This window comes from Aeromicrobium sp. P2_G6 (assembly GCF_056403535.1).
The window spans coordinates 1-54,522 of the sequence record NZ_JBFUFH010000003.1 but is presented as its reverse complement, the minus strand read 5'-3'; the positions used below and the strand labels follow the sequence as shown (position 1 = coordinate 54,522).

Genomic DNA, 54,522 nt, shown 5'->3' with positions numbered 1-54,522 from the left:
GCCAGTGCCTTCGACGGTGCGGCGAGGTTGGGCGCGTACTGCGGCGGGTAGGGCTGACCGGGGTACGGCGCGTACTGCGGCGGGTAGGGCTGCTGGCCGGCCGGCGGGACCTGAGGCTGGTTCGGGTCGGGCTGCGGAGGCTGCTGGTCGGTCATGAGATCCCTTCCGGCTGCGATGCGTACGTGGGGCGACGCTATCCCACCGGGGGAGTCTCAGCCGGCCAGGAACGCGGCGACCCGGTTCTTGGGGCGGCCGATGATCGCGCGGTCGCCGCGTACCAGCACGGGGCGCTGCATGAGTCTTGGATGCTCCACGAGCAGGTCCGCCACCGCCTCGGGCGTCACGTAGTCGTCGGCATCGAGTCCCTGCGCCTTGAAGAACCCGTCCTTGCGCACGAGGTCGGCGGAAGGGTCCTCCAGCTTGCTCAGGAGCTCGAGCAGCTCGGCACGGTCGAGCGGCTTCTTGAGGTACTGGACCACTTCGGTGTCCACACCGGCCACCGTCGCCTCGTCGAGAGCATGGCGGGAAGTCGAGCAGGCGGTGTTGTGCAGGATCGTGATGTCAGGCATACCGCGAGGATAGAGCCGGCGGGAACCGGGCTGTCACGGCTCCGACGGACCGCCGTCGTCGTCGGGGATGACCAGATCGGCGTCCGGGTCGAGGACGGTGTCCTCGAGGGGAGCCTCGGGGTCGGGGTCGTACGCAGGGTCGGCGGGGTCCACGGGCGGTGTCTCGCTCGGATCAACCGGTGAGGAGGTCACTGGCGATTCCTTCCTGTCGTCAATTCAAGCCTCAAACTAGCCGGTCCACGAGGTCAGCGGGCGCTTTCAGCGTTCGCGGCGGCTCGACGATTTGTACGCGGACGGTCCTGCCGAGGCGTCGACGGCATTTCGCTCCGACGACCGGCGGCACATGCGACGATGACCCGATGTGGGAAGCGTTCTCGCACAACCTGAAGGACCCGGCCGGCGCCGCCGTGCCGTTCTTCCTGCTGTTCATGCTCATCGAGATGAAAGCAGTCAGTGCTGAGCGCGATCACGTCCAAGACCTGGGAGATGGCAGTCCAGATGGTGGCCATGCACCGGCGGGGATGGGCTACCTCAAGGAGGACACCCGGGCGAGCCTGACGATGTTCGTCGGCTCGATCGCCTTCTCGGCGATCTTCCGCACGGCGGCGTTCCTGCTCTACACCGTGCTCTACGTCCACCTCGCGCCTTGGCACCTGTCGGCCAAGAACCCGTGGACCTGGGTCGGCGTGCTGCTCGGCGTCGACCTGCTCTGGTACACCTACCACCGCTTCTCGCACCGCGTACGGCTCGGCTGGGCCGGTCACCAGGCACACCACTCGAGCGTCTACTTCAACTTCTCGACCGCCCTGCGGCAGAAGTGGAACCAGTGGTTCGAGGTGCTGATCTGGCTGCCGTTGCCCTTGCTGGGCGTGCCGCCCTGGATGATCTACTTCACGTTCTCGATCAACCTGATCTGGCAGTTCCACCTGCACACCGAGAAGATCGACCGGTTCCCGCGCTGGTGGGAGGCGGTGTTCAACACGCCGTCCCACCACCGCGTGCACCACGGCTCCGACGCGATCTATCTCGACCGCAACTACGGCGGCATCCTCATCGTCTGGGATCGCCTGTTCAGGTCGTTCCAGCCCGAGCTGTACCGGCCGACGTACGGGCTGACCCATCCGGTCGGCACCTACAACGTGTGGAAGCTGCAGTACGGCGAGTACGTCAAGATCTGGCACGACGTCAGGCAGGCACCGCGCTGGCGCGACAAGCTCGCGTACGTCCTCGGCCCGCCCGGTTGGCAGCCGCGCGACTAGCCGTGGCAAGAATGGTCGGCATGGACCACGTTCGCTACGACGTCGACGAGAACATCTGCACCATCACGATGGACCGGCCAGAGGTGCGCAATGCCGTGGACGGCCCGATGGCTGCCGAGCTGCGCGACGCGTTCCAGCAGTTCGAGGAGGATGAGTCGCTCGCGGTCGCGGTGCTGACCGGTGCCGGAGGTACGTTCTGTGCCGGCGCCGACCTCTCCGCGGTCGACGACCCTGAGCGCCGCAACGAGCTCGACCCGGAGGGTCTCGGCGGTGGTCCGATGGGGCCCAGCCGGATGGAGCTGACCAAGCCGGTCATCGCTGCGGTGTCCGGCCACGCGGTGGCGGGCGGTCTGGAGCTGGCGCTGCTCGCCGACCTGCGAGTCGTCGAGGAGGACGCGGTGTTCGGCGTGTTCTGCCGGCGCTGGGGCGTGCCCCTGATCGACGGCGGAACCGTTCGCCTGCCGCGCATCATCGGTCAGGGTCGGGCTTTGGACCTGATCCTCACGGGGCGTCCGGTCGGCGCGCACGAGGCGCTCCAGATGGGGCTGGCCAACCGGGTCGTGCCCGTGGGCGACTCGCTCACCGTCGCGCACGACCTCGCGGAGCAGATCGCGGCGTTCCCCGCAGAGTGCATGAAGGCTGACCGCGCCTCGGCCTACCGCCAGTGGGACCTCCCGCTCGACGCAGCACTGCGCTCGGAGGGCGCCAACGGCGTTCCGATCGTGATGCTGGAAGGCGCGGACGGCGCGGCGCGTTTCGCCGGGGGAGAAGGCCGCCACGGCGAGTTCTGAGCCGGGCGGGCGCGGGCGACCGGCCGAATTGGAGCCATGGCCCGTGTTCTGGCAGAATGGCCCCTTGCGTCCGGTACGTGTGGAGACCCTCTCATCTTCACGCCGCCCGGCTCACCGATTTCGCCGGCCGTGTCCCCACGCGGCACCGGCAGGTCACCACATACACACATCTGAGGAGACACCACACTCGTGGCAGTCAAGATTCGCCTGAAGCGTATGGGCAAGATTCGCACGCCGTTCTACCGCATCGTTGTCGCCGACTCGCGCACCAAGCGTGACGGTCGCGTCATCGAGGAGATCGGCACCTACAACCCCAAGGCCGACCCGTCGATCATCAAGGTCGACGGCGACCGCGCCCAGTACTGGCTCGGCGTCGGCGCCCAGCCCACCGAGGCCGTCGCCGCGCTGCTCAAGATCACCGGCGACATCGGTGGCAAGAACACGATGAAGTTCGCCGACGAGAAGCGCAGCAAGGAAGACATCTTCCAGGAAGCGCTCAAGGAGCTCCACAGCGAGCCCAAGGCCGACGCGACGACCAAGAAGGCTGCTGCAGCCAAGAAGGCCGCCGCCAAGGCTGAGGAGCCCAAGGCTGACGAGGCCAAGGTCGAGGAGCCGAAGGCTGAAGAGCCCAAGGCCGACGAGGCGCCCGTCGAGGAGGCCAAGGCTGAAGAGCCCAAGGCCGACGAGGCACCTGCTGAAGAGGCCCCTGCCGACGAGGCCAAGGCCTGATCGTGGCAGCCCCCATGATCGAGGTCATCGAGCACCTCGTCGCCGGCATCGTCGACAGCCCTGACGATGTCAATGTGCGCGCCAAGCAGACGCGCAACGGCGAGCTGTTCGAGGTCCGGGTCAACCCGGACGACCTCGGCAAGGTCATCGGTCGCCAGGGCCGTACGGCCACCGCCATCCGCAAGGTCGCGGGCGCGATCGCCGGACGTGGCGGCGCGCGCATCGACTTCGTGGACGTCGACCGCCGCAACTGACGATGCAGGTCGTCATCGGCCGGATCGGCCGTGCCCACGGCATCCGCGGTGAGCTGAACGTCGACATCCGAACCGACGAGCCCGAACGGCGTTTCGCCCCGGGCTCGTCGGTCGTTTGCGGCGACCGTACGCTCACGATCGCCCGCGCCCGGCACCACAGCGGGCGCCTCGTGGTGTCGTTCGAGGAGATCCCGGACCGCACCGCCGCCGAGGCGTTGCACGGCAGGATCATCGAGGCCGAGATCGACCCGCTCGAGCTCCCCGACGATCCCGACGAGTTCTACGACCACCAGCTGGTCGGGCTCGAGGCGCGTACGGGTGACGAGGTCGTCGGCACCGTCACCGGCATCGTGCACGGCCCCCACCAGGACACCCTGACTGTCGAGATCGACGGCCGGGAGGTCTTCATCCCGTTCGTCACCGAGATCGTGCCGGTGGTGGATGTCAGGGGCGGCTTCGTCACGATCAACGAGGTCGCGGGACTGCTGGACCCGGCCGAGGCCGAAACGAGCGACTGACGTGCAGATCGACGTCGTCTCCATCTTCCCGGCCTACCTCGACGCCCTGCAGCTGTCGCTCGCCGGCAAGGCGCAGGTCGCCGGACTGCTGCAGATCACGACATACGACCTGCGCGACTTCACGACCGACAAACACCGCAGCGTCGACGACACGCCTTACGGCGGGGGAGCCGGCATGGTCATGAAGGCCGAGCCGTGGGGCGAGGCGCTCGACGCGCTGGCCACCGACTCCGCCGTGATCGTCGTGCCGACCCCGTCGGGGACGCCCTTCACCCAGCGAATGGCAGAGCAGCTCAGCACCGAGGACCACCTGGTGTTCGCCTGTGGGCGCTACGAAGGCATCGACCAGCGCGTCATCGACCACGCCGCCGACCATTGGCGGGTCGAGGAGGTCTCGCTCGGAGACTTCGTGCTCAACGGGGGAGAGGTTGCCGCGCTCGCGATGATCGAGGCGATCGTGCGACTCATCCCGGGCTTCATGGGCAACCCCGAGTCACTGGTCGAGGAGTCTCACGGCGACGATGGGCTGCTCGAGTACCCCGTCTACACCAAGCCCGCCCGTTGGCGTGACCTCGACGTCCCCGAGATCCTGCTGTCGGGCAACCACGCGGCGATCGCGGCATGGCGGCGCGAGCAGGCGCTCGAACGTACGCGGCAACGCCGCCCTGACCTGCTGGACTGAGTCCCGCGCCCGATTTCCTCCCGGGGGTCCGCATGTGGCAACATTGACCCTTGGCGCCGACGGTTCTGCCTCAGGGGAATCGTGTTCACCGCCGCATCAAAACTTTCATTCGCAAAGCAATCCGTGGGTGACCTGTGGCACCAGCGAGGAGTAGACCATGACCAACATCGTCGACCAGGTAGCCAGCGCATCGCTGCGCACCGACATCCCCGATTTCCGCGCCGGCGACACGCTCGACGTGCACGTGAAGGTCATCGAGGGCAGCCGTTCGCGCATCCAGGTCTTCAAGGGTGTCTGCATCAAGGTGCAGGGCTCGGGCATCGGCCGCACGTTCACGGTCCGCAAGGTCAGCTTCGGCGTCGGTGTGGAGCGTACGTTCCCGCTGCACACCCCGGTCATCGACAAGATCGAGGTCGCCACGCGCGGCGACGTCCGCCGGGCCAAGCTCTACTACCTCCGCAACCTGCGTGGCAAGGCCGCCAAGATCAAGGAAAAGCGCGACGTCTGAGCACCGGTGAGTTGCCTGCCGCACCATTGATGATGCGGGTTAGGCTCACTGCGTGACACGTCTGGCCAAGGGTTCCACGATCCGGCGTGACGCCGGGCTCTACGGTTTCGAGCGCGCGCTGGCCCGCCAAGGTCTGCACCCCGTCGCGGGTGTCGATGAGGCGGGCCGTGGCGCGTGCGCCGGGCCCCTGGTGGCGTCCGCCGTCATCCTGGAGCGCCCCATCAAGGGCCTCGCCGACTCCAAGCTGCTCACCGAAGCGCGCCGCGAGGCGTGCTTCGACCTGATCATGGAGCGCGCGGTCGACGTGTCTGTCGTGGTCATCTCGGCTGCCGACTGTGACCGGATGGGTATGCACGTCGCCAACATCGCGGCACTGCGCCGGGCGCTGGCCCGGCTCGCGGTGCGCCCCGGATACATCCTCACCGACGGGTTCCCGGTCGACGGGCTCGGCGCTCCGGGCCTGGCGATGTGGAAGGGCGACCGCGTTGCCGCCTCGATCGCTGCGGCCTCGGTCATCGCGAAAGTCACCCGTGATCGCATGATGGTGCAGATGCACGAGGACTATCCGGCATACGATTTCGCCACACACAAGGGCTACAGCACCCCGCTCCACCAGGAGGCGCTGAAGCTGCACGGTCCGTGCGCCGAGCACCGGCGGCGATACGTCAACGTACGAGCAGCAATGGAAGGCACACTCCATGATCGAGCGTCAGCGAGCGAATCATGAGCTCTGAGGATCTCGAGCGTTACGAGTCGGAGATGGAGCTCGCGCTCTATCGGGAGTACCGCGACGTCGTCACGATCTTCAAGTACGTCGTCGAGACCGACCGGCGGTTCTACCTGTGCAACCAGGTCGACGTGAAGGTCCGCTCCGAGACCGGCGACGCCTACTTCGAGGTCTCGATGAACGATGCCTGGGTGTGGGACATCTACCGCCCGGCGCGCTTCGCCAAGAACGTCAAGGTGCTGACGTTCAAGGACGTCAACGTCGAGGAGCTGCAGGGCTCGGACTTCAAGGTGCCCGGCGCCGACGACTGACGTCGACCGCCATCACCACCCGGGCGCCCGTGGGTCGGGCCACCTCGCGGAATCCGGCCTCGCGGAACGTCGATGCCGCGCCGTGGAACAGCTCGTTGTTGCTCGTCTTGCGCTGATCGGTGTCGACCGGGTATGCCTCGACGACGCGTGCGCCGTGGGCTGCTGCGTGATCGACGGCAGCCGCCGTGAGCTCCTTCGCGAGGCCCAGACCGCGGTGTTCACGGCGTACGACGAAGCAGGTGATCGCCCAGACGTCGGTGTCGTCAGCCGGTTCGTCGCTGCCCTTCACGATGCGTGAGCGGCCGAGCGCCGGCTGCGATGTACGCGGAGCGACCCGCACCCACGCGGCAGGGGAGTCGTCGACATACGCGATGAGGGCCGGTGACGCTGATGAGTTCTTGAGCTCACGACGGAGCAGCTCGCGTTTGTCGTCGAGGCTGGCGGCGTCGAACTCCTTGCGCGTGACCATGAACCACTGGCACCAACAGCTCGCGCCGTCGCCGCCTCCTGTCATGGTCTGCTCGACGTCTGACCAGGGGACGGAAGTCGCGGCCTCGATGCGGATCGTGGGCATGCCTCATCGTACGAACGAGGTACGACAGTGTCAGTGGGCGAACGGAGGCGGGCCGAGCAAGACGATGCCGCCGTTGCGCTGCCCGGAGGCGGCGATCCGCTCGAAGTCGACCTCACCGGTGTCCACGTCGTCCGCGATCGGGTCGCTGGCGTCCCAGTAGAACGACTCGATGTTGCCGGGCGTCTGCACGCAGAGCAGTCGGACGCGGGGCGAGGTCACCATGAACGCGTGGGGGAGGCCGCGGCTCGCGAGCATGATGCCGCCCTCGGAGACTCGCTGCTCGGTGCCGTCGAGGTGCGCGAGGATCTCACCCTCGAGGACGATGAGGGTCTCGTCGGTGTCCGGGTGGATGTGCAGTGGCGTGACCTTGCCCTGCACCATCTCGTCCTCGAACATCAAGAAGGCGCCGTTGGAGTCCTCGGCGCGGATCTTCCAGGTGTGCACGCCGCCCCCGGCGAACCAGCGACGCTCACCCTCTGACGCGGCCTTGACGATGGATGTGGGTGCGGCTGTTGCGCTCATGAAGCCTTCTCCTTGGTTCGCGTCGTGGGACACGAGTACCATAACGAGACTGCAGTACCATGATCGGTATGTCAACACCGTACGAGGCCGGTGGCCGCGTCGAGCAGAAGAGTCGTACGCGCACTGCGCTCGTGGTCGCAGCGCGCGAGATGGTCTCGCGCGGCCTGGCGCCCAGCGTCGCGGAGGCGGCTGACGCTGCTGCGGTGTCGCGCACGACGGCATACCGCTACTTCCCCAACCAGCGGAGCCTGCTCGCCGCCGCCCACCCGGAGACCGGCGCCGAGTCCCTGCTCGGCGACGACTCGCCGACAGATCCGGCCGCCCGGCTCGACGAGGTGGTTCGCCGGTTCACCACGTTGATCCTGGAGACGGAGGCCCAGCAACGTACGATGCTGCGGCTCTCACTCGAGGACGATCCCGCCGATCGCGGTGGTCAGCCACTGCGGCAGGGCAGGGCGATCGGGTGGATCACCGATGCGCTGGAACCCCTGCGCGATCAGCTGTCGGAGGACGAGCTGCGCCGGCTCGTGCTCGCTATCCGCAGCGCGACCGGCATCGAGGCGCTCGTCTGGCTGACCGACATCGGCGGTCTGTCCCGTGATGCGGCCGTCGAGCTGATGCGCTGGTCGGCGCAGTCGATGCTGCAGGCGGCCCTCTCCACAGGCGTGCCCGACGCGAAGGCTGTCCACAGGGCGTAGTCGCGCGTCGGACAACCGGCGGTGCACGCCGCGAGGCTGACGTGATGACGTACGCGCGCAACAAGGCCCTCGGCACCTACGGCGAACGGATCGCCGCCGATCATCTCGAGGCGCTCGGCATGGTCGTGCTGGCCCGCAACTGGACCTGCCGATTCGGCGAGATCGACATCGTGGCCCGCGACGGCTCGACCCTCGTGATCTGCGAGGTCAAGACCCGCACGAGCAACCATCACGGCGGGCCGTTCGAGGCGATCACGGGACACAAGGCGACGAGGCTGCGCCGGCTCGCGATGCATTGGCTCGAGGTGCACGACGTGCAGCCGCCGAGCGTACGCATCGACATCGTCTCGGTCGTCGTGCCGCCTCGTGGTGCTCCGGTCGTCGATCGCATCGCCGGGGTCGCCTGATGGCCGCCGCGACGCACTCGGTGACCCTCGACGGACTCTCGGGGCGGCCCATCGAGGTCGAGGTCGACATCTCGGGCGGGCTGCCGGCGACCGTCCTGGTCGGGCTCGCCGACACGATGGTCAACGAGGCGCGGGACCGGTGCCGCTCGGCGGTGTCCAACTCCGGCACGACCTGGCCGGACCAGCGAGTCACGATCAACCTGGCCCCGTCGACCCTCCCCAAGACCGGCTCGCACTACGACCTGGCGATTGCGCTTGCGGTGTTCGCTGCCAAGTCCCTCGTGCCGGCAGACCGGCTCGCGGGCTCGGTGTTCCTCGGAGAGCTCGCGCTCGACGGCAGGTTGCGAGCCATCCGCGGAGTCCTGCCGGCGACACTGGCGGCCCTGGACGCAGGCTTCGACCGGGTCTTCGTGCCCGAGGTCAATGTGCCCGAGGCCGAGCTCGTGCGCGGCATCTCGGTGGTCGGCGTGCGCTCGCTGAGGCAGACCGTCGCGCTGCTGACCGGCGGCGAGGAGCCCGACGACCCGCCGGTGCCACCGCTCGACGAGATCCCGGGTATGTCGTGGACCTCGGCCGACCGGCTGTCCCACCTCGACCTCGCCGACATCGCCGGTCAGGAGGACTCACGGATGGCACTCGTCGTCGCAGCGGCCGGCGGGCACCACCTCCTGATGACAGGCCCGCCCGGCATCGGCAAGACGATGCTGGCCCAGCGGCTGCCGGGATTGTTGCCCGACCTCACGCACGAGCAGTCGCTCGCCGTCAGCGCGGTGCACTCGGTGGCCGGCGTGTTGCCGAGTGACGCGCCGCTTCTGCAGCGGCCACCGTTCCTCGACCCGCACCACACCGCGAGCGCAGTCTCGATCGTCGGCGGTGGCAGCAAGGCGATCCGTCCCGGTGCGCTCTCGCTGGCACACCACGGCGTGCTGTTCCTCGACGAGGCGCCCGAGTTCGCCAGCAACGTGCTCGAAGCGTTGCGGCAACCCCTCGAGAGCGGTCATGTCGTCGTGTCCCGGGCGGCGCAGACGGCGGCCTATCCGGCACGATTCCAGCTCATCCTGGCCGCCAATCCGTGCCCGTGCGGTCTCAGCTCTGCGGTCAGCGACCAATGCCGGTGCACGCCGTTGATGCGTCGTCGCTATGCCGACCGGCTCTCCGGGCCGATCCGCGATCGCATCGACATCCACCGCTCGCTGTCAGCGCTGGCACGTCCTGAGCTCGCCAACGCACTCGCCGGCGGCCGGTCGACGGCCGAGCTCGCGGTCAGCGTCGCCGAGGCACGCGAGCGGCAGGCACACCGATTGCGCGAAACATCGTGGCGGCTCAACAGCGAGGTGCCGGGAGTCGAGCTGCGCAAGCACTGGCCGGTGAGCGACCAGGGCCGCGTCCTGGTCGACCAGCAGCTGCGCACCAACAAGCTCAACGCCCGATCCGCTGATCGCATCCTGCGGCTGGCGTGGAGCGTCGCCGACCTGCACGGACATCCCATCCCCACCGGCGACGACGTCGACACCGCGCTCTCACTGAGGCGCGGTACGCCGTTGGGCAGCGCGCTTCGTGACATGGTGCAGGCCTCGTGACGCGTCAGGACCGACTCGGCTTGAGCCTCGTGGTCGAGCCGGGTGACCCGCGCCTGCGCAACCTGCTGCTGACGTATGAGCCGGCCGAAATCCTCGCGGCGATCCTGGGCCGTCACCGGCTGACGGAGACACGGATCCCTGAGGCGTGGGCCGAGCGAGGCCGTGCGCTCGACCGCACGGCGGAGATTGCCGCGGCACGAGCCAAGGCTGCCGGCCTGCGCTGGGTCACGCCGGGCGACAAGGAGTGGCCGCCGTCGCTGTCCGACCTCGACCACATCGAGCCGCTGCACGGCGCGACCGGCGCGCCGGTCGGGCTCTGGCTCCGCGGTGTGGGACATCTCGCCGAGATGTGCGAGCAGAGCGTCGCGATCGTCGGCGCGCGCGACTGCACGACGTACGGCGCTGAGTGTGCGTCGGAGCTGGCGGCCGACTGTGCCGATGCCGGGTGGACCGTGATCAGCGGAGCGGCCTACGGCGTTGACGGCTGCGCGCACCGTGGGGCGTTCCTCATGAATGCACCGACAGCGGGAGTTCTCGCGTGCGGTGCCGACCTGGACTACCCGAAGTCCCATGGCGCGCTGATCACCCGGATCGCGGAGGTCGGAGTGGTCGTCAGTGAGCAGGCGCCGGGGGAGAAGCCGTTGAAGAACCGCTTTCTGTCCCGCAACCGGATCATCGCGGCGCTGACCCAGGGCACCGTGGTGATCGAGGCCGCCCTGCGCAGCGGCTCGCTCAACACGCTCAACTGGGCCGACCAGCTCGGCCGCACCACAATGGCGTTGCCCGGCCCGGTCACCTCCCAGCAGTCGGCCGGTGTGCACGCTGCGATCCGTGCCGGCAAGGCCGTCGTCGTGACGAGTGGTCGCGAGATCGTCGCGGAGCTCTCCGGCCTCGGGGCCGAATCGGAGGAGCAGCCCTCGCTGCCGCTCACGGAGTTCGACCGGTTGCCGCCCGCTGCCCAGACCACCCTGGACGGGCTCGACTGGTCAACGGCGCGCAAGGTCTCCGAGATCGCCTTGACGGTCCGGCTCAGCACCCGCGAGGTGCGGGCGGCGCTCGACCTGCTCGAGCGTCGGGGCCTGGTCATCCGGGCCGGGGCGGAGTGGATGCTGTCCCGGCGCGCGGATGTGGGCTGACGAGTTCTACCAGGGCACTCCGGACCGAAGGATCACGTTAGCGTAGGGCGTGGCCTCTCCCGTACGTACGACGAACCGACACGCGGCGATGCGGCTCTTGAAGTCGTCGTGGTCGAGGAGCTCCGGCGACACGTGATCGTCGAGGATGCGGTGGATGTCGGGGTTCTTCGACTCGATGTCCTTCGACACCCAAGCGGCCTCGACGTCGACGGTGTCGAGCACGGGCCGGAGCACCGACACGAAGCCGGGCAGGCCGTACACGACACCGAGGTCGATCACCGGCACGCCGGGCTGCACCGGAAGTCCCGAGTCGCTGATCGCGAACAGGTCGGTGTGCCGGAGCCCGGCGAGCGCGCCCACCAGCTCGGCGTGGATGAGTCCTGACAGTTGCATGCAGATTCCTATCGGGGGGAGTACGTCGGCTCGGGCAGCACGTGCAGTGCATCCGCCGCTTGGTTGAGATCGGGGTACGAGCTGTGGGTTCCGGCCACCTGGACGGACCAGCTCGCCGCGGCCGTGGCCCAGCTGACCGCCTGGCGCAGGCTCGCGCCCGAGGCCAACCGGGTGGCGAGGTGGCCGATGAACACGTCGCCGGCTCCGGTCGTGTCACGAACGTCCACCGTTGGCGCGGGCTGGATGCCCTGCTCGTCAGGGCCGGTCCAGGCAGCCCCGTCGGGACCCAGCGTGGTGACGACGCTGCGCGCCCCTCGCTCCACGAGCTCGGTCTGGGCAGCCAAGGCATCGGTCGGGCTGGCGATCCTCCGTCCGATGAGGAAGGCGAGCTCGTGCTCGTTGACCACGAGCGGATCGCACCGCTCGAGCAGCTCGTCGGAGATCGGGCGCGCCGGGGCTGCGTTGAGCACGAAGCGGCCGTTCGTGAGCCCGGCGGTTCGCTCGATCGTCTCGTCCGGGATCTCGAGCTGGCAGATCACGACGTCGGCGGCCGCGACCAGCGCGTCCGTCTCGGCATGAGCCTTTTCCCATGACCAGTTGGCTCCGGCGACCACGACGATGGTGTTGTCGTGGTCCGCGACATTGATGAAGGCAGCGCCGCTCTCCGCCCCATCGACCTCGTGCAGGTGCCGGCTGCCGACACCGTACGCCTCGAGCCCGTCCCTCAGGACGTCTGCGTTAGCGTCATCGCCCACCCGGCCGACGAACTCGACATCGGCGCCGGCGAGCCGTGCCGCGACAGCCTGGTTGGCACCCTTGCCTCCCACGTTGCGCCGGACGTGCTCGGCGATGATCGTCTCTCCTGGCACGGGGAGGTGAGCCAGCTCCACGACGACATCGAGGTTGATCGACCCGACCACCACGATGGCCGGTGGCCGGCCCGCCTCACTCGTCACCGGAGATCGTTCCCGTGATGAGACCGACCAGCTGGTCGCCGTCGACGTCGCCGACCGACCGCCTGGCCACGGCACGCCCTCGTCTGAGGACGACCACGGTGTCCGACACCCGCATGACCTGATCGAGGTCGTGGCTGATGAGCAGGACCGTGACTCCCTGGTCACGCAGAGACCGGATCAGTCGCTCGACGGCCGCGGTCTCGCGTACGCCCAGAGCCGCGGTGGGCTCGTCCATGATGACGAGGGACTCGCCCCACGTGACCGCCCGAGCGATGGCGATCGACTGCCGCTGACCACCCGACATGCGGCGGACGGTCGTGCGTACGGACGGGACGTTGACGTCGAGTCGTTCGAGGATCTCCGAGCTCTTGCGGACCATCCCCTTGCGATCCAGCACACCGAGGAGCGGGATCGGCTTGGTGAGCTCGCGGTTCAGGTAGAGGTTCTGCCAGACCGTGAGGTCCTCGACGAGACCGAGCTCCTGATAGACCGTCTCGACACCGAAGGACCTGGCGTCCTCGGGCGAGCTGAGCTTGGCGGGCTCGCCTTTGAACAAGATCTCACCGTCGTCGGGGGAGTGGACGCCGGTCAGGCATCGCACCAGCGTCGACTTTCCGGCGCCGTTGTCGCCGACGATCGCCGTGACCTCGCCCGCCGCGATGGTGATGGACAGATCGTCCAGGGCGCGTACGGCGTTGAAGGTCTTGACCAGGTGGCGCGCCTCCAACATGGGCGCAGTGGTGGTTGTGGTCATGGTCGTCCTCACTCACGGACCCGCGCGAGCAGGGCCGACATCAGGACCACGGCTCCCACCGCGATCGGTTGGTAGTACTGCGAGATGCCCAGGATCGTGAACCCGTTGACCAGGCTGGTCAGCAGGATCGCACCTGTCACCGACCCGAGCACAGACGCCTTGCCGCCGAACAGGGACGAGCCGCCCAGGACGACCGCGGCGATCGAGCTGAGGAGGTAGTTCGTCTGCAGGCTCGGGTCGGCGCCTCCGTTGCGCGCGACGAGCATGACTCCGGCGAGACCGCACAACAGCCCGGAGCCGGCGTACGCGTACATGCGCACGCGCCGCACGGGGATACCGGTGCCGCGGGCGCCCTCCGCGTTGCCGCCGACGGCGAGCAGATGTGTGCCGACGCGCATTCGGAACAGCAGGAAGGCGGTCCCGACTGCGCCGACGAGCGCGATCAGCCAGAACCAGCGCACCGGCCCGGCGCCGTCCAGGGCGATGGACTGCAGGAAGTTCGACGAGACGGCCACGGTGTTGCCCTGGGTCAGCAACAGCGTGATGCCGCTGACCACGCTGAGCGTCCCGAGCGTGACGATGAAGTCGACCATGCCGAGGTAACCGATCAGGAACCCGTTGACGAGTCCGACGAGCAGACCGCCGAGCAGAGCAGCGGCGACACCGATCGCCAGGGAGTGCCCGTGGCTGACGGTGTAGCCGAGCAGCGCAGCGGCCCAGGGCAGGTTGGCGCCGACGGACAGGTCGATGCCGGCGACCACGACCGCGAACTGCTGGCCCAGCGCCAGGACCACGAGGATCGATGACGCGACGAGCAGGTCGCTGATGTTGTCGGCGGTGAGGAAGTCAGGCGTCGCGATGAAGAACGCGAGCCAGACCAGCACGAGGGCCAGCGGCGCGGCGAGCTCGGCCAGCGTCGATGCGTCCAGACGACGGGATCGCTTCGATGCGGCCTCGCCTTCCGGCTCGGGGTCAACAGCCGGGCGTCCAGTCGACGCCCGGCTCATCAGGAGATTCACTTCGCGATCAGCTTCTCGATCGGGTTGTCGAACGGCTCGATCGGCTTCGGGAACGAGGAGATCTGCTTGGCTGCGTTCGCCTTGTCGATGAACGCGATCGGCGCGACGACGCGCGCGGGGATCTTCTTGCCCTCGTGCAGCGCGATGCACGCCTGGACCGCGAGCTGGCCCTCGGCGTACGGGTACTGCGTGATCGTCCCGTAGAGCGTGCCGGCCTGGACCGCCTTGAGCGCATCCTGGATGCCGTCGACCGAGATGACCTTGATCTGGTCGGCCTTGCCGGCGTTCTTGATCGCCTGGGCGGCGCCGAGGCCCATCGTGTCGTTCGCCGCGAAGATGCCGGTGATGTCGGGGTGCGCCTTGAGCAGTGCCTCGGTGACCTGTAGGGCCTTGTCCTGCTCGTAGTCAGCGGGGGTGCGCTGCACGATGTCGAGCTTGCCCGCGACGGTGTCGCTGAATCCCTTGTTGCGGTTGATGCCGTTCTGCTCACCGGCGATGCCCTGGAGGATCGCGACCTTGCCCTTGCCGCCGAGCGCCTCGAGCATCTTCTCGCCGGCGATCTTGCCGGCCATCAAGTTGTCCGAGCCGATGAACGAGGCGTACGAGACGCCGGCCTTCTCGGAGGCAGCGGCATCGATCTGGGTGTCGAGGTTGAGGATCGGCGTCTTCTTCTTCGCGACCGGCACGAGAGGCGTGATGACATTCGTCGCGTTGACCGGAACGACGCCGAAGCAGCCATAGCCCTGGTTGGCCAGGGTCGAGATCTTGGCGTTCTCGCCGTCCGCGTCGGTCTCGCTGCTGCCGGCCTGCACGTTGACCTTGACACCCTGAGCCTTGCCCTCGGCGATCGCGCCGTCTCGGAGTGCCGCCCAGTAGGGGTTGGTGAAGTTGCGGGTGGCGATCGCGATCTTGAACTCGTCCTTGGACGACGAGCTCGAGTCGTCGGCTCCGCGGCCGCATGCGGCCAGCATCGTGAGGCTCGTCGTGGCGACGATCCCGATCATGGCGGTGCGCCGGATTGAAGTGGTCATGATGTCCTTTTCGGGGTTGTGCTCTCGGCTGTTGACGGTTGCGATGGCTACAATCAACACGTGTTGATTGCGTAGTCTGCGTCGGCTGTTCGGCCCGCGTCAAGACCCCACTGCGGACTTTCAGAACTTTGTTCGTTGCTCGGACAGGGCGTCGCGCCGATAACGTGGCGCATGTCCGGACGAGAAATTCACGCTGAGGAGGATGGACATCGATGGCGGTGACCAGGGCAGATGTCGCGCGTCGCGCAGGGACCTCACCAGCGCTTGTGAGCTACGTCCTCAACGGGGGGCCGCGAAAGGTCGCGCCGGCGACGCAGGCGAGAATTCTTCAGGCGATCGACGAGCTCGGCTACCGTCCCAACGCCGTCGCCCGATCCCTTCGGATGGCCAGAGGTCACTCACTCGGGCTGATCCTCCCCGACAGCTCGAACCCGTACTTCGCCCTGTTGGCCCGCGCTGTCGAGGAAGTCGCCTACCGATCCGGCTATCCCTTGCTCGTCGGCAACGCCGCAGATTCCGGGGAGCGTGAGATCGGCTATCTTCACGCGTTCGTGGACCGGCAGGTGGAGGGGATCCTCGTGATTCCCACGGCGGAGGATGACGTGCTGGAGATGGAGTTCGCGAAGGTCGGTGTACCCCTCGTCGTGCTTGACCGGTCGCTCGACGAGACGGCGTTCGCCAACGTGGTCGCGGCATCCGTCGACGGCTCTCGAGACGCCGTCCGGCACCTGATCGAGCACGGCCACACCCGGATCGCGTGCCTCAGTGGTCCGGCGGTGTCGGTGTCCAAGGAGCGGGTCGCCGGCTTCCGGCAGGCGCTGGCCGACGCCGACCTCGAACCGGGCCGGGTGCTGTCACGACCCTTCGGCGGCAGCGCCGGGTACGACGCCCTGCCGGCGTTGCTGGAAGGACCAGACGCACCCACCGCCTTGTTCGTCACGAGCGACCTCGCCGCGATGGGCCTCCTCCGCGCCGCGTTCGACATGGGGCTGGACGTTCCGCGGGACCTGGCCGTCGTGTCGTTCGACGGCATCGAGTACGCCGCCTACACGCGGCCGGGGCTCACCACCGTGAGCCAGCCGATCACGCAGATGGCCGAGGTCGCCACGCAGCTGTTGATGGATGCGCTGGGCGGCGGCACGATCCCGCCAGGAACCCGTGCGTTGCCGACCGAGCTGGTCCGTCGAGGCTCCTGCGGGTGCTCCGATGCGTTCGCCGGGGCGATCGCGCAGGTGTGAAACCGGCGCGCCGACCTCTGCCGAGCGCCTGAAACGCCGAGACTGGTGTCGATGACAGCAGAGTCTGAGGGACCGGGCGAAGCCTGGTCGGCGGTCCTCGCCGCCTACGAGCAGCACCTGCGGGCCGAGCGTGACCTCTCGGCCCATTCGGTGCGCGCTTACCTCACGGACCTCGAGAGCCTGGCCATGCACGCCGAGCGGCTCGGCGTCCATGACCCGGCCGGGTTGTCGATACGTACGCTCCGCAGCTGGCTCGCCAACCTGCAGACGCTCGGTCGTGCGCGCACGACGATCGCTCGCAGGGCGACCTCGGCGCGGGTGTTCACCCTGTGGCTCGCCCGAACGGGCCGGGCGCCGGCGGACGCCGGGGCGCTGCTGGCCAGCCCCAAGGCTCACCGCGAGCTGCCCGTGGCGCTCAGCGAGACCGAGGTCAGGGCTTTGCTCGACGCGACGGTCGAGTCCTTGGCGGAAGACGGGCCGCGCGGTCTTCGGGACCTTGCGATCCTCGAGGTGCTCTACGCCACGGGCATCCGGGTCGGCGAGCTGGTCGGGCTCGACATCGACGACCTTGACCGTGGCCGCAGGGTCGTCCGCGTCTTCGGCAAGGGACGCAAGGAGCGCTCGGTGCCCTACGGCCTGCCGGCGTCGGAGGCGATCGAGCTGTGGCTCGGACGCGGCCGCCCGGCGATCGCCACGGAGTCGAGCGGTGCGGCAGTCTTCCTCGGGACGCGGGGGAGCCGCATCGACCAGCGCGCCGTACGCCGCATCGTGCACGAACGCCTCGCCGCTGTCGACGGTGCTCCCGATCTGGGACCGCACGGCCTGCGGCACACCGCGGCAACCCACCTGCTCGAGGGCGGGGCAGACCTGCGCAGCGTGCAGGAGATCCTCGGCCATGCCTCGCTCGGCACGACGCAGATCTACACCCACGTCAGCAACGAGCGCCTCAGAGCCGCCTACAAGCTCGCTCACCCCAGGGCCTAGCCCTCGCTGAGAGTGACGTTTCCGTCGGGGCATGGCGGCGTGTCGCGACCTGAACGTCACTCCCAGCGGGGGAGTCGCTACAAGAACTCCTGGGGGTTCACGGGCTTGCCGGACGTGAGCACCATGAAGTGCAGGTGGCAGCCGGTCGACAAGCCCGTCGTCCCGGAGCGGGCGATGACCTGCCCGGCGGTAACTCGGTCTCCGACCGACACCGACTGCGAGCTCAAGTGGTTGTAGGACGTCTCGAATCCCGGTCGATGGCGGATGACGACGCGTTTGCCGTAGGCGCCGCTGCTGGACCGACCGGTCACGGTGCCGGCCGCAGCCGCGTGGACCGGTGTGCCGCACGGGACGCCGAAGTCGGTGCCGTCGTGGAGCTTGCGCTCGCCAGTGATGGGGTGGACCCGCATGCCGTACGGCGAGGTGATCGGTCCGCCGACCGGGCGTTGCAGGCCATGACCGCCGACGCCGGCGGGTGGAGCAGGCGGCTTGCCCTTCGGGTCGATCAGCCGGAACCGGCCACCGCCGAGCAGCTCGAGCGGGTCAAGGTAGTCCTCACCCGCCACGCGACCGAGGTGCAGGCACGCACCCGGGCAATGACTCGGTGAGCCGAGGAGCGTGCCGATCCGCTGGCCCGGACGCACCGCGTCGCCGACCTTCACCTGTGGTTGGACCGGCTGGTAGGTCGACCGTTCCTGACCGTGGTCGATCGTGACGACGCCGACCCCGCCGACCTCGCCGGCGAAGACCACCCGGCCGGCAGCAACCGCGCGGACCGCGTCTCCGGTGCCCCCTCTCAGGTCGACGCCACGGTGACCCGGACCGTAGTCCGTCACCGGCGGATCGAAGCGCTCGCCGACCGCATGGTCGTCGAGGGGCCAGGTCCACGGGTCCGGGGCACCCGCGTGCACAGCGGATGGCGCGACGAGCAGCAGCAGGAGCGTGGCGACAGAGATTCGACGGAGCATGGGACCAGCCAAGACCGGCGACGCAGGGCTGCGCACCGACCGGCGTACGAGCTGGGGACAACCGCGCGTGGACCAGCGGTTTGTGGATTTCCTCCGGGACGGTCCGTTGCCCTAGACTGGGGCCAACCACTTTTTCGGAAGTGGAATTCGCGCGCCTGTTTCCGTATGACGCGAGAGCTGAATACGGATGATGCCCTGGTCTGTCCGCAACGCTGGACAGTTGGAACGTCAAGAGAACAGGCGCCAGGTCACCGTCAACCGGCGGTGAGACAACCAGGAACGGCACACGTGTGCCACAAGGAGATACGACCATGGCCGTCGTCACCATGCGCCAGCTGCTCGAGAGCGGCGTTCACTTCGGGCACCAGACCCGTCGCTGGAACCCCAAGATGAAGCGATTCATCTTCACCGAGCGCAACGGCATCTACATCATCGACCTGCAGCAGTCGCTCGCCTACATCGACGCCGGCTACGAGTTCGTCAAGAACACCGTCGCCCGCGGCGGCACGATCCTGTTCGTCGGCACCAAGCGCCAGGCGCAGGAGCCGATCGAGGAGCAGGCCAAGCGCGTCGGTATGCCCTACGTCAACCAGCGTTGGCTCGGCGGCATGCTCACCAACTTCCAGACGATGCACCAGCGTCTTCAGCGTATGAAGGAGCTCGAGGAGATCGACTTCGACGACGTCGCGGGATCCAACCGCACGAAGAAGGAGCTCCTCGGCATGAGCCGCGAGTACGCGAAGCTCTCGCGCACCCTTGGTGGCATCCGGGACATGGGCCGCACGCCGTCCGCCGTCTGGATCGTCGACACCAAGAAGGAGCACCTCGCGGTCGACGAGGCCAAGAAGCTCGGCATCCCGATCATCGCGATCCTCGACACCAACTGCGACCCCGATGACGTCGACTTCCCGATCCCGGGCAACGACGACGCCATCCGCTCGGTCGGCCTGCTGACCCGCGTCATCGCCGACGCCGTCGCCGAGGGACTCATCGCCCGTGGTGGCAGCAAGACCGGCGAAGAGGAGCCCGGAGCCGAGCTCGGCGCCGAGGAGCCCTTGGCCGACTGGGAGCGCGAGCTGCTGGAGAAGAAGGACGCCGAGGCCGCCACTGAGGCGACCGAGGCCACTGCCGCTCCCGCCGCTGAGGCGCCGGCCGCTCCGGCTGCCGACGCTGCCGACGAGGTCCCCGTCGCCGACGTGAAGGCTGACGAGGCCAAGGCTGACGAGGCTGAGACCAAGAAGGCTCCCGCCAAGAAGGCCCCGGCTGCCAAGAAGGCTGCCGCTGCCGACGAGGCTCCCGCCGACGAGGCGCCCGCCAAGAAGGCGCCCGCCAAGAAGGCCCCGGCTGCCAAGAAGGCCGACGCTGACGAGGCTCCGGCCAAGAAGGCGCCCGCCAAGAAGGCTGCCGAGAAGGTCGACGCCGACGCCGCCGAGTGATCTCGGCACACACGACAACCTGAGAAGCGAGAAGAGAAACATGGCTATCACCGCCACAGAGGTCAAGAAGCTCCGCGACGCCACCGGCGCCGGCATGATGGACGCCAAGAAGGCGCTCACGGAGGCTGACGGCGACTTCGACAAGGCGATCGAGGTGCTCCGCATCTCGGGCGCCGCCAAGGCCGCCAAGCGTGGCGCTGAGCGTGAGGCTTCGGCCGGGCTCGTCGCCAACTACGGCAACGCGATCGTCGAGCTCAACTCCGAGACCGACTTCGTCGCCAAGAACGACCAGTTCATCGCTCTGGCTGAGGAGCTGGCGGTCCTGGCCGACAAGGTCAAGCCCGCCGACGCCGCGGCTTTCGCGACGGAGACGCTCGACAACGGCAAGACCGTTGCCGAAGCCGTCGCCGACCTCGCGGTCGTCATCGGCGAGAAGATCGAGCTCGGCCGTGTCGCCAGCTTCGACGGCAACGTCGCGACCTACATGCACCGTCGCGCCAGCGACCTGCCGCCCGCCGTCGGCGTGCTGGTGGAGTTCGAGGGCGACGAGGCGGCGCACGATGTCGCCCGCGGCGTGGCGATGCAGATCGCCGCGATGCGTCCTCGCTACCTCACGCGTGACGAGGTCCCCGCCGACGTCGTCGCCAAGGAGCGCGAGATCGCCGAGGCGACGGCTCGCGAAGAGGGCAAGCCCGAGCAGGCCATCGCCAAGATCACCGAAGGACGCCTCAACGGGTTCTTCAAGGAGACCGTGCTGCTCGACCAGGCGTCCGTCCAGGACAACAAGAAGACCGTCAAGGCTCTTCTCGATGAGGCCGGCGTGACGCTCAAGCGTTTCGCGCACATCGAGATCGGCGCCTGACACGCGACAAGCTCAAGGCAAGCACTCGCACGACCAACATCGGAGGCCGGAACGTGGACACTGACAACGCTCAGGAAGTCGACGCTCCGGCCTCTGGTCATGGGCTCAAGCGCGTGCTGCTGAAGCTGTCCGGCGAGGTGTTCGGCGGCGGCAAGATCGGCATCGACCCGGACGTCGTCAACGGCATCGCCAAGCAGGTCGCGGAGGCCGTGGCCGAGGGTGTCGAGGTCGCGATCGTCGTCGGTGGCGGCAACTTCTTCCGCGGCGCCGAGCTCAGCCAGCGCGGCATGGACCGCTCGCGCGCCGACTACATCGGCATGCTGGGCACCGTCATGAACTGCCTCGCGCTGCAGGACTTCTGCGAGAAGCAGGGCATCGAGACCCGCGTCCAGTCCGCCATCACGATGGGCCAGGTCGCCGAGCCCTACATCCCGCGTCGCGCGATCCGCCACCTCGAGAAGGGGCGCGTCGTGATCTTCGGTGCCGGAGCCGGTATGCCGTACTTCTCGACCGACACGGTCTCCGCGCAGCGTGCGCTGGAGATCGGCGCGGACGCGGTGCTGATGTCCAAGAGCGGCGTCGACGGCGTCTACTCGGCCGACCCGCGTACGGACCCGACCGCCCGCAAGTTCGACGAGATCACGTTCGACGACGCGTTGCGCCTGGGGCTCAAGGTCGTCGATGCGGCAGCATTCGCGTTGTGCATGGAGAACAAGCTCCCCATGATCGTGTTCGGCATGGAGGGCGAGGGCAACATCGCCCGCGTGCTCCGTGGTGAGAAGATCGGAACGCTGGTCCACGCCGCCTAGGCGTACGGACCGACCCAGAACCGGATGGAGACATCGTGATTGACCAGACCCTGCGTGACGCCGACAGCAAGATGGCACGAGCCGTCGAGCACACCCGCGAGGAGTTTGCCGCTATCCGCACGGGCCGCGCCCACCCGGCGATGTTCGCCCAGATCACCGCCGAGTACTACGGCCAGCAGACTCCGCTCAACCAGCTCGCCGGCTTCCAGGTGCCCGAGCCGCGCACCGTCATCATCCAGCCCTACGACGCCGGCGCCAAGCCGGCGATCGAGAAGGCGATCCGCGAGTCGGACCTCGGCGTCAACCCGAGCGATGACGGCAAGGTGCTGCGTGTGACGCTGCCCGAGCTGACTGAGGACCGCCGCAAGGAGTACATCAAGCTGGCGAAGACCAAGGCCGAGGAAGGCCGCGTCTCCGTACGCAACCTGCGCCGGGCCGCCAAGCAGGCGCTCGACAAGGCCGAGAAGGACTCCGAGATCAGCAAGGACGAGAACGTCGGCGCCGAGAAGCGGCTCGACGCGATGACCAAGAAGCACGTCGACACGGTCGATGAGCTGCTCAAGAACAAAGAGGCAGAGCTCCTTGACATCTGAGTCTCCTGCCGAGACCCCAGAGTCGGCGGAGACACCCACCGTCGCCGAGAAGACGAGCCGGGCCGGCCGCAACCTCCCGGCGTCGATCGCGGTCGCCGTCGGCCTCGTCGGGCTCGTCGTGGCGACGCTGTTCATCCAGAAGGAAGCGTTCATCGCGGTCGTGGTGGTCGCGCTCGCGATCGGCCTGTTCGAGCTGACCCGCGCCTTCTCGACCGCGCGCATCAAGATCCCGGTCGCGCCGGTCCTGGCCGGCGGCACGACGATGCTCGTCGGCAGCTACTGGGGCGGCATGGAGACGGCGTCCGTCGCCCTTGCGCTGACGATCATCGGCACGCTGGTGTGGCGGTTGTCCGACGGCGCCGAGGGCTTCGTCCGTGACAGCAGCGCCGGCGTGTTCGTGCTCGGCTACCTCTACCTCATGGGCTCGTTCGTCGTGCTGATGCTGATCGAGGACGACGGCCCGTGGCGCATCGTCGCGTTCATCGTCGCCACGGCAGCCTCCGACATCGGCGGCTATGTCGCCGGCGTCCTGTTCGGCAAGCACCCCATGGCGCCCACGATCAGCCCCAAGAAGTCCTGGGAGGGCTTCGCCGGCTCGCTGATCTTCGGTGTCGCGGCCGGCATCGTGACGATCACGTACGCCCTCGAGGGCGACTGGTGGGTCGGCATCATCCTCGGCATCGCAGGTGTCGTCTTCGCGACGCTCGGCGACCTGTCCGAGTCGCTCATCAAGCGCGACCTCGGCATCAAGGACATGGGTGACCTGCTGCCCGGCCACGGCGGCCTGATGGACCGCCTCGACTCCCTGATCGCCGTGGCACCGGTCGCGTGGTTGATCCTGCACACGCTGGTCCCGGTCAGCTGATCATGTCGGCGGCACGCCGATGACCGCGCTCCGTGACTACTCCGCAGCGGTCACGCAGCCCACACTGACGGCGGGTCCGGCCCGTTACGACGAGGTGGTCGGCCCGGACGGCACGCTGCGGGCCAGCTGGAAGCTGCTCGCCGAGACCGCGGTCCAGCTGACCGACGCCGACCTGCGCCGGGTCAGCGGCGACATCGAGCGGTTCCTCGCCAACGACGGGGTCACCTACACGCCGCCGGAGGAGGAGCCGGGCCCGTGGCGGCTCGACCCCATACCGCTCATCATCGAGGCGGCCGAGTGGGCGCAGCTCGAGATCGGGCTGGCACAGCGCACGGAGCTGCTCAACGCGATCCTGGTCGACCTGTACGGCCCGCAGCGCCTGCTGTCCTCCGGTGTCCTGCCGGCGTCGATCGTGTTCGGGCACGAAGGCTTCCTCCGGGTCGCCGCCCGCGCCTCGACGGCCGACACGCAGCCGCTGCTCCTGGCCGCCGCCGACCTCGGGCGCAACGCGGCAGGGGAGTGGCAGGTGCTCGCCGACCGCGCCCAGGCACCGTCGGGCATCGGCTTCGCGATGGAGAATCGTCGCGTCATCTCGCGGGTCATGCCCGAGATGTACCGCCAGGCCGGGCTCCACCGGATGGCTCCGTTCTTCCAGGCGTTGCGCTCGACCCTGATCGACTCCGCACCCGACAGCAGCCCCAACCCCCGCGTCGTCGTGCTCTCGCCCGGCACACACTCCGAGACCGCGTACGACCAGGCGTTCGTCGCGTCGAGCCTCGGATTCCCGCTCGTCGAGGGCAGCGACCTGGTCATGCGCGACGGCGCAGTGTGGATGCGGGTCTTCGGCCGGCTCGAGCGGGTCGACGTGATCCTGCGCCGGGTCGACGCGGCGTGGAGCGATGCCCTCGAGCTGCGCAAGAACTCGCAGCTCGGCGTCGCCGGCCTGTCCGAGGCGGTCCGCCGGGGCAATGTGCGGGTCGTCAACGGTCTCGGCTCCGGGGTGCTCGAGAACCCCGCGCTCCTGCCGTTCCTGTCCGCGATGTGCGAGATGTTGCTCGACGAGCCGTTGCGTCTGCCGTCGGTGCAGACCTACTGGACTGGTGACCCGCGCTCCCAGGCGTACGTGCTGGACAACCTCGACGACCTCGTCGTGCGGACGATCGACCATCCCGTCGACCTCGCGGGAGTGCCCAAGGACGAGCTGTGGGCGGCGATCGTCGCCGAGCCGCACCGTTACGTCGGCCAGGAACCGCTCGTGCTGTCGCAGTCCCCGACCGTCGACCCCCGTGGCGTACGCCCGCAGGTCCTGACGCTGCGGACGTTCACCCTGCGCTACGGGTCGACGTACCGTCCGCTGATCGGCGGCCTGGCCAATGTCTTCGAGTCCGGCCGGCCGGCGTCGAGCAAGGACGTCTGGGTGCTGAAGGACAAGCCCGAGGACCCGGACCAGGGGCTGACGGACGTACTGCCGCTGACCAACGTACGGGCGCCGGCGGCGATGGTGCCACGCGTGCTGGAGGACATGTTCTGGTTCGGTCGCTACGCCGAGCGGGCCGAGGACATGCTCCGCCTCGTGCTCACGGCTCATGCGAGCGCTGAGGACTTCCGGTCGCGCCCGCACACCGCCGGAGGGGCGAGCCTTGCGGTGCTGATGCGTGCCATCGCCCGGCTCAGCGGGTCGCCGTTCGGGCCGGACCAGCTCGACGAGGACTTCCGCTCGCTGCTGCTGGACGCGCACCGGCCGGGGTCGGTGGCCCAGTCGATCAGCGCTCTGCGCGATGCGGCGCAGAGCGTGCGCGACCAGCTCTCGCCCGACACGTGGCAGGCATTCAGCTCGACCGATCGCGCCTCGGCGGCGCTCAAGAGCTATCACTACAGCCACCAGGTCGCCGAGAGTGCCGGCCGGATGCTGACCGGCATCCTGTCGCTGCAGGGTGTGACGGCCAACATGATCCGCGATCCGGGTTGGCGCATGATCGGGACCGGACGAGCCGTCGAACGCGGCCTGCAGCTGTGCCACCTGCTGCGCTCGACGACCACGGTCCGGCGTGGCCTCGACGTCGACCGCGACCTCAACACTGCCGTGCTCTCGGCCGCCGAGAGCGCCGTCACCCATCGCATGCGCTACCGCGGATACGTACGCCTCGCAGGCGTCCTCGAGCTGTTGCTGACCGACCCGGACAACCCGCGGTCGCTCGCTTTCGGCATCGCCGAGCTGCGGGAGCACCTCGCGGCGATGCCGGGCTCGACAGGTTCGACCCGTCCCGAGCGCCTGCTCGACGACCTCGCCGACGAGCTCGACCGCGCCGACATCGCCGCCCTCACGGCGATCTCGGGTGAGCACCGGCCCAACCTCGAGCGCTTCCTCGACGGCTATGTGGCCCAGCTGACGCGCTTCGCCGACGCGGTCGGCGAGCTGCACTTCGCCGCAGGCCCCGCACCGCGCTCGTTCGGCTTCGCGACGGTGACCGAATGACGACCAGATATCGCGTCTCGCACCGAACGACGTACTCGTACGACGACGACGTCAGCGACAGCCTCGGGATCGCCTACCTCGTCCCGCGCGAGCTGCCGTGGCAGCACGTCGCCTCGCACGAGCTGACGCTCGACCCTGCGACCGACGATGCGACGACCGACCTGGACTACTACGACAACACCGCGACCTACTTCCAGGTGACCTCTCCTCACCGGGTGCTCGACATCCTCGCCACCAGCGAGGTCGAGGTCGACGCGCCGTCGTACGACCAGGCGACGCTCGCGGTGCCATGGGAGTCGGCCCGGCCGATGCAGTGCGAGGACGTGGCCGACGCGTGGCGTGCGCAGGACTTCGCGCTGCCCTCTTCGCTCGTCGACCAGACGGCAGCGGCGCGGGCGTACGCTGCCGAGTCGCTCACGCCGGGGCGCCCGCTGGGGGATGCGGTCACCGATCTGATGCACCGGATCCACACCGACTTCAGGTACGACAAGACCGCGACGACCGTGACCTCGACGATCGACGACATCCTCGACAAGCGAGCCGGGGTCTGCCAGGACTTCGCGCACCTCACGCTCGCCTGCCTGCGCGCGCATGGGCTCGCGGTCCGCTATGTCAGCGGCTACCTCGCGACGACCCCGCCACCGGGCAAGGAGCGGATCGTCGGAGCCGACGCGACGCATGCGTGGGCGGCCGTGTGGATCCCCGGTGGTGGCTGGCTCGCGGTCGATCCGACCAACGACCAATGGGTCAACGACCGTTATGTCACGGTCGCGTGGGGCCGCGACTACGCCGACGTGCCACCGGTCAAGGGCGTCATATTCACCGAAGCGAAGAAGTCGACCCTCAAGGTCGAAGTGGACGTCGCGCCGGTCCTTGGCCAAACCGAGTCCTCGCCGGTCGAGTAGCAAGCTTGCTCTGCAAGCGGCGTATCGAGACCCCGCGAGCCGTCATGCTCGCGCAACGACTCGACCTCACGAGATGTGGTCTCGATACGGGTCCTCGTACCTCGGACCCACTCGACCACCGAGTGGTTGACGCGACGATTTCAGGGCATGGGGCCCTGAATGAGAGAATGGAGAACGTGTCCTCCGTCAACCCGAACCCGCTCCCGCTCGTCTTCGAGCAGAAGCGCGGCCGCGTCAAGCCTCCGCGGCACCTGGCCGACCTGAGCGCCGATGAGCGTACGGCCGTCGCTGAGGCGCTGGGCGAACCCGCGTTCCGGGTCAAGCAGGTCGCCAACCACTACTACGCGCGCCTCGAGCGCGACCCGGCCAACATGACGGACCTGCCGGCGGCGAGCCGCGACCGCATCGTCGCCGAGCTGCTGCCGACGCTGCTCGACCCCGTCCGCACGCTCGAGGCCGACAAGGGCACGACCCGCAAGACGCTGTGGCGGCTGTTCGACGGCGCTCTCGTCGAGTCGGTCCTGATGCGCTACGCCGACCGCGCCACGATCTGTGTGTCCAGCCAGGCCGGTTGCGGCATGGCGTGCCCGTTCTGCGCCACCGGTCAGGGCGGCCTCGAGCGCAACATGAGCGCCGCCGAGATCGTCGACCAGGTGGTCGACGGCGCGAGCGCCATGGCGACCGGCAAGGTGGCCGGAGGACCCGGCCGCCTGTCCAACGTCGTGTTCATGGGCATGGGCGAGCCGATGGCCAACTACAAGGCCGTGATCGGCGCCGTACGCCGCATGGTCGCGCCGACCCCCGACGGCCTCGGCATGTCGGCGCGCAACATCACGGTCAGCACCGTCGGCCTCGTGCCGCGCATGAAGCAGCTCGCGGACGAGGGCATCCCCGTCACCTTGGCCCTGTCCCTGCACGCACCCGACGATGAGCTGCGCAACGAGCTCGTCCCGATCAACACCCGCTGGTCCGTGCACGAAGCCGTCGAGGCGGCATGGGAGTACGCCCAGAAGACCAAGCGCCGCGTCTCGATCGAGTACGCCATGATCAAGGACATCAACGACCAGGCCTGGCGCGCTGACCTGTTGGGCGACGTCCTCCAGTCGTACGGCGACTGGGGCTGGGTGCACGTCAACCTGATCCCGCTCAACCCGACACCGGGCTCCAAGTGGACCGCCTCGCGGCCTGAGGACGAGCGTGAGTTCGTCCGTCGCCTGATCGCCAAGGGCATCCCGACGACCGTGCGGGACACCCGCGGCAGCGACATCGACGGCGCCTGCGGCCAGCTGGCTGCCGTCGAAGGCTAGACGCCCGCGGGTTTCGGGCTCAGCAGCTCGAGGTTGCGGTCGGCGGTCGTGCCCTCCTGCGCCGAGGTGCGCTGCTGCGGATCGTTCATCGCGAGCTCGCGCGCGAGGCCGGCCAACGCCACGGGGTCGTTGAGGGCGCCACCGTATGCCGCGGGCCCGGCGTGGTCGACCATCGTCGTGAAGATCGAGATCGTCCCGTCGTTGTTGTCGACGAGCTCGATGAGGCGCGACTGCTGCGGGAAGTCGATGTGCGACGCGGTGTTGATCTCCCAGAACCCACCGGACCCGTCCGGGCGAGCGTGCGCCCACACCTGGTTCTGGTGCGTATGACCGTTGACCCACGCGACGACGTTGGGGTGGGCGAGCAACAGGCTGACGACGGCCTCGCCGAGCACACGAGGCTGCAGGTCGAGGCCGGTCGCGATGAGCGGGTTGTCCATCGTGCCGGACGTGTGGTGGCTGAAGATCATGACGTACATGTCCGTCGATGACGCCAGCAGGTTGGTCAGCCAGGTCATCTGCTTGCCGTCGAGGGAGCCGGTGTCGTAGCCGTTCGGGTTGACCGAGTCCAGCACGATGCAGCGGACGTCGCCCTTGTCGAACGAGTAGTAGGCGGTGTTCTCGGCCTTGTTCTGAGCCGTGAAGCCGTGACCGACCGGTGTGCCAGCGGTCTTGAAGTGCTCTGCGACGACCTCCGCCCGGTTGATGTGGCGCCGATTCAGGTCCGGCGACACCAGGCGCACCGACGAGACCCCGAGAGCGCCGAGCAGCACGTTGGGGTCGGCCGACTTGAGGCTCGTGAGGACGTCGGTCTGCGAGGCGCCGGGCGTCACCGCCATGACCTTGAGGAGGCCCGTCGAGACGAGGCTGAGCGGCAGTGAGTGCGGGAAGTTGCCCTGCACAAGGCCGTCATGGTTGCCGAACGCGGTGTACCAGGGCATGTCCAGGCCTTCGGCCGTGAACGGCTTGCGGGCGGCGCCGAGCAAACCGGGGACCTGCGGGAACCCGAAGACGGACTTGTAGATGTCGGCCTTCTGTCCCAGCGGAGGGGCGTCGGGGTGCCAGTAGTGACGGTCGTACGTCACGTTGTCGGACACACCTTCGTACTGCGCCAGGTTGCCCGAGTCGGGGGTGATCGTCTTGCCGCCGTCGAGGATGTCGATGTTCCAGCGGAACTCGTTCTGCTGGCAGTTGTCGGAGTTGTCGCCGGTCTGGATCGCGAACGCCAGCGGAGTGCCACTGACCGGGGCGGCCTCGACGTCGTTGATCGCCCGCACCATCGACTCGGCGACCTGCAGCGTGAGCATCTCGTGCGCCCGGTAGCTCGACGACAGGAGCCCGAGGATCGGGTCTCCGGGCGAGTACTGGTCCTCGAGCCGGTCGACGTACTCCAGCCGCATGGGCGACTGCGCGTCGACGAGGTGCACGTCGGTCATGTGGGCGAAGGCGAGCACGGGCGAGCGGGTCGACGTGCGCGCGGGGTTGGCGGTCCCTCCGAGGTCGGTGCGCAACGTGTGCGGCTCACCGGACTTGACGATGACCGGGGCATAGCCGCCGGCACCCGGAGTCCCGCGTACGAGCGTGCGGGCCAGCGTGGTGTGCTGCGGGGTCAACTGCCCGGTGACGGCCCACGCCGCGGGAGACAGCGCGAGATCGGTGAACGCTGCGGCGCCTCCGATCACGGCGCCGGACTGGATCAGGGCACGGCGGGAGAGCGTCATGGCGTTTCAACGAGCCAGGTGCATGTGAGGTTACTCACAAGTCATATCGGGGTTGCAGGGCGGACCGCCTCGCGCCGGATCGCGGCCGATAGCGTGGTCGCGACTCTGGGAGGAGATCCATGCTCGGTGTGACAACGGACGGCCCCGTCGCCATCCTCGAACTCCAGCGCGAAGACCGACGCAACGCGCTCAACCTCGAGCTGTGCCGCGAGATCCACGCGGCGGTCGATGCGGCGGTCGACGGGGGAGCGCGGGTCATCGTCGTCACCGGACGGGGCACCGCGTTCTGCTCGGGCGCGGATCTCGGCGGGGTGTACGGGCCGGAGTTCCTCGACGCGCTCTACGGCATGCTCCATCACCTCGCGAAGCTCCCGGTCCCGCTCATCGCTGCGATCAACGGCCCAGCGATCGGTGCAGGCACTCAGCTGGCGATCGCGTGTGACCTCAGGGTTGCGGACGCGACGGCGAAGTTCGGCGTGCCGACCGCGCGCAACGGCCTCGCCGTGGATGCCTGGACCATCCGTACGCTGGCCGCCATCGCCGGGGCGGGCCCGGCGCGTCGCCTGATGCTGGCCGCCGAGACGTTTGACCGTGACACGGCGCTCGGCATGGGCCTGGCGGACAGGCCGGGGACGCTCGCTGACGCTGTCGCCTGGGCACACGAGATCGCCGAGTTCGCGCCGCTGACGCTGGCGCACAACAAGCTCATCCTCAACGGGTCCACCGACGACGACGCCGTCATCGCCGAGAGCTTCGACGCGGTCTGGGCCAGCGCGGACGTACGCGAAGGGGCGGCGGCGCGGGCCGAGAAGCGTACGCCGAAGTTCGAGGGACGCTGATGAACAGCTTGATCTTCCGCGTGCTCGACCATCACGTCGTCCACGGACTCGCTGACGAGCTCGCGATCCAGGACGACCGCGGCATGATGTCGTACGCCGAGCTGCTCCACGAGTCGGCCTCGGTCGCCGGCGCGTTGACGAATGTCGGCATCGGGCGGGGTTCCGGCGTGCAGATCGACCTCGAACACGGGCGGGAGCTGGTCGTCGCCGTGCTGGCGTGCACACGGGTCGGCGCGGTGCCGCGTGCGTCCGCCGAGTTCAGGCTCGCCGGGATGCCGCCCGTGCTCCACACACCGGACACCGAGGTGTCGTGGGACCTGCTGATCAAGACCGGCCGCATGGACCCTGCGCCGGCGCCTCCTGATGACCCGGAGGACTACGAAGCGCTGATGCGCGGGGCATACCCCGACATCTTCAGCGCACTGGAAGCCGGCAGGACGATCAGCTGACGTGGTCTCGATACGATCCCTCGTTCCTCGGGATCATTCGACCAGCGAGTACTCGCTGGTCGAGTAGCAAGCTCGCTCAGCGAGCGGCGTATCGAGACCTCGCGAGCTGCTACCGCACACCCCAGGCGTACGTCTGCTTCTCCAGGCGCAGGTAGACGAACGTCTCGGTCGTGACGACGCGATCGAGGGCGCTGATCTGCTCCGACACGAGCTCGAGGAGCTCCTCGTCGCTCTCGACCACGATCTCCGCGAGGATGTCGAAGCGACCCGTCGTGATGACGACGTAGTCGAGCTTGTCCATCGCCGCGAGCTCCGCGGCGACCTCGCGCACGTTGCCGGTCACCTTGACGCCGATCATCGCCTGGCGGGCGAAGCCCATCTGCATCGGATCGGTGACCGCCACGACCTGCATGACGCCACTCTCGATGAGCTTCTGCACCCGATGTCGTACCGCAGCTTCCGACAGGCCGACCTTCTTGGCGATCGCCGAGTAGGACAGACGGCCGTCATCCTGCAACAGCTCGATGATCTGCTTGGCGGTGTCGTCGAGGTGTGCTCCCCGGCCTTCAGGTCTACGCTCGGTCATGACGGCCATTGTGCCGTACGACGACGGATTCCGTCGCGTCGAATTTCGCGGGAGTTCGACGTTTTCCTTAATGAAACACGATCTTTACCGCGGAATCCCTTGTCGTGGCTTCATAATCTTGCGAGTATTCGTGGTCAGGACAATCGCGAGGGCGGGATATGGCTGGATTCGAACGACGAACTCTGCTCAAGGGCGCTGGAGGTTTGGCGGCACTCGGTGTGAGTGCCGGGGCTCTGACGCTTTTCGACACACCCGACCGCAAGCAGGACCCAGACGACTGCAAGGCGAAGGATGTCTCGTCGACCGACAAGAACCTGGTCGTGTCGAACTGGCCGGAGTACATCGACGAGGACGACGGCGACTACGTCTCGACGTTGAGCCAGTTCGAGAAGGACACCGGCATCAAGGTCTCCTACACGGCGGACGTCAACGACAACAACGAGTTCTTCGCCAAGGTGTCCAACCAGCTCGGGTCGTGCAGCTCCTCCAAGCGCGACATGTTCATGCTGACTGACTGGATGGCCGCCCGGATGATCCAGGTCGGTTGGATCCAGAAGCTGGACGCGTCCAAGGTGCCCAACCTGCACGCCAACATCATCGACTCGCTGAAGACGCCGGGCTGGGACAAGAAACGTGACTTCTCTGCACCATGGCAGAGCGGCCTGACCGGCATCGCCTACAACAAGTCCAAGATCGGCGAGGTCAAGTCGTTCAGCGAGCTGTTGACCCGCAAGGACCTCAAGGGCAGGGTGACGATGCTGACCGAGATGCGCGACACGATGGGATTCCTGTTGCTGCTCGAGGGCGCAGACCCGGCCAACTTCACCGACGCGCAGTGGAGCAAGGGGCTGGAGCGCCTGAGGAAGGCCAACGCCGACGGCCAGTTCAGGGCGTTCACCGGCAACGACTACGTGCAGGACCTCGCGTCGGGCAACGTCCTGGCCGCGGAGGCGTGGTCGGGCGACATCGCCAATGCCGGCGACGACAACCTCGTGTGGATCCCGCCGGAGGAGGGGGTCATGATCTGGGCCGACAACATGTTGATCCCCAACCTCACGACCCACAAGGCCAACGCCGAGGAGTGGATCAACTACTACTACGAGCCTGAGGTGGCGGCCAAGCTGGCCGCCTACAACAGCTACATCTGCCCGGTGAAGGGCGCTCAGGAGGCCATGGAGAAGGTCGATCCCGACCAGGTCGACAACGTTCTCATTTTCCCGACTGAGGAATCACTCGCCGCGACCCATGGCTTCATGGAGCTCGACGAGGCCAAGATGCGAACCTACGAGAAGGAATTTGCCGATGTCACAGGTGCATGATGGGCCGACTACGTCGGCGACGAGTTCCGCGGGAACCTCATCCGCGAGTTCCTCCCGAGACTTGCGTCTCGCCGGGCTGACCAAGGAGTACGCCGCGTTCACGGCGGTCAAGTCGTTGGACCTCGTCGTGCCGCAGGGCAGCTTCTTCGCCCTGCTCGGCCCGTCGGGCTGCGGCAAGACCACCACGCTGCGCATGGTCGCCGGGCTGGAGACGCCGACCTCGGGGACGATCCACCTCGGCGACACCGAGGTGACCTACCTCAAGCCCTACAAGCGGCCGGTCAACACGGTGTTCCAGAACTATGCGCTGTTCCCGCACCTGGACATCTCCAAGAACGTGGCCTTCGGGCTGGAGCGCCGCGGCGTCAAGGACGTCAACAAGCAGGTGGCCGACATGCTCGAGCTCGTCGAGCTCACGTCGCAGGCGCACAAGAAGCCTGCGCAGATGTCCGGCGGCCAGCAGCAGCGCGTCGCGCTCGSCCGSGCGCTGATCAACCAGCCAGAGGTGCTGCTCCTCGACGAGCCGCTCGGCGCGCTCGACCTCAAGCTGCGCCGTGGCATGCAGCTCGAGCTCAAGCGCATCCAGACCGAAGTCGGGCTGACCTTCGTGCACGTCACGCACGACCAGGAGGAGGCCATGACGATGGCCGACACCATCGCGGTCATGAACCAGGGCGTCATCGAGCAGATGGGCGCCCCGAGCGAGCTCTACGAGAACCCCAGGACAACGTTCGTGGCCAACTTCCTGGGCCAGTCCAACCTCATCGAAGCCGAGATCCAGGGTCGCGAAGGCGGCGAAGTGAAGGTACGCGTCCAGGGCGCGCTCGCCTCGATCCCAGCTGATCGCGCACACTCCGACTCCGGCAGGGGTTGGCTCGGCATCCGGCCCGAGAAGGTCCTGATCGCCGAGGCCGGTCAGCCCATCGACGCGCCGGGTGACGTCATCACCGGTGGTCACATCACCGACGTCAGCTTCGTCGGCGTGAGCACCCAGTACATGGTCAAGATGCCGTGGGGCCAGGAGATCATGGTGTTCGAGCAGAACACCGGCTCGCGCCGCATGCTCCCGGTCGGCACCAAGGTCGACATCTCGTGGCGCCCGGAGTACGCCTTCCTCCTGGACGCCAGCCAGGACGCCAAGGCCGGGATCGAGGAGGAGTAATGACGTCGACTGCCGGCGTCGCTCCGGTCAACCCTCATGACACAGACACCAAGCCCCGCGGGCGCAAGCTCACGGGCTACTGGCTGATCCTGCCCGGCGCGGTCTGGCTCGGCCTGTTCTTCGTCATCCCGTTCTACTCCTTGATCGCGTCGAGCCTGTACGATCCCAACGGGTCGGTGCTCACCGGCTACAACATGACGTGGCATTTCAGCAACTACGTCGACGCGATCGACCAGTACAAAGGCCAGCTCTGGAGGTCGCTCTGGTACGCGGGAGTTGCCACGCTCCTGTGCCTGGTGATCGGCTACGTGTTGGCGTACGCCATCGCGTTCAAGGCCGGGCGCTGGAAGAACCTCATGCTGGTCCTGGTGATCGCACCCTTCTTCACGAGCTTCCTGCTGCGCACGCTGTCGTGGAAGCTGATCCTCGCCGACGACGGCGTCGTGGTCGACATCGCGCAGAAGACCCACTTCATCGACCTCCTGCAGCTGTTGCACCTGACGCCGGGCGATGACCGGTTGCTGGCAACACCGTTCGCCGTGATCGCCGGGCTGACCTACAACTTCCTGCCGTTCATGGTGCTCCCGCTCTACGCGAGTCTCGAGAAGATCGACGTACGCCTGATCGAGGCGTCCAGCGACCTCTACGCATCGCCGGCGAGAGGGTTCTTCAAGGTGACCCTGCCGCTTTCGATGCCTGGAGTCGTCGCAGGGACACTGCTGACCTTCATCCCGGCAGCCGGCGACTACATCAACGCCACGTTGCTCGGCAACACCAACACCCGCATGGTCGGCAACGTCATCCAGAACCTGTTCACGACCCAGGGTGACTACGCCGCCGCCGGTGCGCTCTCGGTCACGCTCATGGTGATCATCGTCGGCATGGTGCTGGTCTATATCCGTACCTCGGGAACGGAGGACCTCGTATGACCGGGTTCGCGCGCTTCCGCCGATGGGTCGGCGAGCACCTGGTGCTCGGTCTCGGCCTCCTCGTGCTGGTCTACACGTTCGTGCCGATCGCCGTCGTCGTCCTGATGAGCTTCAACGACAACAGCAAGTCCAAGAACGTCTACAAGTTCCAGGAGTTCACCTGGAACAACTGGCTGCACCCGTTCAAGCCGGGTGGCATGAAGGACTCGGTCATCCTCAGCATCGAGATCGCGCTGCTGGCCACGCTGGTGGCGACGATCCTGGGAACGCTGGCGGCGTTCGCGCTCTCGCGTCACCGGTTCGCCGGCCGCAACGCGGCCAACCTGATCATCTTCCTGCCGATGGCCTCGCCGGAGATCGTGATGGGCTCGTCGTTGCTGGCGCTGTTCGTCTCGCGTGGGTTCGGCGGCCAGCTGGGGTTCTGGACGATCTTCATCGCCCACGTGATGTTCTGCCTGTCGTTCGTCATCGTCACGGTCAAGGCACGCCTGAGCGGCCTCGACGACAATCTCGAACAGGCGGCGGCCGACCTGTATGCCAATGAGGTTCAGACGTTCTGGCGGATCACGTTCCCGTTGGTCCTGCCCGGCATCATCGGCGCAGCCCTGCTGAGCTTCTCGTTGTCGTTCGACGACTTCATCATCACGAACCTCAACGCCGGCCAGGAGGTGACGTTCCCGATGTTCGTCTTCGGTGCCAACCAACGGGGCGTCCCGATGCAGGTCAACGTCATCGGCACGGCGATGTTCCTCATCGCGATCGCCATCGTCCTGGGCAACGAGCTCTTCCGCCGGCGCCAGGAAAAGGCCCTCGCGGCGTAAGCCTCACCACATGCGAAAGGCCCCCACCGCATCGCGGTGGGGGCCTTTCGCATGACCTTGGCTAGAGCAGGTTCTGGGCCTCGGTCAGAACACCTCGGAGGATCTGCTCCATCTCGTCGAAGTGGCTCTGGTCGGCGATGATCGGCGGCGAGAGCTGGATGACTGGGTCGCCGCGATCGTCGGCACGGCAGTAGAGGCCGTTCTCGAACAGCGCCTTCGACAGGAACCCACGCAGCAGCCGCTCGGACTCGTCGTCCGTGAACGTCTCCTTCGTCGCCTTGTCCTTGACGAGCTCGATGCCGTAGAAGAAACCGTCACCGCGTACGTCGCCGACGATGTCGAGGTCGAGCAGCTTCTCGAGCGTGGCCCGGAACGCGCCCTCGTTGTCGCGCACGTTCTCGTTGAGCTTCTCCCGCTCGAAGATGTCGAGGTTCGCCATCGCGACGGCGGTCGACACGGGATGGCCGCCGAACGTGTAGCCGTGGGCGAAGCTGTTGTCACCCTGCAGGAACGGCTCCATGATCCGGTCGGTCGCGATCATTGCGCCGAGCGGCGAGTAGCCGGACGTGAGGCCCTTGGCGCACGTGATCATGTCGGGCAGGTAGTTGTACCGGGTGGCGCCGAACATCTCACCGAGTCGGCCGAACGCGCAGATGACCTCGTCCGACACGAGCAGGACGTCGTGACGGTCGCAGATCTCGCGAACGCGTTGGAAGTAGCCGGGTGGGGGCGGGAAGCAGCCACCGGCGTTCTGCACCGGCTCGAGGAAGACCGCGGCGACCGTGTCGGGGCCCTCGGCGAGGATCGCGTGCTCGATCTGGTCGGCCGCCCAGATGCTGAAGTCATCGAGGTTGTCACCGTGCTCGGGCGCCCGGTAGAAGTTCGTGTTGGGCACGTGCACGGTCGACGGCACGAGGGGCTCGAACATCTGCTTCAGTGCCGGGATGCCGGTGATCGACAAGGCGCCGTGCGGGGTGCCGTGATAGGCGACCTGGCGGCTGATGACCTTGGTCTTGAGCGGCTTGCCGGTCAGCTTGAAGTACTGCTTCGCAGCCTTCCACGCGGTCTCGACGGCCTCGCCGCCACCCGTCGTGAAGAACACCCGGTTGAGGTCGCCCGGCGTGTACGACGCGATCCGCTCGGCGAGCTCGATCGCATTGGGGTGCGCGAACGTCCAGACCGGGAAGAACGAGAGCTCGGCGGCCTGCTTGGCAGCGGCTTCGGCGAGCTCCTGACGCCCGTGACCGGCCTGTACGACGAACAGCCCGGCGAGTCCGTCGAGGTATCGCCGCCCCTTGGCATCCCACACGTACATGCCGTCACCCTTGGTGATGATCGGGATGTCGTGGGCGTCGTCGTAGCTCCCGTGGCGGGTGAAATGCATCCACAGGTGGCGCTTGCCTGCCTTTTGCAGTCGGTTGTAGTCCTCGTCGGAGTAGCTCATGCAGCCATCTTCGCAAGACACCGTGGGCAAGACAAGGGAATTCGTCGTGTCATCTGCTCTCAACTTCGGATTCCGTTGCCTCACGCGGAGGTTTGGGGTTGGATGGAGCTATGGATCGAGCCATCACCAACGTCATCAACGGAGAACTCATCCCCGCAGCGAGCGGGGCGACATACGACGTGATCGACCCGTCGACCGGTCAGGTGTATGCCTCGGCGCCGCTGTCCGGTGCGGAGGACGTCGATCGCGCGTTCGGGGCCGCCTCCACGGCGTTCGAGACCTGGCGGGACACCACTCCGTACGAACGCTCCAAGATGCTGAACCAGTTCGCCCGCGCGATCGAGGAACGAGCGCAGGAGATCGTCGACGTCGAGTCGCGCGACACCGGCAAGCCCAAGGCGCTCACGATGACCGAGGAGATCCTCGGACAGGCGCTGGATGCCATGACGTTCTTCGCCGGCGCCGCACGTGTGCTCGAGGGCAAGTCGGCCGGTGAGTACCTGCGGGGCCACACCTCGATGATCCGGCGCGAGCCGATCGGCGTCGTGGCCCAGGTGACGCCGTGGAACTATCCGTTCGTCATGGCGATCTGGAAGATCGCCCCGGCGCTGGCGGCGGGCAACACGATCGTGCTCAAGCCCAGTGACACGACACCGGCATCGACGACGCTGTTGGCCGAGATCGCCCAGGAGTTCTTCCCGCCCGGGGTCTTCAACGTCGTCTGTGGTGACCGTGACACGGGGCGTCAGCTCGTGACGCATCCGACGCCCCAGATGGTCGCGATCACCGGCTCGGTCCGCGCCGGGATGGAGGTGGCCGCCGCGGCTGCCGCCGACCTCAAGAAGCCGCACCTCGAGCTCGGCGGCAAGGCGCCCGTGGTGGTGTTCGACGACGCCGATCTCGCAGCTGCCGCCGAGGCCATCGCCGGCGCAGGCTACTTCAACGCCGGCCAGGACTGCACCGCGGCGACGCGCGTGCTGGTCCATCCGCGTGTCGCCGCAGACTTCACCGCGGCGCTGACCGAGGCTGCCCGCGGCACCAAGGTCGGCATGCCGGACGACGACGTCGACTTCGGGCCGGTCAACAACGCCAACCAGCTGGCGCACGTCAAGGAGTTCATCGACTCGTTGCCCGATCACGCAAGGCTCGAGACTGGCGGCTCACGGGTGGACGCGCTGGGGGAGGGCTACTTCTTCGAGCCGACGGTGCTGTCCGGACTGAAGCAGGACGACCACGCGAGCCAGGACGAGATCTTCGGTCCGGTCATCACGGTGCAGCAGTTCAGCGACGAGGACGAGGCGGTGCGCTGGGCCAACGGCGTGAAGTACGGCCTGTCGTCGTCGGTCTGGACCAAGGACCACGGCCGGGCGATGCGCGTGTCTCGCCGGCTCGACTTCGGCTGCGTGTGGATCAACACCCACATCCCGATCGTCGCCGAGATGCCGCACGGCGGGTTCAAGCACTCCGGCTACGGCAAGGACTTGTCGATGTACGGTCTCGAGGACTACACCCGTGTCAAGCACGTCATGACCAACCTGGAGGCCTGAGATGAAGATCTTGCTGGTGGGCGCCGGTGGCGTCGGTTCGGCGTTCTGCGCCATCGCGGCGCGGCGCGACTTCTTCGAGTCGATCGTGGTCGCCGACTACGCCCTCGAGAGCGCGGAGCGGGCGGTGAGCGAGGTCGGCGACGACCGGTTCTCGGCAGCCCAGGTCGACGCGTCCAACGCGTCATCGGTCGAGGACCTCGCCCGTACGTCCGGAGCCACCCACGTCATGAACGCGGTCGACCCCCGGTTCGTGATGCCGATCTTCGAAGGGGCGTATGCCGCGGGTGCCGACTACCTCGACATGGCGATGAGCCTGTCGAAGCCGCACCCGGACCACCCGCACTCCGAGACCGGCGTCAAGCTCGGCGATGAGCAGTTCGCCGTGGCCGACAAGTGGGAGTCGGCTGGTCGACTGGCGCTCGTCGGCATCGGCGTCGAGCCGGGCCTGTCAGACGTGTTCGCCCGCTACGCCGCCGACCACCTGTTTGCCTCGATCGACGAGCTCGGCACGCGCGACGGAGCCAACCTCACGGTCGACGGCTACGACTTCGCGCCGTCGTTCTCGATCTGGACCACGATCGAGGAGTGCCTCAACCCTCCGGTGATCTGGGAGGACGGCAAGTGGTTCACGACCGAGCCGTTCAGCGAGCCGGAGGTGTTCGACTTTCCCGAGGGCATCGGCCCGGTCGAGTGCGTCAACGTCGAGCACGAGGAAGTCCTGCTCATGCCGCGCTGGATCGAGACCAAACGCGCGACGTTCAAGTACGGCCTCGGCAACGAGTTCATCGAGGTGCTCAAGACCCTGCACAAGCTCGGCCTCGACTCGACCGAGAAGGTCAACGTGCCGGCGACCGTCGGCGGCAAGCCGACAGTCGTGCCGGTCTCGCCGCGCGACCTGGTGGCCGCGTGCCTGCCCAACCCCGCGACGCTCGGCGACAAGATGCACGGCAAGACCTGCGCCGGGCTCTGGGTCACCGGGATCGGCCTCGACGGGCAGCCACGCTCGACGTACCTCTATCACGTCGTCGACAACGACTGGTCGATGCAGGAGTACGGCCATCAGTGCGTCGTATGGCAGACCGCGGTCAACCCCGTCGTTGCCCTCGAGCTGCTGGCCAACGGCACCTGGTCCGGCTCCGGAGTCCTCGGCCCGGAGGCCTTCGACGCGGTGCCGTTCCTCGAGCTCCTCACGGCATACGGTTCCCCGTGGGGTCAGAAGGAGCTCGACCCGGCTTAGCCCTCGGCTGGCTCGGTGCTGGACTATCCTGACCGCGTCGAGCCTAGGAGACGGTATGCCCAAGCGTGAGATCATCCCCGAGCCGATCGTCACCGTGATCGATGACTACGACGGCAAGGAGCTGCACCCGGATACGCCGCCCGAGCGCTACCGAATCAACGGGCGGACGTACGAGCTCTACCTTTCGGACGAGTCCAAGAAGATCGTCGACGACTTCCTGCGCAACCTCCTGGACGGAGCCCAGGAGGTCCGTGACACACCCGCTCCTCGCAGTGGGCGGGGGCGCGGCGGCTCCAGCGTGGCCATCCGTGACGGCTACACGATCCACGACCTGCGCGAGTGGGCGCGCGCGAACGGCCACCAGGTCAGCGACAACCGCCGCGCGCCGTCCAAGGTGATCGAGGCGTTCAACGCCGCGCACTCCTGACGGGGGCGGGGCCCTGGACTACAGCAGTCCCGCGTCGTGCATCGCGATGGCGACCTGCACACGGTTCGTGGCGTCGAGCTTGGTGAAGATGTGCGAGATGTGCGCCTTGACCGTGGCGATGCTCATGTGGAGGTCGGCGGCGATCTCGGCATTCGACGAGCCACCTCCGACGGCGATCGCCACTTCGCGCTCCCGGTCGGTCAGGCATTCCACGCGCGTCTGCGCCTTGGCGTCGCTGCGCTGACCCGGGACCGCGTCGGTCACCTGACGGATGAGCTGCTGGGTGATCGTCGGCGACAACATCGGCTCACCGTCGACGACCTTGCCGATCGCTGCGACGATCTCCGCGGGCGGGGTGTCCTTGAGCAGGAATCCGTTGGCGCCGGCGGCCAACGCCCGCACGACGTACTCGTCCGCGTCGAACGTCGTCAGCACGATGACCTTCGGCGGATCCGGCAGCGCGAGAACGGCCGAGGTGGCGGCAATGCCGTCGAGCACCGGCATGCGGATGTCCATCAACACGACGTCGATGCCACCCGCCTGCACGGCGTCGACGGCTTGCTGCCCGTTCGCGGCCTCGGCCACCACCGCGATGACGTCCGACCCGCCGAGGATCAGCGCCAGCCCGGCCCGAACCAGAGGATCGTCATCAGCCAGCAGCACCCTTGTCGTCATGCCGGCCACGGTAGCCATGCCTCGACGACGAACTCGCGCTGAGGCGTGATGCGGTGCGTCATGCGTCCGCCGACGAGGGCCGTACGCTCTGCCAGCCCGATCAGGCCGAGCCCGGACTCGGGTACCTCGACGCCCACCGAGCCGACCTCCAGCGGATTGCTCACGAAGACCGACAACCCGGCCCACGGGCTCCCGGTCACCGAGACGGAGACGAGCGTGTTCGGCGCGTGCTTACGGGCGTTCGTGAGGCTCTCCTGCACGACGCGGTAGAGCGTACGTCCGATGGTCTCCGGTATGCCGTCGAACGCCACCAGCTCATCGATCTCGATCCGCATGCCGGAGGCCCGGGCCTCGTCGAGCAGTGCCGGCAGGTCATCGGCCGAGGGCTGCGGCCGCTCGGGGCTGGCGTCGCCGGGATCGTCGCGCAGGATGCCCAGGACGTCGCGCAGCTCGACGAGTGCCTGGTGCGAGCTCTCCTGGATCACGGCGGCGGTGGCGCGCATCTCCTCGGCGGTGAGGTCCTCGCGGTAGGTCAGCGCCCCGGCGTGCATCGTGACGAGGGAGATGCGGTGGGCCAGCACATCATGCATCTCGCGGGCGATGCGCCCACGCTCGGCCGTACGAGCCTGGGCGACGCGGGCTGACTGCTCCGCTTCCGCGGTGCGCGCCCGCTCGTGCAGCGTGGCGAGCAGCTCGCGGCGCGAACCGATGTACATGCCCCAGCCGACTGAGACGCCGATGATCGCGATGATGAACGGGATCGTGAACGCCAGCACGTCGTCGCTGACCGGGTTCATGCTCTCGGCAACGAGGCTCGCCGCCAGGGCGATGACGCCGACGGGGATGATCTCGCGCCAACGGCGTCGCGTGGACAGTGAGACGAGCGCCAGGGTGCCGGGGCCGGCTGATGACCATGACACGAACGACAAGGCGTTGGTGATCACGGCAACGGGAACCGGATAGGTTCGACGCCAGCCGGTGAGCACGAGACCTGCGACGCCGAGTGCCAGATCGGTCCAGAACCACAGGCGGTTGTGGTCCCACTGCCAGTAGGCGACCTCGAACCACGCCAGGCCGGAGATCGTCAGCACGAACGCGTAGCGCCACGCGTGATTCCACCAACGAAGCTCGGGTTGGTAGTCGATGGCCTGCACCCCCCAAGGCTAGGGCTCTCGGCTGGACGGCACGACGGCCTATCGGCTGGCCCCTCTCATACTTTCGGCTATCGATCAATGGTCGCTCGACCGATGTTTCTGCCCCAGGCGCAGGGCAGACTGGGTGTCATGATCACAGTTGAAGGTCTCACCAAGACGTACGGCGGGTTCACTGCCGTCAACGATGTCTCATTCGAGTGCAAGCCGGGAGCCGTCACCGGCTTCCTCGGCCCCAACGGCGCCGGCAAGACGACGACGATGCGCATCATGGCCGGCCTGACGCCCGCCAGCTCGGGTGCTGCACTCGTCAGCGGAGTCCACTACAAGGACATTCCCAATCCGGGCACGCAGGTGGGTGTCCTGCTGGACGCCTCGGCGCAGCACGCTGGTCGGACCGGTCGCGAAATTCTCACGCTCAGTGCCCTGACGATGGGCCTGCCGATGTCACGCGTCGACGAGATGCTCAGACTCGTCAGCCTGACCCCGGAGGAGTCGAAGCGTCGCGTCAAGAACTACTCGCTCGGCATGCGGCAGCGGCTTGGCATCGCCAACGCCCTGCTCGGCGATCCCAAGATCCTGATCCTCGATGAGCCGGCGAACGGCCTCGACCCGGCCGGCATCCACTGGATGCGCAGCCTGCTGCGCGAGTACGCCAACCGGGGCGGAACGGTGCTGCTGTCCTCGCACCTGCTGCACGAGATCGAGGTCATCGCCGACGAGATCATCGTCATCGGCAACGGCCGGATCGTGGCTCAGGGCACCAAGGCAGAGCTCCTGCAGACGGCCGGGACGTTCGTCAAGGCCGGCGACATGTCGGCCCTTGCGAACGCGCTGACCACCGCCGGCATGAGCTCCACCCCGTCAGGCGACGGAGGACTACGCACGGAGTCATCCCCCGAGCAGGTCGGCAAGGCCGCGGCCTCCGCTGGCGTCGCGCTGATCGAGCTGCGGCCCGCCGAGGGAGCCGGCCTCGAGGAGATGTTCCTCGAGCTGACCGCGGACACCCAACGTGAAGACGTCACCCCCGAAGGAGCTACAGCATGAGCGCCACCGCGATTGCGATCGACACCAACCGGCCGGGCGTACCCCTGAGCCGCCTCGTCAAGGTCGAGATACGCAAGATGTTCGACACCAGGTCCGGTTTCTGGCTCATGATGAGCATCGCGATCGTGGCGACGCTCGCCACGATCGGCTGCATCCTGTGGGTGCCCGACCGGAACCTCGAGTACTCGGTGTTCGGCTCGGCCGTCGGCTTCCCGATGGCGATCCTGCTTCCGGTCATCGCGGTCCTCGCGGTCACGGGTGAGTGGAGCCAGCGCACGGGCCTCATCACGTTCACGCTCGCTCCGCACCGCGGGCAGGTCATCCTGGCCAAGGCTCTGGCGGCGATCATCGTCGGCGTCGTGGGCATGCTGGTCGCTTTCGCGATCGGGGCCGTGGGCAATGTCATCGGCTCGGCTCTCAACGGAGTCGACATGCGTTGGGACATCAGCGTCGCGGACATGTTCTGGATCATCGTCGGCAACGTCCTGGGCCTGCTGATCGGCTTCATGCTCGGCGTCCTGATCCGCAACACCCCGGCCGCGATCGTGGCCTACTTCGTCTACTCGTTCGTGCTGCCGACGATCTTCGGCATCCTTGCCGAGCTGGTCGACTGGTTCAAGGACGTCCAGCCGTGGATCGACTTCAACTATGCGCAGACGCCGCTGTTCGACGGTGGTCCGAGTGGTGACCAGTGGGCCCACCTCGGGACGTCGAGCCTGGTCTGGTTCGTGATCCCGATGATCTTCGGCGTCCTTGCTGTGCTGAAGTCCGAGGTCAAGTAACCGACTCCCGGGGCGGAGGGGGCGCGGCGACAGGACATCCCTCGTCTGCCGCCGCTTCGGGGCACACCCAGGATGGCGACACCTCGCAAGGGGTGTCGCCATCCTGCATGTCCGGCGCGAGTAGGTCAGCGGGGACGCATCAGGGAGAATGGCGACATGCGCAAGCGTGTTGCCATTCTCGGCTCAACGGGATCCATCGGGACCCAGGCCCTCGAGGTCATCGCGGCCAACCCCGAACGCTTCGAGGTCGTCGCGCTTGCCGCCGGTGGGAGCAATCCGCGGCTGCTGGCCGAGCAGGCCATCGCGTTCAACGTGCCGCTCGTCGCCGTCGCCAGGGCGAGCGCGGCAGAGGACGTCCAGCTCGCGCTCTACGCCGAGGCACAGCGCAGAGGCTACGACCAGGGTGACCACCGCGTGCCGCGACTCCTCGCCGGACCTGACGCTGCGGTCGACGTCGCCCGGGTCGAGTGCGACGTGGTGCTCAACGGCATGACCGGAGCGGTCGGCCTGCTCCCGACGCTGGCCGCGCTGGAGGCCGGCACGACCCTCGCTCTCGCCAACAAGGAATCCTTGATCATCGGCGGCGAGCTCGTCGTCGGCGCGGCCAAGCCCGGCCAGCTCGTGCCGGTCGACTCCGAGCACTCCGCCCTCGCCCAGGCCATGCGGGGGGAGCGGCGCGACGAGGTCCGCCGGCTGATCGTCACCGCGAGCGGGGGACCGTTCCGCGGTCGTACGCGCGCTGAGCTCGCCGATGTCACCCCCGAACAGGCGATGGCCCACCCGACATGGGACATGGGCCCGGTCATCACGATCAACTCCGCGACGCTCGTCAACAAGGGCCTCGAGGTCATCGAGGCCAACCTGCTGTTCGACATCGGCTTCGATCGCATCGACGTCGTCGTGCACCCGCCGTCGATCGTCCACTCGATGGTCGAGTTCATCGACGGCGCCACGATGGTGCAGGCTTCACCGCCGGACATGAAGCTGCCGATCGCGCTCGGCCTGGCGTGGCCCGACCGCGTGCCCGATGCTGCCGCGGGCTGTGACTGGACCCAGCCGGCGACGTGGGAGTTCTTCCCGCTCGACGACGAGGCGTTCCCGGCGGTCAGCCTGGCGCGCAAGGCCGGGACGTTCGGGCGTACGGGACCGGCGGTGTTCAACGCCGCCAACGAGGTGTGCGTCGACGCATTCGTTGCCGGCGACTTGGACTTCCTCGGCATAGTGGACACGGTGGGCGTGGTCCTCGAAGAGCACCTCAGCGATCCGGACGCGGCCCGCCAGGATCTGACCCTCGACGGCGTGCTCGGCGCCGATGCATGGGCCCGCACCCGGGCCGCGGAGCTGGTGGAGAAACGATGAACGCACTGATCTACACCCTCGGTGTCGTGGCGTTCATCCTCGGCGTCGCGATCTCGATAGGTCTGCACGAGCTCGGCCACATGTACCCCGCCAAGAAGTTCGGCATCAAGGTCACCCAGTTCTTCGTGGGCTTCGGCAACACGGTGTGGTCCGTCAAGCGCGGCGAGACCGAGTACGGCATCAAGTCGATCCCGCTCGGCGGTTACGTCAAGCTCGTCGGCATGTTGCCGCCGGCCAAGGACGCCGACCCGCACGAGGTCCGGAAGACCAACACGGGCCTGTTCACGCAGCTCATCTCCGATGCCCGCAACGCCGAGTACGAGCACGTGGAGGACAAGGACCTCGACCGGCTCTTCTATCGCAAGCCGTGGTGGCAGAAGCTGATCGTCATGGCCGGCGGTCCGACGGTCAACATCCTGATTGCGATCGTGCTTTTCACGATCGTGTTCATGGGGTTCGGGGCGATGAAGCCGACGACGACGGTCCAAGCGGTGTCGGACTGCGCGATCAGCGATGCGGAAGCCCCACGCACCTGCCGGGCTGATGATCCCATCACGCCGGCCAAGAAAGCCGGCCTCGTCGCCGGTGACCACATCACATCGTTCAACGGGGCGCAGATCTCGTCATGGGATGAGCTCACGAAGCTGATCCGTGCCAATGGTTCGCGCGAGGCGACGATTGGCTACGAACGCGACGGCACCCCTCGCGAGGCGAGGGTTGCCACGTCGGTGCTCGCGCGGGCTGACGTGGACGACCCGACCAAGACCGTCAATGTGGGCTTCCTCGGCGTGATCGCCACCGAGGAGATGCAGCGGCAGGGCCCGGGCTACATCGCGTCGACCATGGGCACGTACGTCAAGGGCACCGCTCAGGCCATCTGGCACCTCCCGTCCCGCATGGTCGACGTCACCAAGGCCGCGTTCGGTGGCGAACGCGACGTGAACGGTCCGATCAGCGTTGTCGGCGCGAGCCGCGTCGCCGGCGAGATGGTGACGGTCGACGACCCGACCTGGTCCGAGCGGATCCAACGCGTCCTCGTGCTGCTGGCGGGTCTCAACCTGTTCCTCGCCCTGTTCAACTTCATCCCGTTGCTGCCGCTCGACGGCGGCCACATCGCCGGCGCGCTCTACGAAGCGGTGCGCCGGGGGTTCGCCAGGCTGCGGGGCCTTCCAGACCCTGGATACGTCGACGTCGCCAAGATGTTGCCGGTCGCGTACGCCGTGGGTGCCCTCCTTATGCTGATGAGTGTGATTCTGATCTACGCCGACATCGTCAACCCCGTGAAGCTGAGCTGAAAAACATGACTGATCTCGGACTTCCCGCGATGCCCCCTCCGGTGCTCGCACCGCGCCGCAAGACGCGCAAGATCAAGGTCGGCACGGTCGACGTCGGTGGCGACGCACCCATCTCGGTGCAGTCGATGACCACGACGCTGACCTCCGACGTCAACACGACGCTGCAGCAGATCGCCGAGCTCACGGCGGCCGGCTGCGACATCGTCCGCGTCGCGTGCCCCAGCCAGGACGACGCCGACGCGCTGCCGGAGATCGCCAGGCACTCCAACATCCCGGTCATCGCCGACATCCACTTCCAGCCCAAGTACGTCTTCGCCGCGATCGACGCCGGCTGCGCTGCGGTGCGGGTCAACCCGGGCAACATCCGCAAGTTCGACGACCAGGTCGGCGCGATCGCCCGCGCGGCCAAGGACGCCGGGGTCTCGATCCGCATCGGCGTCAACGCCGGGTCGCTCGACAAGCGCATCTACGACAAGTACGGCAAGGCCACGGCCGAGGCGCTCGTCGAGTCCGCCGTGTGGGAGGCGTCGCTGTTCGAGGAGCACGACTTCCACGACTTCAAGATCTCGGTCAAGCACAATGACCCCGTCGTCATGGTGCAGGCCTACGAGCAGCTCTCCCAGCGCGGCGACTGGCCGCTGCACCTCGGCGTCACCGAGGCCGGTCCGGCATTCCAGGGCACGATCAAGAGCGCCACGGCATTCGGGGCGCTGCTGAGCCAGGGCATCGGCGACACGATCCGGGTCTCGCTGTCGGCCCCGCCGGTCGAGGAGGTCAAGGTCGGCCTGCAGATCCTGCAGTCGCTCAACCTCCGCGAGCGCAAGCTCGAGATCGTCTCGTGCCCCTCGTGCGGTCGCGCCCAGGTCGACGTCTACACGCTCGCCGAGGAGGTCACCGCCGGCCTCGAGGGCATGGAGGTGCCACTCCGCGTCGCGGTCATGGGCTGTGTCGTCAACGGCCCCGGTGAAGCCCGTGAGGCCGACCTCGGCGTGGCGTCCGGCAACGGCAAGGGTCAGATCTTCGTCAAGGGCGAGGTCATCAAGACCGTGCCGGAGTCCAAGATCGTCGAGACGCTGATCGAGGAAGCCATGCGCATCGCCGAGGGCATGGAGCCCGTCGAGGGCGGCTCGCCCGCCGTGACCGTCAGCTGACGTGGGCCTGGAGGCTCTCCGCGTCGTAGGCTGGTGACACCACCCAGGGAGGCGCAGTGCTGAAGACGACATCGCACGTCCGTCCGCTGACGACGTCCGATCTCGCTGAGCTGTATGCCCTCCTCGACCGCGACCCGCTGGTCAACCTCTTCGTCCGCAACCGCGTCGACGCGACCAAGCTGCAGACCCGTTGGCTGGGTGGCCAGGTCTGGGGCTACTTCGAGGACGGCGACCTCGTGTCGGCCTGCCATGCCGGAGCCAACGTCGTCCCGGTGCAGGCGACGCCCGCCGCCGTGGAGGCGTTCGTCGAGCAGGCGATCTCCGACAACGTGCGGCCGTCGTCGATCGTCGGGCCCCGCGACGCGGTGCTGCCGATGTGGAGGCTGCTCGAGCCGCACTGGGGGCCGGCCCGCTCGCCACGCCTGGATCAGCCGTTCATGACGCTCGAGCGCGACAGCCACCTCCGCCCCGATCCACGAGTGCGCCCCGTCGTGCTCGACGAGTTCGACACGGTCTACCCGGCGTGCGTCGCGATGTTCACCGAGGAGGTCGGCGTCGATCCTGAGGTCGGCAACCGCAGCGGCTACCGCGCCCGCGTGGCGCAGCTGATCTCACAGGGCTGGGCGTACGCGATCATCGATGACGGCGACGTGCTCTTCAAGGCCGAGGTCGGCGCCGCGACGCCGTACGCCTGCCAGCTCCAGGGCGTCTACGTCAGGCCTGACCTGCGTGGACAGGGCATCGCAGCACCGGCGCTGGCGGCGGTCGTGCAGCAGGTGCGTGCGACGGTCGCCCCGATCGTCACGCTCTACGTCAACGACCACAACACCGCGGCCCGGCGGGCGTACGAACGGGTCGGCTTCGAGCAGACCGCGACCTTCGCCTCGATCCTGCTCTGACATGCTCACGGCATGAGTCGTGAGATCAAGGTCCTCGCCGGCATCCTCGGCGTGTCGGGCGTGCTGCACTTCGTCGCCCCCAAGCCGTACGAGGCGATCGTCCCCAAGCCGCTGCCCTACAAGCGCGAGCTCGTGCAGGTGTCCGCCGTCGCCGAGCTCGCATGTGCGGGGCTGATGCTGCACCCTCGCACCCGGCGTCTGGGCGGCCTGGCGTCGGCAGGGCTGCTCGCCGCGGTGTTCCCGGCGAACGTGCAGATGACGCTCGACACCGCCCGTGACTCACGCAAGCCATGGTGGTTCACCCTCGGCACCGTGCTGCGCCTCCCGCTGCAGCTGCCGATGATCCGCATCGCCCTGAGGGCCGCACGCGGCTAGCGGAACCGTGGTTTCGAGTCCCCCACTCGCTGGCGCTCGCGGGAGGTGCCCCCACCGCTTCGCTCCGCACCTCAACCACCGAATAGGCTCGGGACCATGCGAATGTCCCGGCTCTTCCTGCGTACGCTCCGCGACGATCCGGCCGATGCCGAGGTGCCGAGCCACAAGCTCCTGGTGCGCGCCGGATACGTCCGACGAGTCGCGCCCGGCATCTACTCGTGGCTGCCGCTCGGACTGAAGGTGCTGGCCAAGGTCGAGAAGATCATCCGCGAGGAGATGGAGTCGATCGGCTCCCAGGAGGTGCGCTTCCCGGCGCTGCTGCCGCGCGAACCCTACGAGGCGTCAGGACGCTGGACCGACTACGGCCCCAACGTGTTCCGCCTCAAGGACCGCAAGGGCAACGACATGATGCTCGGCCCGACGCATGAGGAGTTCTTCACGCTGCTGGTCAAGGACCTCTACTCGTCCTACAAGGACCTGCCGCTGAGCATCTACCAGATCCAGACGAAGTACCGCGACGAAGCACGCCCCCGCGCCGGCATCCTGCGCGGCCGCGAGTTCATCATGAAGGACTCCTACTCGTTCGACGTCGATGACGCCGGGCTCGAGAAGTCCTACCAGGCACACCGCGAGGCGTACGTCCGGATCTTCGACCGGCTCGGCTTCGAGTACGTCATCGTGCAGGCGCAGTCCGGCGCGATGGGCGGCTCGGCGAGCGAGGAGTTCCTCGCGGTGTCCGAGACGGGGGAGGACACGTTCGTACGCTCACCGGGTGGCTACGCCGCCAACGTCGAGGCCGTCACGACCGTCGTGCCCGACCCCATCCCATACGACGACGCGCCCGCTGCCCACGCCGAGCAGACGCCCGACACCCCCACGATCGACACGCTCGTGGCGCATCTCAACGAGAAGTTCCCCCGCGACGACCGCCCGTGGAGTGCCGCGGACACGCTCAAGAACGTCCTGGTGATCCTGCGACAGCCCGACGGCACTCGTGAGCCGCTCGCGATCGGCCTGCCGGGTGACCGTGAGGTCGACGCCAAGCGCCTCGAGGCGGTCGTCTCGCCGGCCGAGGTCGAGCCGTTCGAGGCGAAGGACTTCGCCGCCAACTCCGCACTCGTCAAGGGCTACATCGGCCCCGCGTCGCTGGGCTCGGAGAGCTCGTCCGGCATCCGCTACCTCGTCGACCCACGAGTCGTAGATGGCACCCGGTGGGTCACCGGCGCCGACGTCGACGGCTCGCACGTCATCGATCTGGTCGCCGGCCGTGACTTCACCGCCGACGGCACGATCGAGGCCGCCGAGATCCGCGCGGGCGATCCCGCGCCTGACGGTTCGGGTCCGCTCGAGCTGGCGCGTGGCATCGAGATGGGCCACATCTTCCAGCTCGGCCGCAAGTACGCCGAGGCGCTCGACCTCAAGGTGCTGGACGAGAACGGCAAGCTCGTCACGGTGACGATGGGCTCGTACGGCGTCGGGGTCTCCCGCGCCGTCGCCGCGGTCGCCGAGTACGCGCACGACGACCTGGGCCTGGTGTGGCCCAAGGAGCTCGCGCCGTTCGACGTGCACCTGATCGTCGCCGGCAAGGACGAGGCGGTGGTCGCCGGCGCAGAGCAGGTCTACCAGGACCTGATCGGCGAAGGGCTCGAGGTGCTCTATGACGACCGCCTCGGCAAGGTCTCGCCCGGTGTGAAGTTCAAGGACGCGGAGCTCATCGGCGTGCCCACGATCGTCGTCGTCGGCAAGGGATTCGTCGACGGCGTCGTCGAGGTCAAGGACCGGGCGACCGGCGAACGCACCGACGTCCCCCTGGGCGACCTCCTGGCCCACCTCCGCGACTGACCCAGGACCTCAGTCGGGCAGGCCCGGGAAGGCTCTCGGGGGTCCGCCCCAGGTGATGTCGGCGAGCGCCGCACGTCGCAGCCCCGCGATCGAGTACGTCCGCAGGTTGCCGGTGCTGTCGCCGACGAGCCTCAGGCAGGCCGCCGCGATGTCGCGTTCGATCTGCCGCGCCGCCGTGATGGCCCGCGCCCTGGTCCGCAGGCGACCGACGTCGTACGACAGCGCCGTCGGGACCGGCTCGACGTCCAGGCGGTGCAGGCGGGCCAACAGCCGGTCGCGCGCGCCGAGGTGCTTGTCGTACGACGTGCGGGCCCGCTCCGCCAGCGGGGCGAAACGTGCGCCGATGACGGGATAGAGCCACACCGCCTCGTGCTCGAGCGCGAGCCAGTCCTGCATCGCCTCGGTCGACGTCATCGCAGTCCTCCGACGGTGTGCGCGCACTGCGCGAGCCCGGCGGACATCGACGCGAGGACGCGGGCGAGCGCGGGGGAGACCGCGTGGGCTGAGTCCGCAGCCCGGGCCTTCGACGCCGTCGAATAGGCGGTTGCCAGAGCCTTGACGGCCTCGGCGGGACTTGCGGCAGGCGCGGCGACGTGAGGGACGGCGCCGGCGACGCCGACCGCCTTGGCGTGCGCCGTGCTGATCGCGACGTAGGGGTCGAGGCGCAGGGCGGGGTGCTTGACTGCCGTGGCCTCGACCTGCGCGAGCAGGGAGTTCTGATCGGCGGCGACCCGGGCGATCAGCCGGTCGTCGGACGGATCGGGCTCGGGGTGTGGCTCGATGCCGACGCCTCGGGCCAGGTCGTCGAGCCGGTGACCGAGGGTTGCGCCGCCGAGTCCTGCCGCCACGACTGCGGTTGCAGCGCCCGTTCCCAGGAGCGCGCGTCGGCTGATCACCACGGCAGGCTAGCCGACTCGCTGCGTTCACCGGAGCACCCCGGGTTCGGTAGGGTGGAACCCGACACCTGATGCCGGTGCCGACAAAAGAACACGGAGGAAGAGCCATGGATCAACGACTGGCGACCCTCGTGGATGAATGTGTGTCGGCGCTCGGCTTCGATGTCGAGGCGATCGAGCTGACGCCTGCCGGCAACAAGCGGGTCCTCCGCATCGCTCTCGACCGCGACGGCGGCGTAGGGATCGACCACATCACCGATGCCACACGCGCACTGTCCGAGGTGCTCGACGCGTCCGACGTGATGGGCTCGCAGCCCTACACGCTCGAAGTCACCTCCCGCGGCGTCGACCGCCCGCTCACCGAACCCCGCCACTGGCGCCGCAACGCCGGCCGCCTCGTACGCCTGAGGCTCACCGACGACTCCTCGATCGACGGCCGCATCGGCGACAGCGACGACGAGGGCGTCGTGATCGAGGGACGCACCACCAGCCAACGGCTGGCATATGACCAGATCAGCACCGCGCTCGTGCAAACCGAGCTCAACAGGAAGGACGCCTGATGGACATCGACATGGCCGCATTGCGCGCCCTCGAGCACGAGAAGGACATCTCGTTCGACGTCGTCGTGGAAGCGATCGAGACGGCACTGCTGTCCGCGTACCACAAGTCGGGTGGCTCCCACTCGCACGCGCGGGTCGAGCTCGACCGCAAGACCGGGCACGTGACGGTATGGGCCAAGGAGCGCATCGAGCCCGAGCCGGTGCCCGAGCCCGCCGAGGGCGAGGAGCCGCCGGAGCGCCCAGCTCTGCAGTTCACTGAGGAGTTCGACGACACGCCTGAGGACTTCGGCCGGTTCGCCGCAACCATCGCGCGCCAGCTCATCATGCAGCGCATCCGCGACGCGGAGGACGAGTCCAAGTACGGCGAGTTCGCCGGAAAGGTCGGCGACATCGTCTCCGGGGTGATCCAGCAGAGCCGTCCCGGCGACGTCGCGCTCGACCTCGGCCGCATCGAGGCGATCCTGGTCGCCTCCGAGCGGGTCCCCGAGGAGAAGTACGCGCACGGCGAGCGCCTCAAGGCGTACGTCTACGAGGTCGAGAAGGGAATGCGCGGTCCCAAGGTCAAGGTCTCCCGCACGCACCCCAACCTGGTCAAGCTGCTGTTCGCCCTCGAGGCGCCGGAGATCGCCGACGGCTCGGTCGAGATCGTCGCGATCGCACGTGAGGCCGGCCACCGCAGCAAGATCGCGGTGCGCGCCAACGTGCCGGGCGTCAATGCCAAGGGCGCGTGCATCGGTCCGATGGGCCAGCGCGTGCGCAACGTCATGCACGAGCTGCACGGCGAGAAGATCGACATCGTCGACTACAGCGACGATCCGGCCGAGTTCATCGCACACGCGCTGTCGCCCTCGCAGGTCAAGGGCGTGACGCTGGTCGATCCCGCGACCCGGTCGGCCCGTGTCGTCGTGCCCGACTTCCAGCTGTCCCTCGCGATCGGCAAAGAGGGCCAGAACGCCCGGCTTGCCGCCAAGCTCACGGGTTGGCGCATCGACATCCGCTCGGACACCGAGGCCCCGAGGACCGAGGGCAGCTGACTCGATGGCGCGACCGCTTCGCGAAACGGGTAGACTGGTCGAGGTCGTCCGGACGTGCATCGGTTGCAGGCAACGTGCGGACAAGACCACTCTGGTGCGAGTCGTCGCAGTTCAGGAGCCCACGACCACGGTCGTGACACCTGATCCGCATGGCACGCTGCCGGGACGAGGGGCGCACCTGCATCCCACGACCCGGTGCCTGGAGCTCGCGACTCGCCGCAAGGCGTTCGGTCGGGCCCTTCGAGTCGAGGGGCCGCTCGACCTGAGTGCCCTCGCATCGATCGTCGAAGATCCGAAAGACACTGCTTGACCACCAAGGACACGCCACCCGGCGCGTTCATGACACGAAATCGGAGCAACAGCTCATGAAGACCCGATGAGTACTGCGCGATGAGTACTGCGCAATGAGCACGTTCGTCAACTAGTGGTCTGATCCTCCTTCGGGGTCGGACCCCCCTGAAGGAGAAGAGTGGCTGTAAGAGTCCACGAGCTCGCACGCGAGTTCGGTGTCGAGAGCAAGGTCGTCCTGTCCACCCTGAAAGACATGGGTGAGTACGTGAAGTCGGCCTCCTCGACCGTAGAAGCCCCCGTCGTCCGGCGCCTCAACGAGGAGCACGGAGAAGCCCTGCGAGCGCAGGGCGCCAAGAAGTCCGGCGGCAAGCCCGCCGCCAAGAAGGCCGCACCGGCCAAGGCTGCAGAGCCCGAAGCCGCCCCGGCTCCGGTCGAGGCCGCTGAGCCGGCTGCTGCGCCTGTGCCGACCCGCACGCCTGGCCCGATGCCCGGCCCTCGGGTGGCCCGCACGCCTGAGCCCGAACCGACCCCTGAGCCCGTCGCCGAGGCACCCGCCCCGGCCGCCGAGCCCGAGGCCCCGGCGGCAGCAGCTGCTTCGGCATCGCCGTCCGCCACTCCGGGACCGCGTCCCGGACCCAAGGCGCCCGGTGCCCGCCCCGGCAACAACCCGTTCTCGTCGACGCAGGGCATGCAGAGCGCCCCGCGTCCGCCGGCCGCACGTGCCGGTGGCCCGACGCCTGGTGGCGCACCTGGCATGCCGCGCCCCAACCCGGCCATGATGCCGCGCCAGTCCGGCCTCGCCGGTCCGTCGACGTCCGTCGAC

Annotated in this window: 61 protein-coding genes and 1 pseudogene (1 of these 62 only partly in view); 44 read left to right on the top strand and 18 right to left on the bottom strand. The window is 67.9% G+C overall.

Translation table 11 applies throughout. The annotated features are described in order from the left end of the window. The 3 genes in view from AC1DVU_RS11275 to AC1DVU_RS11265 are tightly spaced (at most 57 nt apart) and all read right to left on the bottom strand, a layout consistent with a single transcriptional unit that may run on beyond the window. Window positions 1-155: the 5' end (the start) of a DUF4190 domain-containing protein gene (locus AC1DVU_RS11275; RefSeq protein ID WP_476922531.1), read on the bottom strand. The gene continues 592 nt to the left of window position 1, outside the view; only the first 155 of its 747 coding nucleotides appear in the window; it begins with the start codon at window positions 153-155; its stop codon lies beyond the left edge, outside the window. A gap of 57 nt (window positions 156-212) precedes the next feature. Continuing rightward, the gene (locus AC1DVU_RS11270; protein ID WP_476922530.1) at window positions 213-569 is read right to left on the bottom strand and encodes an ArsC/Spx/MgsR family protein; all 357 of its coding nucleotides are present in this window, start codon (window positions 567-569) and stop codon (window positions 213-215) included. Window positions 570-602: 33 nt separating this feature from the next. Next, complete coding sequence (locus AC1DVU_RS11265) at window positions 603-761, bottom strand: hypothetical protein (RefSeq protein WP_476922529.1); 159 nt, start codon at window positions 759-761, stop codon at window positions 603-605. Between the two features lie 167 nt (window positions 762-928). On the opposite strand from AC1DVU_RS11265, the gene AC1DVU_RS11260 reads away from it, so the two are divergent. From AC1DVU_RS11260 to AC1DVU_RS11220, 9 genes and pseudogenes are all read left to right on the top strand, one after another. After that, complete coding sequence (locus AC1DVU_RS11260; protein WP_476922528.1) at window positions 929-1,828, top strand: sterol desaturase family protein; 900 nt, start codon at window positions 929-931, stop codon at window positions 1,826-1,828. 20 nt (window positions 1,829-1,848) lie between these two features. Continuing rightward, entirely contained in the window at window positions 1,849-2,619 is a 771-nt protein-coding gene (locus AC1DVU_RS11255; protein ID WP_476922527.1) for a crotonase/enoyl-CoA hydratase family protein, read from the top strand. A gap of 189 nt (window positions 2,620-2,808) precedes the next feature. Continuing rightward, window positions 2,809-3,240 (top strand): annotated as a pseudogene (gene rpsP, locus AC1DVU_RS11250) (30S ribosomal protein S16); the annotation flags it as partial. A gap of 122 nt (window positions 3,241-3,362) precedes the next feature. After that, entirely contained in the window at window positions 3,363-3,602 is a 240-nt protein-coding gene (locus AC1DVU_RS11245; protein WP_159539368.1) for an RNA-binding protein, read from the top strand. Between the two features lie 2 nt (window positions 3,603-3,604). Then, the gene (gene rimM, locus AC1DVU_RS11240; RefSeq protein ID WP_476922526.1) at window positions 3,605-4,120 is read left to right on the top strand and encodes a ribosome maturation factor RimM; all 516 of its coding nucleotides are present in this window, start codon (window positions 3,605-3,607) and stop codon (window positions 4,118-4,120) included. Between the two features lies 1 nt (window position 4,121). After that, window positions 4,122-4,802: a tRNA (guanosine(37)-N1)-methyltransferase TrmD gene (trmD, locus tag AC1DVU_RS11235; RefSeq protein ID WP_476922525.1), complete on the top strand. Its 681-nt coding sequence runs from the start codon at window positions 4,122-4,124 to the stop codon at window positions 4,800-4,802. A 157-nt stretch (window positions 4,803-4,959) separates the two neighbouring features. Then, complete coding sequence (gene rplS / locus AC1DVU_RS11230; RefSeq protein ID WP_476922524.1) at window positions 4,960-5,310, top strand: 50S ribosomal protein L19; 351 nt, start codon at window positions 4,960-4,962, stop codon at window positions 5,308-5,310. A 52-nt stretch (window positions 5,311-5,362) separates the two neighbouring features. Next, a complete protein-coding gene (locus AC1DVU_RS11225; RefSeq protein ID WP_476922523.1) occupies window positions 5,363-6,037 on the top strand; it encodes a ribonuclease HII in 675 nt (224 codons plus the stop codon). Continuing rightward, window positions 6,034-6,348 carry a DUF2469 domain-containing protein gene (locus AC1DVU_RS11220; protein WP_056215024.1) on the top strand — a complete coding sequence of 105 codons (315 nt, stop codon included), beginning with the start codon at window positions 6,034-6,036 and terminating at the stop codon, window positions 6,346-6,348. Before AC1DVU_RS11225 ends, AC1DVU_RS11220 begins: the two co-directional genes overlap by 4 nt. On the opposite strand, the gene AC1DVU_RS11215 is transcribed toward AC1DVU_RS11220, so the two are convergent. Then, the gene (locus AC1DVU_RS11215) at window positions 6,323-6,922 is read right to left on the bottom strand and encodes a GNAT family N-acetyltransferase (protein WP_476922522.1); all 600 of its coding nucleotides are present in this window, start codon (window positions 6,920-6,922) and stop codon (window positions 6,323-6,325) included. The genes AC1DVU_RS11220 and AC1DVU_RS11215 overlap by 26 nt on opposite strands. Before the next feature lie 30 nt (window positions 6,923-6,952). Beyond that, entirely contained in the window at window positions 6,953-7,444 is a 492-nt protein-coding gene (locus tag AC1DVU_RS11210; RefSeq protein ID WP_476922521.1) for a cupin domain-containing protein, read from the bottom strand. Window positions 7,445-7,512: 68 nt separating this feature from the next. Here AC1DVU_RS11210 and AC1DVU_RS11205 point away from each other — a divergent pair, with 68 nt between their 5' ends. From AC1DVU_RS11205 to dprA, 4 genes are read left to right on the top strand one after another with little or no spacing between them, the layout of a single operon-like run. Next, window positions 7,513-8,142, top strand: a complete 630-nt coding sequence (locus tag AC1DVU_RS11205) for a TetR family transcriptional regulator (protein ID WP_476922520.1) — start codon at window positions 7,513-7,515, stop codon at window positions 8,140-8,142. A 44-nt stretch (window positions 8,143-8,186) separates the two neighbouring features. Next, window positions 8,187-8,549 carry a YraN family protein gene (locus AC1DVU_RS11200; RefSeq protein WP_476922519.1) on the top strand — a complete coding sequence of 121 codons (363 nt, stop codon included), beginning with the start codon at window positions 8,187-8,189 and terminating at the stop codon, window positions 8,547-8,549. Further along, window positions 8,546-10,129 (top strand): YifB family Mg chelatase-like AAA ATPase, encoded by a 1,584-nt coding sequence (locus tag AC1DVU_RS11195; protein WP_476922920.1) that lies wholly within the window; start codon window positions 8,546-8,548, stop codon window positions 10,127-10,129. Before AC1DVU_RS11200 ends, AC1DVU_RS11195 begins: the two co-directional genes overlap by 4 nt. Continuing rightward, complete coding sequence (gene dprA / locus AC1DVU_RS11190; protein WP_476922518.1) at window positions 10,126-11,265, top strand: DNA-processing protein DprA; 1,140 nt, start codon at window positions 10,126-10,128, stop codon at window positions 11,263-11,265. The genes AC1DVU_RS11195 and dprA overlap by 4 nt, the downstream gene beginning before the upstream one ends. Window positions 11,266-11,271: 6 nt before the next feature. Here the strand turns inward: dprA and rbsD are convergent, their stop codons facing one another. The 5 genes from rbsD to AC1DVU_RS11165 are packed head-to-tail and all read right to left on the bottom strand — an operon-like array spanning window position 11,272 to window position 15,418. Next, window positions 11,272-11,658: a D-ribose pyranase gene (gene rbsD / locus AC1DVU_RS11185; protein WP_476922517.1), complete on the bottom strand. Its 387-nt coding sequence runs from the start codon at window positions 11,656-11,658 to the stop codon at window positions 11,272-11,274. 8 nt (window positions 11,659-11,666) lie between these two features. Further along, window positions 11,667-12,614 (bottom strand): ribokinase, encoded by a 948-nt coding sequence (locus AC1DVU_RS11180; protein WP_476922516.1) that lies wholly within the window; start codon window positions 12,612-12,614, stop codon window positions 11,667-11,669. Then, a complete protein-coding gene (locus AC1DVU_RS11175) occupies window positions 12,604-13,368 on the bottom strand; it encodes an ATP-binding cassette domain-containing protein (RefSeq protein WP_476922515.1) in 765 nt (254 codons plus the stop codon). Before AC1DVU_RS11175 ends, AC1DVU_RS11180 begins: the two co-directional genes overlap by 11 nt. An 8-nt stretch (window positions 13,369-13,376) precedes the next feature. Beyond that, the gene (locus AC1DVU_RS11170) at window positions 13,377-14,375 is read right to left on the bottom strand and encodes an ABC transporter permease (RefSeq protein WP_476922514.1); all 999 of its coding nucleotides are present in this window, start codon (window positions 14,373-14,375) and stop codon (window positions 13,377-13,379) included. A gap of 8 nt (window positions 14,376-14,383) precedes the next feature. After that, the gene (locus AC1DVU_RS11165) at window positions 14,384-15,418 is read right to left on the bottom strand and encodes a sugar ABC transporter substrate-binding protein (RefSeq protein WP_476922513.1); all 1,035 of its coding nucleotides are present in this window, start codon (window positions 15,416-15,418) and stop codon (window positions 14,384-14,386) included. A 212-nt stretch (window positions 15,419-15,630) separates the two neighbouring features. Between AC1DVU_RS11165 and AC1DVU_RS11160 the strand changes: the two genes are divergently transcribed. Both AC1DVU_RS11160 and AC1DVU_RS11155 read left to right on the top strand, forming a co-directional pair. Continuing rightward, window positions 15,631-16,656, top strand: coding sequence for a LacI family DNA-binding transcriptional regulator (locus AC1DVU_RS11160; protein WP_476922512.1), 1,026 nt, complete (start codon window positions 15,631-15,633; stop codon window positions 16,654-16,656). Window positions 16,657-16,707: 51 nt separating this feature from the next. Further along, window positions 16,708-17,640 (top strand): tyrosine recombinase XerC, encoded by a 933-nt coding sequence (locus tag AC1DVU_RS11155; RefSeq protein ID WP_476922511.1) that lies wholly within the window; start codon window positions 16,708-16,710, stop codon window positions 17,638-17,640. A 77-nt stretch (window positions 17,641-17,717) separates the two neighbouring features. Here the strand turns inward: AC1DVU_RS11155 and AC1DVU_RS11150 are convergent, their stop codons facing one another. Further along, entirely contained in the window at window positions 17,718-18,608 is an 891-nt protein-coding gene (locus AC1DVU_RS11150; protein WP_476922510.1) for a peptidoglycan DD-metalloendopeptidase family protein, read from the bottom strand. Window positions 18,609-18,919: 311 nt separating this feature from the next. Between AC1DVU_RS11150 and rpsB the strand changes: the two genes are divergently transcribed. The 8 genes from rpsB to rlmN all read left to right on the top strand — a co-directional run bounded on the left by rpsB (window position 18,920) and on the right by rlmN (window position 27,861). Beyond that, the gene (gene rpsB / locus AC1DVU_RS11145) at window positions 18,920-20,044 is read left to right on the top strand and encodes a 30S ribosomal protein S2 (protein WP_476922509.1); all 1,125 of its coding nucleotides are present in this window, start codon (window positions 18,920-18,922) and stop codon (window positions 20,042-20,044) included. Window positions 20,045-20,084: 40 nt separating this feature from the next. Further along, complete coding sequence (gene tsf / locus AC1DVU_RS11140; RefSeq protein WP_476922508.1) at window positions 20,085-20,906, top strand: translation elongation factor Ts; 822 nt, start codon at window positions 20,085-20,087, stop codon at window positions 20,904-20,906. A 53-nt stretch (window positions 20,907-20,959) separates the two neighbouring features. Then, window positions 20,960-21,715 carry a UMP kinase gene (pyrH, locus tag AC1DVU_RS11135; RefSeq protein WP_476922507.1) on the top strand — a complete coding sequence of 252 codons (756 nt, stop codon included), beginning with the start codon at window positions 20,960-20,962 and terminating at the stop codon, window positions 21,713-21,715. Between the two features lie 38 nt (window positions 21,716-21,753). Further along, a complete protein-coding gene (gene frr, locus AC1DVU_RS11130; protein WP_200955078.1) occupies window positions 21,754-22,308 on the top strand; it encodes a ribosome recycling factor in 555 nt (184 codons plus the stop codon). After that, entirely contained in the window at window positions 22,298-23,173 is an 876-nt protein-coding gene (locus AC1DVU_RS11125) for a phosphatidate cytidylyltransferase (protein WP_476922506.1), read from the top strand. The genes frr and AC1DVU_RS11125 overlap by 11 nt, the downstream gene beginning before the upstream one ends. 19 nt (window positions 23,174-23,192) lie before the next feature. Further along, a complete protein-coding gene (locus tag AC1DVU_RS11120) occupies window positions 23,193-25,649 on the top strand; it encodes a circularly permuted type 2 ATP-grasp protein (RefSeq protein WP_476922505.1) in 2,457 nt (818 codons plus the stop codon). Then, on the top strand, window positions 25,646-26,554 hold the full coding sequence (locus tag AC1DVU_RS11115; protein ID WP_476922504.1) for a transglutaminase family protein: 909 nt from the start codon (window positions 25,646-25,648) through the stop codon (window positions 26,552-26,554). Before AC1DVU_RS11120 ends, AC1DVU_RS11115 begins: the two co-directional genes overlap by 4 nt. Window positions 26,555-26,730: 176 nt before the next feature. Further along, complete coding sequence (gene rlmN / locus AC1DVU_RS11110) at window positions 26,731-27,861, top strand: dual-specificity RNA methyltransferase RlmN (RefSeq protein ID WP_476922503.1); 1,131 nt, start codon at window positions 26,731-26,733, stop codon at window positions 27,859-27,861. On the opposite strand, the gene AC1DVU_RS11105 is transcribed toward rlmN, so the two are convergent. Further along, the gene (locus AC1DVU_RS11105) at window positions 27,858-29,582 is read right to left on the bottom strand and encodes a TIGR03767 family metallophosphoesterase (protein ID WP_476922502.1); all 1,725 of its coding nucleotides are present in this window, start codon (window positions 29,580-29,582) and stop codon (window positions 27,858-27,860) included. The two genes, rlmN and AC1DVU_RS11105, sit on opposite strands and share 4 nt — an antisense overlap. 119 nt (window positions 29,583-29,701) lie before the next feature. Here AC1DVU_RS11105 and AC1DVU_RS11100 point away from each other — a divergent pair, with 119 nt between their 5' ends. Both AC1DVU_RS11100 and AC1DVU_RS11095 read left to right on the top strand, forming a co-directional pair. Next, entirely contained in the window at window positions 29,702-30,421 is a 720-nt protein-coding gene (locus tag AC1DVU_RS11100) for an enoyl-CoA hydratase (protein ID WP_476922501.1), read from the top strand. Further along, window positions 30,421-30,870 (top strand): AMP-binding protein, encoded by a 450-nt coding sequence (locus AC1DVU_RS11095; RefSeq protein ID WP_476922500.1) that lies wholly within the window; start codon window positions 30,421-30,423, stop codon window positions 30,868-30,870. The genes AC1DVU_RS11100 and AC1DVU_RS11095 overlap by 1 nt, the downstream gene beginning before the upstream one ends. Window positions 30,871-30,979: 109 nt before the next feature. On the opposite strand, the gene AC1DVU_RS11090 is transcribed toward AC1DVU_RS11095, so the two are convergent. Beyond that, a complete protein-coding gene (locus tag AC1DVU_RS11090) occupies window positions 30,980-31,456 on the bottom strand; it encodes an Lrp/AsnC family transcriptional regulator (RefSeq protein WP_476922499.1) in 477 nt (158 codons plus the stop codon). 158 nt (window positions 31,457-31,614) lie between these two features. Between AC1DVU_RS11090 and AC1DVU_RS11085 the strand changes: the two genes are divergently transcribed. The 4 genes from AC1DVU_RS11085 to AC1DVU_RS11070 all read left to right on the top strand — a co-directional run bounded on the left by AC1DVU_RS11085 (window position 31,615) and on the right by AC1DVU_RS11070 (window position 35,687). Beyond that, window positions 31,615-32,775 (top strand): polyamine ABC transporter substrate-binding protein, encoded by a 1,161-nt coding sequence (locus tag AC1DVU_RS11085; protein WP_476922498.1) that lies wholly within the window; start codon window positions 31,615-31,617, stop codon window positions 32,773-32,775. Between the two features lie 61 nt (window positions 32,776-32,836). Beyond that, entirely contained in the window at window positions 32,837-33,937 is a 1,101-nt protein-coding gene (locus tag AC1DVU_RS11080; protein WP_476922497.1) for an ABC transporter ATP-binding protein, read from the top strand. Next, window positions 33,937-34,866 (top strand): ABC transporter permease, encoded by a 930-nt coding sequence (locus AC1DVU_RS11075; protein ID WP_476922496.1) that lies wholly within the window; start codon window positions 33,937-33,939, stop codon window positions 34,864-34,866. Before AC1DVU_RS11080 ends, AC1DVU_RS11075 begins: the two co-directional genes overlap by 1 nt. After that, entirely contained in the window at window positions 34,863-35,687 is an 825-nt protein-coding gene (locus tag AC1DVU_RS11070) for an ABC transporter permease (RefSeq protein WP_476922495.1), read from the top strand. Before AC1DVU_RS11075 ends, AC1DVU_RS11070 begins: the two co-directional genes overlap by 4 nt. Before the next feature lie 61 nt (window positions 35,688-35,748). Here AC1DVU_RS11070 and AC1DVU_RS11065 read toward each other — a convergent pair whose 3' ends face one another. Continuing rightward, entirely contained in the window at window positions 35,749-37,131 is a 1,383-nt protein-coding gene (locus AC1DVU_RS11065; protein WP_476922494.1) for an aspartate aminotransferase family protein, read from the bottom strand. Between the two features lie 110 nt (window positions 37,132-37,241). Between AC1DVU_RS11065 and AC1DVU_RS11060 the strand changes: the two genes are divergently transcribed. Genes AC1DVU_RS11060 through AC1DVU_RS11050 form a run of 3 tightly spaced genes read left to right on the top strand, consistent with a single transcriptional unit; the run spans window position 37,242 to window position 40,342 of the window. Beyond that, entirely contained in the window at window positions 37,242-38,678 is a 1,437-nt protein-coding gene (locus tag AC1DVU_RS11060; RefSeq protein ID WP_476922493.1) for a gamma-aminobutyraldehyde dehydrogenase, read from the top strand. 1 nt (window position 38,679) lies between these two features. Continuing rightward, window positions 38,680-39,915, top strand: a complete 1,236-nt coding sequence (locus tag AC1DVU_RS11055; RefSeq protein ID WP_476922492.1) for a saccharopine dehydrogenase family protein — start codon at window positions 38,680-38,682, stop codon at window positions 39,913-39,915. Between the two features lie 55 nt (window positions 39,916-39,970). After that, window positions 39,971-40,342: an Lsr2 family DNA-binding protein gene (locus tag AC1DVU_RS11050; protein WP_476922491.1), complete on the top strand. Its 372-nt coding sequence runs from the start codon at window positions 39,971-39,973 to the stop codon at window positions 40,340-40,342. Window positions 40,343-40,360: 18 nt separating this feature from the next. Here AC1DVU_RS11050 and AC1DVU_RS11045 read toward each other — a convergent pair whose 3' ends face one another. Together AC1DVU_RS11045 and AC1DVU_RS11040 are read right to left on the bottom strand one after the other, a co-directional pair. Next, entirely contained in the window at window positions 40,361-41,017 is a 657-nt protein-coding gene (locus tag AC1DVU_RS11045; RefSeq protein WP_476922490.1) for a response regulator transcription factor, read from the bottom strand. Then, window positions 41,014-42,171, bottom strand: coding sequence for a sensor histidine kinase (locus AC1DVU_RS11040; RefSeq protein WP_476922489.1), 1,158 nt, complete (start codon window positions 42,169-42,171; stop codon window positions 41,014-41,016). The genes AC1DVU_RS11045 and AC1DVU_RS11040 overlap by 4 nt, the downstream gene beginning before the upstream one ends. 129 nt (window positions 42,172-42,300) lie before the next feature. Between AC1DVU_RS11040 and AC1DVU_RS11035 the strand changes: the two genes are divergently transcribed. The 8 genes from AC1DVU_RS11035 (at window position 42,301) to AC1DVU_RS11000 (ending at window position 50,918) form a co-directional block, all read left to right on the top strand. Further along, entirely contained in the window at window positions 42,301-43,215 is a 915-nt protein-coding gene (locus AC1DVU_RS11035; RefSeq protein ID WP_476922488.1) for an ABC transporter ATP-binding protein, read from the top strand. Further along, entirely contained in the window at window positions 43,212-43,997 is a 786-nt protein-coding gene (locus AC1DVU_RS11030) for an ABC-2 transporter permease (protein WP_476922487.1), read from the top strand. Before AC1DVU_RS11035 ends, AC1DVU_RS11030 begins: the two co-directional genes overlap by 4 nt. Before the next feature lie 156 nt (window positions 43,998-44,153). Beyond that, on the top strand, window positions 44,154-45,356 hold the full coding sequence (gene dxr, locus AC1DVU_RS11025; RefSeq protein ID WP_476922486.1) for a 1-deoxy-D-xylulose-5-phosphate reductoisomerase: 1,203 nt from the start codon (window positions 44,154-44,156) through the stop codon (window positions 45,354-45,356). Further along, entirely contained in the window at window positions 45,353-46,651 is a 1,299-nt protein-coding gene (locus AC1DVU_RS11020) for a M50 family metallopeptidase (RefSeq protein ID WP_476922485.1), read from the top strand. Before dxr ends, AC1DVU_RS11020 begins: the two co-directional genes overlap by 4 nt. 5 nt (window positions 46,652-46,656) lie before the next feature. After that, window positions 46,657-47,802, top strand: a complete 1,146-nt coding sequence (gene ispG, locus AC1DVU_RS11015) for a flavodoxin-dependent (E)-4-hydroxy-3-methylbut-2-enyl-diphosphate synthase (protein WP_476922484.1) — start codon at window positions 46,657-46,659, stop codon at window positions 47,800-47,802. A 56-nt stretch (window positions 47,803-47,858) separates the two neighbouring features. Beyond that, a complete protein-coding gene (locus AC1DVU_RS11010) occupies window positions 47,859-48,701 on the top strand; it encodes a GNAT family N-acetyltransferase (protein ID WP_476922483.1) in 843 nt (280 codons plus the stop codon). Between the two features lie 12 nt (window positions 48,702-48,713). Beyond that, window positions 48,714-49,076: a DoxX family protein gene (locus AC1DVU_RS11005; RefSeq protein ID WP_476922482.1), complete on the top strand. Its 363-nt coding sequence runs from the start codon at window positions 48,714-48,716 to the stop codon at window positions 49,074-49,076. Between the two features lie 102 nt (window positions 49,077-49,178). Further along, the gene (locus AC1DVU_RS11000) at window positions 49,179-50,918 is read left to right on the top strand and encodes a proline--tRNA ligase (RefSeq protein ID WP_476922919.1); all 1,740 of its coding nucleotides are present in this window, start codon (window positions 49,179-49,181) and stop codon (window positions 50,916-50,918) included. Between the two features lie 9 nt (window positions 50,919-50,927). Here AC1DVU_RS11000 and AC1DVU_RS10995 read toward each other — a convergent pair whose 3' ends face one another. Continuing rightward, entirely contained in the window at window positions 50,928-51,332 is a 405-nt protein-coding gene (locus AC1DVU_RS10995) for a DUF4439 domain-containing protein (protein WP_476922481.1), read from the bottom strand. Beyond that, window positions 51,329-51,814 carry a hypothetical protein gene (locus AC1DVU_RS10990; RefSeq protein WP_476922480.1) on the bottom strand — a complete coding sequence of 162 codons (486 nt, stop codon included), beginning with the start codon at window positions 51,812-51,814 and terminating at the stop codon, window positions 51,329-51,331. Before AC1DVU_RS10990 ends, AC1DVU_RS10995 begins: the two co-directional genes overlap by 4 nt. Window positions 51,815-51,921: 107 nt before the next feature. Here AC1DVU_RS10990 and rimP point away from each other — a divergent pair, with 107 nt between their 5' ends. The 4 genes from rimP to AC1DVU_RS10970 form a co-directional block, all read left to right on the top strand. Beyond that, entirely contained in the window at window positions 51,922-52,374 is a 453-nt protein-coding gene (gene rimP, locus AC1DVU_RS10985; RefSeq protein WP_476922479.1) for a ribosome maturation factor RimP, read from the top strand. After that, a complete protein-coding gene (gene nusA / locus AC1DVU_RS10980; RefSeq protein ID WP_476922478.1) occupies window positions 52,374-53,408 on the top strand; it encodes a transcription termination factor NusA in 1,035 nt (344 codons plus the stop codon). The genes rimP and nusA overlap by 1 nt, the downstream gene beginning before the upstream one ends. A 4-nt stretch (window positions 53,409-53,412) precedes the next feature. Beyond that, complete coding sequence (locus AC1DVU_RS10975; RefSeq protein ID WP_476922477.1) at window positions 53,413-53,718, top strand: YlxR family protein; 306 nt, start codon at window positions 53,413-53,415, stop codon at window positions 53,716-53,718. 159 nt (window positions 53,719-53,877) lie between these two features. Continuing rightward, on the top strand, window positions 53,878-54,522 hold a 645-nt coding region (locus AC1DVU_RS10970; RefSeq protein WP_476922476.1), incomplete at its 3' end, for a translation initiation factor IF-2 N-terminal domain-containing protein.

What these genes read in the sequence shown, in the direction of transcription:
- AC1DVU_RS11270 (WP_476922530.1), bottom strand. Translation starts at nt 569, where the DNA reads ATGCCTGACATCACGATCCTGCACAACACCGCCTGCTCGACTTCCCGC.
- AC1DVU_RS11260 (WP_476922528.1), top strand. Translation starts at nt 929, where the DNA reads ATGTGGGAAGCGTTCTCGCACAACCTGAAGGACCCGGCCGGCGCCGCC.
- AC1DVU_RS11255 (WP_476922527.1), top strand. Translation starts at nt 1,849, where the DNA reads ATGGACCACGTTCGCTACGACGTCGACGAGAACATCTGCACCATCACG.
- AC1DVU_RS11245 (WP_159539368.1), top strand. Translation starts at nt 3,363, where the DNA reads ATGATCGAGGTCATCGAGCACCTCGTCGCCGGCATCGTCGACAGCCCT.
- rimM (WP_476922526.1), top strand. Translation starts at nt 3,605, where the DNA reads ATGCAGGTCGTCATCGGCCGGATCGGCCGTGCCCACGGCATCCGCGGT.
- rplS (WP_476922524.1), top strand. Translation starts at nt 4,960, where the DNA reads ATGACCAACATCGTCGACCAGGTAGCCAGCGCATCGCTGCGCACCGAC.
- AC1DVU_RS11220 (WP_056215024.1), top strand. Translation starts at nt 6,034, where the DNA reads ATGAGCTCTGAGGATCTCGAGCGTTACGAGTCGGAGATGGAGCTCGCG.
- AC1DVU_RS11215 (WP_476922522.1), bottom strand. Translation starts at nt 6,922, where the DNA reads ATGCCCACGATCCGCATCGAGGCCGCGACTTCCGTCCCCTGGTCAGAC.
- AC1DVU_RS11210 (WP_476922521.1), bottom strand. Translation starts at nt 7,444, where the DNA reads ATGAGCGCAACAGCCGCACCCACATCCATCGTCAAGGCCGCGTCAGAG.
- AC1DVU_RS11205 (WP_476922520.1), top strand. Translation starts at nt 7,513, where the DNA reads ATGTCAACACCGTACGAGGCCGGTGGCCGCGTCGAGCAGAAGAGTCGT.
- AC1DVU_RS11200 (WP_476922519.1), top strand. Translation starts at nt 8,187, where the DNA reads ATGACGTACGCGCGCAACAAGGCCCTCGGCACCTACGGCGAACGGATC.
- rbsD (WP_476922517.1), bottom strand. Translation starts at nt 11,658, where the DNA reads ATGCAACTGTCAGGACTCATCCACGCCGAGCTGGTGGGCGCGCTCGCC.
- AC1DVU_RS11175 (WP_476922515.1), bottom strand. Translation starts at nt 13,368, where the DNA reads ATGACCACAACCACCACTGCGCCCATGTTGGAGGCGCGCCACCTGGTC.
- AC1DVU_RS11170 (WP_476922514.1), bottom strand. Translation starts at nt 14,375, where the DNA reads ATGAGCCGGGCGTCGACTGGACGCCCGGCTGTTGACCCCGAGCCGGAA.
- AC1DVU_RS11165 (WP_476922513.1), bottom strand. Translation starts at nt 15,418, where the DNA reads ATGACCACTTCAATCCGGCGCACCGCCATGATCGGGATCGTCGCCACG.
- AC1DVU_RS11160 (WP_476922512.1), top strand. Translation starts at nt 15,631, where the DNA reads ATGGCGGTGACCAGGGCAGATGTCGCGCGTCGCGCAGGGACCTCACCA.
- AC1DVU_RS11155 (WP_476922511.1), top strand. Translation starts at nt 16,708, where the DNA reads ATGACAGCAGAGTCTGAGGGACCGGGCGAAGCCTGGTCGGCGGTCCTC.
- AC1DVU_RS11150 (WP_476922510.1), bottom strand. Translation starts at nt 18,608, where the DNA reads ATGCTCCGTCGAATCTCTGTCGCCACGCTCCTGCTGCTGCTCGTCGCG.
- rpsB (WP_476922509.1), top strand. Translation starts at nt 18,920, where the DNA reads ATGGCCGTCGTCACCATGCGCCAGCTGCTCGAGAGCGGCGTTCACTTC.
- tsf (WP_476922508.1), top strand. Translation starts at nt 20,085, where the DNA reads ATGGCTATCACCGCCACAGAGGTCAAGAAGCTCCGCGACGCCACCGGC.
- AC1DVU_RS11120 (WP_476922505.1), top strand. Translation starts at nt 23,193, where the DNA reads ATGACCGCGCTCCGTGACTACTCCGCAGCGGTCACGCAGCCCACACTG.
- AC1DVU_RS11115 (WP_476922504.1), top strand. Translation starts at nt 25,646, where the DNA reads ATGACGACCAGATATCGCGTCTCGCACCGAACGACGTACTCGTACGAC.
- AC1DVU_RS11105 (WP_476922502.1), bottom strand. Translation starts at nt 29,582, where the DNA reads ATGACGCTCTCCCGCCGTGCCCTGATCCAGTCCGGCGCCGTGATCGGA.
- AC1DVU_RS11100 (WP_476922501.1), top strand. Translation starts at nt 29,702, where the DNA reads ATGCTCGGTGTGACAACGGACGGCCCCGTCGCCATCCTCGAACTCCAG.
- AC1DVU_RS11095 (WP_476922500.1), top strand. Translation starts at nt 30,421, where the DNA reads ATGAACAGCTTGATCTTCCGCGTGCTCGACCATCACGTCGTCCACGGA.
- AC1DVU_RS11090 (WP_476922499.1), bottom strand. Translation starts at nt 31,456, where the DNA reads ATGACCGAGCGTAGACCTGAAGGCCGGGGAGCACACCTCGACGACACC.
- AC1DVU_RS11085 (WP_476922498.1), top strand. Translation starts at nt 31,615, where the DNA reads ATGGCTGGATTCGAACGACGAACTCTGCTCAAGGGCGCTGGAGGTTTG.
- AC1DVU_RS11075 (WP_476922496.1), top strand. Translation starts at nt 33,937, where the DNA reads ATGACGTCGACTGCCGGCGTCGCTCCGGTCAACCCTCATGACACAGAC.
- AC1DVU_RS11070 (WP_476922495.1), top strand. Translation starts at nt 34,863, where the DNA reads ATGACCGGGTTCGCGCGCTTCCGCCGATGGGTCGGCGAGCACCTGGTG.
- AC1DVU_RS11065 (WP_476922494.1), bottom strand. Translation starts at nt 37,131, where the DNA reads ATGAGCTACTCCGACGAGGACTACAACCGACTGCAAAAGGCAGGCAAG.
- AC1DVU_RS11060 (WP_476922493.1), top strand. Translation starts at nt 37,242, where the DNA reads ATGGATCGAGCCATCACCAACGTCATCAACGGAGAACTCATCCCCGCA.
- AC1DVU_RS11055 (WP_476922492.1), top strand. Translation starts at nt 38,680, where the DNA reads ATGAAGATCTTGCTGGTGGGCGCCGGTGGCGTCGGTTCGGCGTTCTGC.
- AC1DVU_RS11050 (WP_476922491.1), top strand. Translation starts at nt 39,971, where the DNA reads ATGCCCAAGCGTGAGATCATCCCCGAGCCGATCGTCACCGTGATCGAT.
- AC1DVU_RS11045 (WP_476922490.1), bottom strand. Translation starts at nt 41,017, where the DNA reads ATGACGACAAGGGTGCTGCTGGCTGATGACGATCCTCTGGTTCGGGCC.
- AC1DVU_RS11035 (WP_476922488.1), top strand. Translation starts at nt 42,301, where the DNA reads ATGATCACAGTTGAAGGTCTCACCAAGACGTACGGCGGGTTCACTGCC.
- AC1DVU_RS11030 (WP_476922487.1), top strand. Translation starts at nt 43,212, where the DNA reads ATGAGCGCCACCGCGATTGCGATCGACACCAACCGGCCGGGCGTACCC.
- dxr (WP_476922486.1), top strand. Translation starts at nt 44,154, where the DNA reads ATGCGCAAGCGTGTTGCCATTCTCGGCTCAACGGGATCCATCGGGACC.
- AC1DVU_RS11020 (WP_476922485.1), top strand. Translation starts at nt 45,353, where the DNA reads ATGAACGCACTGATCTACACCCTCGGTGTCGTGGCGTTCATCCTCGGC.
- ispG (WP_476922484.1), top strand. Translation starts at nt 46,657, where the DNA reads ATGACTGATCTCGGACTTCCCGCGATGCCCCCTCCGGTGCTCGCACCG.
- AC1DVU_RS11005 (WP_476922482.1), top strand. Translation starts at nt 48,714, where the DNA reads ATGAGTCGTGAGATCAAGGTCCTCGCCGGCATCCTCGGCGTGTCGGGC.
- AC1DVU_RS11000 (WP_476922919.1), top strand. Translation starts at nt 49,179, where the DNA reads ATGTCCCGGCTCTTCCTGCGTACGCTCCGCGACGATCCGGCCGATGCC.
- AC1DVU_RS10995 (WP_476922481.1), bottom strand. Translation starts at nt 51,332, where the DNA reads ATGACGTCGACCGAGGCGATGCAGGACTGGCTCGCGCTCGAGCACGAG.
- rimP (WP_476922479.1), top strand. Translation starts at nt 51,922, where the DNA reads ATGGATCAACGACTGGCGACCCTCGTGGATGAATGTGTGTCGGCGCTC.
- nusA (WP_476922478.1), top strand. Translation starts at nt 52,374, where the DNA reads ATGGACATCGACATGGCCGCATTGCGCGCCCTCGAGCACGAGAAGGAC.
- AC1DVU_RS10975 (WP_476922477.1), top strand. Translation starts at nt 53,413, where the DNA reads ATGGCGCGACCGCTTCGCGAAACGGGTAGACTGGTCGAGGTCGTCCGG.